This window comes from Pseudomonas fluorescens (assembly GCF_902497995.1).
GTDB lineage: Bacteria > Pseudomonadota > Gammaproteobacteria > Pseudomonadales > Pseudomonadaceae > Aquipseudomonas > Aquipseudomonas fluorescens_BK.
Genome location: NZ_CABVII010000006.1, coordinates 115343 through 171467 on the forward strand (window position 1 = coordinate 115343; position 56125 = coordinate 171467).

At 59.7% G+C, this 56125-nt stretch carries 51 protein-coding genes (1 of these 51 only partly in view); 21 read left to right on the forward strand and 30 right to left on the reverse strand.

Going from position 1 to position 56125, the window contains the following annotated elements; genetic code table 11:
- The 3 genes in view from F8N80_RS09200 to F8N80_RS09210 are tightly spaced (at most 17 nt apart) and all read right to left on the reverse strand, a layout consistent with a single transcriptional unit that may run on beyond the window.
- Positions 1 to 84: the beginning of a GNAT family N-acetyltransferase gene (locus F8N80_RS09200; RefSeq protein ID WP_150745106.1), read on the reverse strand. 588 nt of this gene lie to the left of the window's left edge; only the first 84 of its 672 coding nucleotides appear in the window; its start codon is at positions 82 to 84; its stop codon lies beyond the left edge, outside the window.
- Positions 85 to 101: 17 nt separating this feature from the next.
- Positions 102 to 548 carry a GNAT family N-acetyltransferase gene (locus F8N80_RS09205; RefSeq protein WP_150745107.1) on the reverse strand — a complete coding sequence of 149 codons (447 nt, stop codon included), beginning with the start codon at positions 546 to 548 and terminating at the stop codon, positions 102 to 104.
- Positions 549 to 557: 9 nt separating this feature from the next.
- The gene (locus tag F8N80_RS09210; protein WP_150745108.1) at positions 558 to 1181 is read right to left on the reverse strand and encodes an FMN-binding negative transcriptional regulator; all 624 of its coding nucleotides are present in this window, start codon (positions 1179 to 1181) and stop codon (positions 558 to 560) included.
- 90 nt (positions 1182 to 1271) lie between these two features.
- Here F8N80_RS09210 and pdxR point away from each other — a divergent pair, with 90 nt between their 5' ends.
- Complete coding sequence (pdxR, locus tag F8N80_RS09215; RefSeq protein ID WP_150783735.1) at positions 1272 to 2822, forward strand: MocR-like pyridoxine biosynthesis transcription factor PdxR; 1551 nt, start codon at positions 1272 to 1274, stop codon at positions 2820 to 2822.
- Positions 2823 to 2849: 27 nt separating this feature from the next.
- Here pdxR and F8N80_RS09220 read toward each other — a convergent pair whose 3' ends face one another.
- From F8N80_RS09220 to aspA, 6 genes are all read right to left on the reverse strand, one after another.
- Positions 2850 to 7388: a dermonecrotic toxin domain-containing protein gene (locus F8N80_RS09220; protein WP_150783736.1), complete on the reverse strand. Its 4539-nt coding sequence runs from the start codon at positions 7386 to 7388 to the stop codon at positions 2850 to 2852.
- Positions 7389 to 7664: 276 nt separating this feature from the next.
- On the reverse strand, positions 7665 to 8780 hold the full coding sequence (locus F8N80_RS09225; RefSeq protein ID WP_150745111.1) for a polyamine ABC transporter substrate-binding protein: 1116 nt from the start codon (positions 8778 to 8780) through the stop codon (positions 7665 to 7667).
- 12 nt (positions 8781 to 8792) lie between these two features.
- Positions 8793 to 9824: a histone deacetylase family protein gene (locus F8N80_RS09230; RefSeq protein WP_150745112.1), complete on the reverse strand. Its 1032-nt coding sequence runs from the start codon at positions 9822 to 9824 to the stop codon at positions 8793 to 8795.
- Positions 9825 to 10095: 271 nt separating this feature from the next.
- The gene (locus tag F8N80_RS09240; RefSeq protein WP_150783737.1) at positions 10096 to 11094 is read right to left on the reverse strand and encodes an AraC family transcriptional regulator; all 999 of its coding nucleotides are present in this window, start codon (positions 11092 to 11094) and stop codon (positions 10096 to 10098) included.
- A 191-nt stretch (positions 11095 to 11285) separates the two neighbouring features.
- Entirely contained in the window at positions 11286 to 12290 is a 1005-nt protein-coding gene (locus tag F8N80_RS09245; RefSeq protein ID WP_150783738.1) for an asparaginase, read from the reverse strand.
- A gap of 358 nt (positions 12291 to 12648) precedes the next feature.
- Positions 12649 to 14073, reverse strand: a complete 1425-nt coding sequence (gene aspA, locus F8N80_RS09250) for an aspartate ammonia-lyase (RefSeq protein WP_128874529.1) — start codon at positions 14071 to 14073, stop codon at positions 12649 to 12651.
- Between the two features lie 180 nt (positions 14074 to 14253).
- Here aspA and F8N80_RS09255 point away from each other — a divergent pair, with 180 nt between their 5' ends.
- Complete coding sequence (locus F8N80_RS09255; protein ID WP_150745116.1) at positions 14254 to 15165, forward strand: LysR substrate-binding domain-containing protein; 912 nt, start codon at positions 14254 to 14256, stop codon at positions 15163 to 15165.
- Positions 15166 to 15202: 37 nt separating this feature from the next.
- On the opposite strand, the gene F8N80_RS09260 is transcribed toward F8N80_RS09255, so the two are convergent.
- Complete coding sequence (locus F8N80_RS09260; RefSeq protein WP_150745117.1) at positions 15203 to 15793, reverse strand: reprolysin-like metallopeptidase; 591 nt, start codon at positions 15791 to 15793, stop codon at positions 15203 to 15205.
- Positions 15794 to 16193: 400 nt separating this feature from the next.
- On the opposite strand from F8N80_RS09260, the gene purE reads away from it, so the two are divergent.
- The 4 genes from purE (at position 16194) to F8N80_RS09280 (ending at position 18797) form a co-directional block, all read left to right on the forward strand.
- Positions 16194 to 16685, forward strand: coding sequence for a 5-(carboxyamino)imidazole ribonucleotide mutase (gene purE, locus F8N80_RS09265; RefSeq protein ID WP_008150032.1), 492 nt, complete (start codon positions 16194 to 16196; stop codon positions 16683 to 16685).
- A gap of 11 nt (positions 16686 to 16696) precedes the next feature.
- Positions 16697 to 17779, forward strand: coding sequence for a 5-(carboxyamino)imidazole ribonucleotide synthase (locus tag F8N80_RS09270; RefSeq protein ID WP_150745118.1), 1083 nt, complete (start codon positions 16697 to 16699; stop codon positions 17777 to 17779).
- 147 nt (positions 17780 to 17926) lie between these two features.
- Positions 17927 to 18172 (forward strand): GlsB/YeaQ/YmgE family stress response membrane protein, encoded by a 246-nt coding sequence (locus tag F8N80_RS09275; RefSeq protein ID WP_150745119.1) that lies wholly within the window; start codon positions 17927 to 17929, stop codon positions 18170 to 18172.
- Positions 18173 to 18260: 88 nt separating this feature from the next.
- Positions 18261 to 18797 carry a DUF3299 domain-containing protein gene (locus F8N80_RS09280; RefSeq protein WP_150745120.1) on the forward strand — a complete coding sequence of 179 codons (537 nt, stop codon included), beginning with the start codon at positions 18261 to 18263 and terminating at the stop codon, positions 18795 to 18797.
- Between the two features lie 133 nt (positions 18798 to 18930).
- Here the strand turns inward: F8N80_RS09280 and F8N80_RS09285 are convergent, their stop codons facing one another.
- Complete coding sequence (locus F8N80_RS09285) at positions 18931 to 19830, reverse strand: D-hexose-6-phosphate mutarotase (RefSeq protein WP_150745121.1); 900 nt, start codon at positions 19828 to 19830, stop codon at positions 18931 to 18933.
- 87 nt (positions 19831 to 19917) lie between these two features.
- Complete coding sequence (locus F8N80_RS09290) at positions 19918 to 20322, reverse strand: acyl-CoA thioesterase (protein ID WP_007896491.1); 405 nt, start codon at positions 20320 to 20322, stop codon at positions 19918 to 19920.
- A gap of 365 nt (positions 20323 to 20687) precedes the next feature.
- Between F8N80_RS09290 and F8N80_RS09295 the strand changes: the two genes are divergently transcribed.
- The 7 genes from F8N80_RS09295 (at position 20688) to F8N80_RS09330 (ending at position 30496) form a co-directional block, all read left to right on the forward strand.
- Positions 20688 to 21986 (forward strand): MFS transporter, encoded by a 1299-nt coding sequence (locus tag F8N80_RS09295; RefSeq protein ID WP_150745122.1) that lies wholly within the window; start codon positions 20688 to 20690, stop codon positions 21984 to 21986.
- Between the two features lie 264 nt (positions 21987 to 22250).
- Complete coding sequence (locus F8N80_RS09305; protein WP_150745124.1) at positions 22251 to 23249, forward strand: phosphate ABC transporter substrate-binding protein PstS; 999 nt, start codon at positions 22251 to 22253, stop codon at positions 23247 to 23249.
- A 222-nt stretch (positions 23250 to 23471) separates the two neighbouring features.
- Positions 23472 to 25754, forward strand: coding sequence for an ABC transporter permease subunit (locus tag F8N80_RS09310; protein WP_150783739.1), 2283 nt, complete (start codon positions 23472 to 23474; stop codon positions 25752 to 25754).
- 69 nt (positions 25755 to 25823) lie between these two features.
- Complete coding sequence (gene pstA / locus F8N80_RS09315; RefSeq protein WP_191632895.1) at positions 25824 to 27440, forward strand: phosphate ABC transporter permease PstA; 1617 nt, start codon at positions 25824 to 25826, stop codon at positions 27438 to 27440.
- A 160-nt stretch (positions 27441 to 27600) separates the two neighbouring features.
- Positions 27601 to 28434 carry a phosphate ABC transporter ATP-binding protein PstB gene (gene pstB / locus F8N80_RS09320; RefSeq protein ID WP_150745127.1) on the forward strand — a complete coding sequence of 278 codons (834 nt, stop codon included), beginning with the start codon at positions 27601 to 27603 and terminating at the stop codon, positions 28432 to 28434.
- Between the two features lie 128 nt (positions 28435 to 28562).
- Positions 28563 to 29324, forward strand: coding sequence for a phosphate signaling complex protein PhoU (gene phoU, locus F8N80_RS09325; RefSeq protein WP_008150055.1), 762 nt, complete (start codon positions 28563 to 28565; stop codon positions 29322 to 29324).
- A gap of 275 nt (positions 29325 to 29599) precedes the next feature.
- Positions 29600 to 30496, forward strand: a complete 897-nt coding sequence (locus F8N80_RS09330; protein ID WP_150783740.1) for a peptidoglycan DD-metalloendopeptidase family protein — start codon at positions 29600 to 29602, stop codon at positions 30494 to 30496.
- A gap of 134 nt (positions 30497 to 30630) precedes the next feature.
- Here the strand turns inward: F8N80_RS09330 and F8N80_RS09335 are convergent, their stop codons facing one another.
- The 3 genes from F8N80_RS09335 to phoB all read right to left on the reverse strand — a co-directional run bounded on the left by F8N80_RS09335 (position 30631) and on the right by phoB (position 34152).
- A complete protein-coding gene (locus F8N80_RS09335) occupies positions 30631 to 31971 on the reverse strand; it encodes a hemolysin family protein (RefSeq protein ID WP_150745129.1) in 1341 nt (446 codons plus the stop codon).
- A 123-nt stretch (positions 31972 to 32094) separates the two neighbouring features.
- The gene (phoR, locus tag F8N80_RS09340) at positions 32095 to 33381 is read right to left on the reverse strand and encodes a phosphate regulon sensor histidine kinase PhoR (RefSeq protein WP_263596955.1); all 1287 of its coding nucleotides are present in this window, start codon (positions 33379 to 33381) and stop codon (positions 32095 to 32097) included.
- A gap of 81 nt (positions 33382 to 33462) precedes the next feature.
- On the reverse strand, positions 33463 to 34152 hold the full coding sequence (gene phoB / locus F8N80_RS09345; RefSeq protein WP_064680460.1) for a phosphate regulon transcriptional regulator PhoB: 690 nt from the start codon (positions 34150 to 34152) through the stop codon (positions 33463 to 33465).
- Positions 34153 to 34304: 152 nt separating this feature from the next.
- Between phoB and F8N80_RS09350 the strand changes: the two genes are divergently transcribed.
- Positions 34305 to 34697 carry a COG4315 family predicted lipoprotein gene (locus F8N80_RS09350; protein WP_150745131.1) on the forward strand — a complete coding sequence of 131 codons (393 nt, stop codon included), beginning with the start codon at positions 34305 to 34307 and terminating at the stop codon, positions 34695 to 34697.
- Positions 34698 to 34887: 190 nt separating this feature from the next.
- Here the strand turns inward: F8N80_RS09350 and ubiA are convergent, their stop codons facing one another.
- Both ubiA and F8N80_RS09360 read right to left on the reverse strand, forming a co-directional pair.
- On the reverse strand, positions 34888 to 35778 hold the full coding sequence (gene ubiA, locus F8N80_RS09355) for a 4-hydroxybenzoate octaprenyltransferase (protein WP_150783742.1): 891 nt from the start codon (positions 35776 to 35778) through the stop codon (positions 34888 to 34890).
- The gene (locus F8N80_RS09360) at positions 35778 to 36341 is read right to left on the reverse strand and encodes a chorismate--pyruvate lyase family protein (RefSeq protein ID WP_150783743.1); all 564 of its coding nucleotides are present in this window, start codon (positions 36339 to 36341) and stop codon (positions 35778 to 35780) included. The genes ubiA and F8N80_RS09360 overlap by 1 nt, the downstream gene beginning before the upstream one ends.
- A gap of 198 nt (positions 36342 to 36539) precedes the next feature.
- Between F8N80_RS09360 and F8N80_RS09365 the strand changes: the two genes are divergently transcribed.
- From F8N80_RS09365 to F8N80_RS09375, 3 genes are all read left to right on the forward strand, one after another.
- Positions 36540 to 36707, forward strand: coding sequence for a rubredoxin (locus F8N80_RS09365; RefSeq protein ID WP_007954349.1), 168 nt, complete (start codon positions 36540 to 36542; stop codon positions 36705 to 36707).
- 19 nt (positions 36708 to 36726) lie between these two features.
- Positions 36727 to 37875, forward strand: a complete 1149-nt coding sequence (locus F8N80_RS09370) for an NAD(P)/FAD-dependent oxidoreductase (protein WP_150745134.1) — start codon at positions 36727 to 36729, stop codon at positions 37873 to 37875.
- A gap of 192 nt (positions 37876 to 38067) precedes the next feature.
- Complete coding sequence (locus tag F8N80_RS09375) at positions 38068 to 38343, forward strand: HU family DNA-binding protein (RefSeq protein WP_150745135.1); 276 nt, start codon at positions 38068 to 38070, stop codon at positions 38341 to 38343.
- 528 nt (positions 38344 to 38871) lie between these two features.
- Here F8N80_RS09375 and F8N80_RS09385 read toward each other — a convergent pair.
- Positions 38872 to 39222: a DUF6124 family protein gene (locus tag F8N80_RS09385; RefSeq protein ID WP_412071175.1), complete on the reverse strand. Its 351-nt coding sequence runs from the start codon at positions 39220 to 39222 to the stop codon at positions 38872 to 38874.
- 311 nt (positions 39223 to 39533) lie between these two features.
- On the opposite strand from F8N80_RS09385, the gene F8N80_RS09390 reads away from it, so the two are divergent.
- A complete protein-coding gene (locus F8N80_RS09390) occupies positions 39534 to 39929 on the forward strand; it encodes a helicase (protein ID WP_150745137.1) in 396 nt (131 codons plus the stop codon).
- Positions 39930 to 40063: 134 nt separating this feature from the next.
- Here the strand turns inward: F8N80_RS09390 and F8N80_RS09395 are convergent, their stop codons facing one another.
- From F8N80_RS09395 to exbB, 6 genes are all read right to left on the reverse strand, one after another.
- Positions 40064 to 41464 (reverse strand): aminoacyl-tRNA deacylase and HDOD domain-containing protein, encoded by a 1401-nt coding sequence (locus F8N80_RS09395; protein WP_150745138.1) that lies wholly within the window; start codon positions 41462 to 41464, stop codon positions 40064 to 40066.
- Between the two features lie 78 nt (positions 41465 to 41542).
- A complete protein-coding gene (gene recG, locus F8N80_RS09400) occupies positions 41543 to 43618 on the reverse strand; it encodes an ATP-dependent DNA helicase RecG (RefSeq protein WP_150783744.1) in 2076 nt (691 codons plus the stop codon).
- A gap of 9 nt (positions 43619 to 43627) precedes the next feature.
- Complete coding sequence (locus tag F8N80_RS09405) at positions 43628 to 44557, reverse strand: hydrogen peroxide-inducible genes activator (RefSeq protein ID WP_150783745.1); 930 nt, start codon at positions 44555 to 44557, stop codon at positions 43628 to 43630.
- A gap of 276 nt (positions 44558 to 44833) precedes the next feature.
- On the reverse strand, positions 44834 to 45583 hold the full coding sequence (locus tag F8N80_RS09415; RefSeq protein WP_150745141.1) for an energy transducer TonB family protein: 750 nt from the start codon (positions 45581 to 45583) through the stop codon (positions 44834 to 44836).
- Positions 45580 to 46008: a TonB system transport protein ExbD gene (gene exbD, locus F8N80_RS09420; RefSeq protein WP_150745142.1), complete on the reverse strand. Its 429-nt coding sequence runs from the start codon at positions 46006 to 46008 to the stop codon at positions 45580 to 45582. The genes F8N80_RS09415 and exbD overlap by 4 nt, the downstream gene beginning before the upstream one ends.
- A gap of 6 nt (positions 46009 to 46014) precedes the next feature.
- Positions 46015 to 46989, reverse strand: a complete 975-nt coding sequence (gene exbB, locus F8N80_RS09425) for a tonB-system energizer ExbB (RefSeq protein ID WP_150745143.1) — start codon at positions 46987 to 46989, stop codon at positions 46015 to 46017.
- Between the two features lie 189 nt (positions 46990 to 47178).
- Here exbB and F8N80_RS09430 point away from each other — a divergent pair, with 189 nt between their 5' ends.
- Entirely contained in the window at positions 47179 to 48036 is an 858-nt protein-coding gene (locus F8N80_RS09430; protein WP_150783746.1) for an SDR family oxidoreductase, read from the forward strand.
- 139 nt (positions 48037 to 48175) lie between these two features.
- Here the strand turns inward: F8N80_RS09430 and F8N80_RS09435 are convergent, their stop codons facing one another.
- The 6 genes from F8N80_RS09435 to F8N80_RS09460 all read right to left on the reverse strand — a co-directional run bounded on the left by F8N80_RS09435 (position 48176) and on the right by F8N80_RS09460 (position 53495).
- Positions 48176 to 48916: a hypothetical protein gene (locus F8N80_RS09435; RefSeq protein WP_150783747.1), complete on the reverse strand. Its 741-nt coding sequence runs from the start codon at positions 48914 to 48916 to the stop codon at positions 48176 to 48178.
- Between the two features lie 73 nt (positions 48917 to 48989).
- On the reverse strand, positions 48990 to 49370 hold the full coding sequence (locus tag F8N80_RS09440; protein WP_003229509.1) for a RidA family protein: 381 nt from the start codon (positions 49368 to 49370) through the stop codon (positions 48990 to 48992).
- A 37-nt stretch (positions 49371 to 49407) separates the two neighbouring features.
- On the reverse strand, positions 49408 to 51513 hold the full coding sequence (gene spoT, locus F8N80_RS09445) for a bifunctional GTP diphosphokinase/guanosine-3',5'-bis pyrophosphate 3'-pyrophosphohydrolase (protein ID WP_150745146.1): 2106 nt from the start codon (positions 51511 to 51513) through the stop codon (positions 49408 to 49410).
- A 56-nt stretch (positions 51514 to 51569) separates the two neighbouring features.
- On the reverse strand, positions 51570 to 51833 hold the full coding sequence (gene rpoZ, locus F8N80_RS09450; RefSeq protein ID WP_007894670.1) for a DNA-directed RNA polymerase subunit omega: 264 nt from the start codon (positions 51831 to 51833) through the stop codon (positions 51570 to 51572).
- A gap of 165 nt (positions 51834 to 51998) precedes the next feature.
- Positions 51999 to 52619, reverse strand: coding sequence for a guanylate kinase (gene gmk / locus F8N80_RS09455; protein ID WP_150745147.1), 621 nt, complete (start codon positions 52617 to 52619; stop codon positions 51999 to 52001).
- Between the two features lie 12 nt (positions 52620 to 52631).
- Positions 52632 to 53495 (reverse strand): YicC/YloC family endoribonuclease, encoded by an 864-nt coding sequence (locus tag F8N80_RS09460; protein ID WP_150783748.1) that lies wholly within the window; start codon positions 53493 to 53495, stop codon positions 52632 to 52634.
- A 267-nt stretch (positions 53496 to 53762) separates the two neighbouring features.
- Between F8N80_RS09460 and rph the strand changes: the two genes are divergently transcribed.
- Together rph and gltS are read left to right on the forward strand one after the other, a co-directional pair.
- The gene (gene rph / locus F8N80_RS09465) at positions 53763 to 54485 is read left to right on the forward strand and encodes a ribonuclease PH (protein ID WP_046045041.1); all 723 of its coding nucleotides are present in this window, start codon (positions 53763 to 53765) and stop codon (positions 54483 to 54485) included.
- A gap of 430 nt (positions 54486 to 54915) precedes the next feature.
- Positions 54916 to 56124 (forward strand): sodium/glutamate symporter, encoded by a 1209-nt coding sequence (gene gltS, locus F8N80_RS09470; protein WP_150783749.1) that lies wholly within the window; start codon positions 54916 to 54918, stop codon positions 56122 to 56124.
- Position 56125 lies beyond the last annotated feature (1 nt).

Here is a 56125-nt window from a genome sequence, read left to right on the forward strand (position 1 = left end):
TTTTTCCAGGCGGATAAAGCGCCCTTCGATCGTTTGAACCGAGGGTGCCGGGACGCCTTTCCAGTCCGCGAGTGAAGTCGACATGTTGTTCTCCTTGAACCTTAAATGGCTTTGCGAAACTGGATGAAACCGGGGCGTTCGGCGACGCGCTCATAAAGCTGGATCGCTGTGGCGTTGGTTTCGTGGGTCAGCCAGTGGACCTTGCAGCAACCGTCTTCCTTGGCTGTGGCGTACACGTATTCGATCAGCTGCCGACCGACGCCGGTGCCTCGGGTTTCGGGCGTCACCAACAAGTCTTGCAGGTAGCACGAGTTTTCGATGCTCCAGTTCGATCGATGGTAGATGAAATGCACCATGCCCACCGCTTTGCCATCGACCCAGCCCAGTGCAGCGTGGGTCGGTTCGCTCGGGTCGAGCAGGCGCTGCCAGGTGCTTTGGGTAACGGCGTCGGGCAGTTCGGTGTTGTAGAAGCGCAGGTAGGCTTGCCACAGCGGCAACCACGCGGCGTGATCGTCAGCGGTAACCTGGCTAATCTCGATCTGACTCATGTTCATTCCTTAACGCATCAAGTGGGCGAGGGCCTGGTCGTGCACATCGGGGCTGGCAGCGAGGCCCTCGCGCACGCCGGCGACGTCTGCGGTGCTGCGGTTCTGGCTGAGCTTGCGCTTGCCTTGCAGACGCTGGATCGGCAAGGCAAAACCGACGATGGCCTTGAGCATCCCGTCAATGTAATCCGCGGGCGCATCCGCGACCTTCCACGGATTGTTGCGACTTGCTTCATGACGATCCGTCAGAGCGCTGACCAGATTGCGCAGGCGATCGGCCTCGGTGAACACTTCGGCCGTGCCGTAAGCGTGCACGGCGACGTAGTTCCAGGTCGGCACGACTTTGCCGTGCTCGGCTTTGCCCGGATAGAAATCCGGGCTGACGTAAGCATCGGCACCGGCAAAAACCACCAAAGCTTCAGCGCCGTTCTGCAACGCTTTCCATTGCGGATTGGCCCGGGCGAAGTGGCCGTAGAGAGTGCCGTTCGGACCTTGATCGGGGCTGAACAGCAGTGGCAGATGACTGGCTTGCAGACCTTGGTCGCCGTGGGTAACCAATACGGCAAGACGGGTGCCGAGTATCTGCTGGTGCAGGTCTTGCAAATCGTCGATGGCAAAGCTGCTTGGCGTGTACATGGAGATTTTCCTTGGCGAATGGCTTCATCCTAGGCAGGCTATTGGTCTGTTGTAAGAGCCATTAACGACAAATTTCATAGGTCCATTACTATGACCAGCGAACCCCTGTCCTTGTCGTTCAACCCTGCAGGTGTCGAACTCGATCGCCGTCAGGGCTTGAGTCGCCAGTTGTATCAGGCGCTACGGGTACGAGTGCTCGACGGCAGGCTGGCCAGTGGCACGCGATTGCCGGCCAGTCGTGACCTGGCGGCGGCGTTGGCGATATCCCGCAACAGCGTGGTCCGGGCCTATGATCAACTCTACGCCGAGGGCTTTATCGAAGGGCGTGTTGGCGACGGCACTTATGTTGCACAACTGCCTCAGGCAATGCTGGCGACGAAAAAACTATCCACAAAAGTATCCACAGGGTTGTCAACAGGGTTGCCCACAGCCTTATCCACAAATTGCCTGGATTTACCTGTGGTTTTATCCAGCAAAGTTATCCACAGCGGCGCCTTGGCGAGGGTAGAAAGGAATCATTTGCCCACGCCGCCGAGTGGTCCTCCCCGGGCTTTTCGGGTTGGCGTTCCGGCCTTCGATCTGTTTCCATTTGAGGTATGGGCCAAGCTGAATGCGGCTTTCTGGCGTAAACCGGATTTGCAGCAACTCTGTTATGGCGATCCTGCAGGCGATGCGCGCTTACGCGGCCTGATTGCCGCGTACCTGCGCAGTTCGCGGGGCATGCAATGCACGGCTGAGCAAATAGTGATCACCAGTGGCGCACAGCAGGGGATCAGCCTTTGTGCACAGCTGCTGGTAGAGCCGGGCGACGGGGTCGCAATCGAGAATCCGGGGTATCGGGCGGCGGGCCATGCGTTCGCAGTGGCCGGTGCGCGATTGCATGGGATAGCGGTAGATAGTGAGGGTATCGATTGCACCGAACTGGCGGGACTCGGTGATTGTCGTCTGGCTTATGTCACGCCGTCGCATCAGTACCCGACCGGGGTGGTCATGGGCCTGGCACGTCGCCTGGAACTGCTGGTCTGGGCTGAACGCACCCAAGGCTGGATTGTCGAGGACGACTACGATGGCGAATACCGCTACAGCGGCGCGCCATTGGCACCCTTGGCTGCACTCGATCGGCAGGGGCGGGTGCTGTACGTCGGGACTTTTGGCAAAGTCGCCTTCCCGGCATTGCGCCTGGGTTATCTGGTGTTGCCGCCAGCATTGGTGGACGTGTTCTCCCAGCGGCGTGCGGTGGATGTACGGCATTCCGAGGTAAGCACTCAGGCGGTGATGGCCGAGTTCATGGCCGCCGGGCATTTCCAGCGACACATTCGGCGTATGCGGCGTGCTGCGCTGAGCCGACGTAACACATTGCTGTCCGGCTGGCCCCAGGGTATCCCTGGTATCGGTAGCCTGCCGAGTGTCGCGGCAGGGCTGCACTTGACGGTTGCGGTCGCGTCTGCGGCCCGCGAGCAGGCGCTGATCGAAAAAGCCGCCAGCGTCGATGTCGAGATCAATGCGCTGAGCAGCTACTGGTTACCGGACTCGCAACAACCGGAGGACCAGCGCGCGGGACTGGTCCTGGGTTTTGCGGCGGTGCCCGAAGTTTCCATCATCGAAGCACTCCGGCGTTTGGACAAAATCTGGCGCACATGAGTCTTGCACCACCGGCAGGGTTGCACGTCAGTTTTCGACTTCAGGCTCCAGGTCAAAAAACAGTTTTCGTAACGCCGGGTCATCGATCTTGCGTAAGACCCCATCAATGGGCTCGACTGTGGCGAATGTTTTTTGTTGCTCCTCGGTAAGCGTTTTCAAGTAGGTTTCCGAGATCTTCAGGTGCGCGGCAGTGGGATATTCTCGAGGGCTTTTCAGGCTTGGGTAGTGGAAATGGGCGACCCAGAGTTCCCGAGCATTATTGGTCCTGTCGAGAATCCGGTACTCCTGAAAATAATCGCCCTGCTGCTTGGTCTGGATTCGGCCTTTGTCCCGACGCAATTCGATCTGAGCATTCTCATGCATCCATCTGAATATGGACTGAGTGGGCTTCCTCAATTTGTAGAGGCTGGCGCGAATGCTTTTGCCGGTTTCGCGCATCGTCACCGCTGCCGCACGCAACTGCGGAACTAAACTGCGCACCGGAAATTGCTTCGTACGGGCCAAAATCTGCTCAACGCTGGTAGCGCTATGATCCAGTTTGTTTGCTTGTAAATCGAATATGTCCTGCATTTCAGCAGGGATACGCGAAGGTCGATTGGCGTCTTTCTTCGTGCGCTCGATAAAGCTGTTTGCGTTCTCGGCCAGGTCAAAACCGTTGCTGATGATTTCGCTATCAACCAGCGTCGAGGGTGGCCTCTGAGTATTTTCCAAAGTAAGCAAGCCAAGAGACTCGTCTATAGTCGGCGGTGCTTCACTGCTGGTCGGTTGCCGCGGCCGGGTCTTTCTCACCTTACCCGTGGGGCGTGGCACTGTCGGCTTCGATGGCCCGGCAGACTCTCTCGGGTTCAAGGATTTCTCTTGCTCCACCAGTGATAGGCGCAGGACTTGGGCGTTTGTTGCAAATCCGCCAATGAGGCCACGTAGATGGTCAAGTCGCGCCTGTTTGAAATGACCGGGATAGGTTTCTGGCAGTTCCAGAAGTCGCTGATCGATATCGGCAAAGGTTTCGATTATCTGACTCAGCTCTTCGATCTGCTGTTTCGGGCTGGTATCGTCTGGTGTTTTTTTCAGCAGCTGTGCAATCCGGTGAGCGGCGTTGGCCCCCCTGACGATCAGTTTGCCGACGTCACCGCGAGCCTGCGGCATCGTCACGCTGGCCTGTTCCTCCATGCACAGTTCCTGAGCGATGCCGATTTCATTGGCCTTGATTTCCCATTCGGTAAATGAAGGCGTCATTTTGCGCATGACCTGTGCTTGTTCAAGGCCTGGCCTTCCGAGCGCTTGCATTGACTCGAGCGCAGTGCGTGAGAGCACAAGTTTTTCGACCATTGCCTGGCTCAGATCTGTTGCTAGTTGCACGTGCCTGACGTGGGTTTCCTTCGACGTTTCCTCTATCGCGGTTTCAGATCGCAAGACACTGCTCAGCTTGGCATATTCACTTTTTTTTATGACGAACCAGAACGAAAGATGTTTCTGCAACTCGGTATGCATTCGTAGTGCGTCATGGATGTAACTCGGACCGCCGCCCAACGTATGCCATTCCTTCAGCTGCTCAAGGGCTTGTCGGTAGGCTCCGATCATCACCTCCAGTTTTTCCACGTAAATGGCTGACAATCGGTCATGGTCACCGCCCGTGGCAGCAAACATTTGCGCCTGAGCCTGGATCACATCGTTTTTTTTCTGCTCTTCGCCCCCTTCCGCATCCCCTTCCATGACCTTCTTGCGTTGAAACAGATCCAATTCTTTTTTCAGTTCATTTTTGCGAAGTTCATTCGCCGCTTTCAGGGCTTTAAGACGATTTTTTGGTCCGCCGCCCCTCAGGCGCAATCGCAGGTCAAGCACCCATCGGCCGTCACGATCATTGGTCAGCAACGGGCCATATTTTTCAGGGTCATCGGGATAAGCGATCTGCACCTGGCCATCCTCGGTGACTCCGACGTTGAACCAGCGCGTACCGACATTGGCGTACGTCTTGTGATCAAAATGATATAGATGAGGTGGCTTCTCGTTGGTGTGGCTGACCGCCTTGTTGTTCAAGTCTGGCGCCGTGACTTTGAGGGCGTCCAGGTAGGCGCCGAGTGCCGAGGGCGTGCGCCGGGGAACTGACCCGGCGGTCTCTACCAAAGAATCATGAGCCGATGGCAGTTCTCCGAGCAAGGGGATGGTGTCCAGCGTGATAGCGGTGGTCACGGGTGATGGAGCGGCGCTCTTTTCCAATGGTTCGCGAGTGATGCGGGGCTTGCTGGACAGCGCTTTACGCCGCATCACCGCGTGATGACTGAGCAGAATGCCCAGGGATAACAGGATGTCTGCCTCGGATCTCCACTGGTTAAAGCTGTCGCCTTTTTCATGGGCATCGAGGGCTTGTTGAATTTGCTCGATAACCTGCCAGGCCCAGACCGCGGTGCCGACGGCGCCACTGAGGAAGTTGGTCGCGACACCGAACAACGCCCGGCCGCTGTCTTTGAGCAGTGTCCAGCGCCGTTCGGCATTCGATTGCGACTGGCGGTCCGCGAGGGTGACCAGCGCCTGCGCATTATTTCTGAACAGCGCAGTGTGGGTGTCCCCAGTGATTTCCCGGGTTTCCAATACCACCCGCCCGAACTGCTCTGCCCTGAGGAAAGGGTTTACCAGCTGTTCAGCCGCTAACCATGGAGACGGCAAGCCCACCGGAAAAACGTACTGGGAATATTCAAAGCTCAGTGTTTTGGTCGCAAGCCAGGCGAGTATCGATTCGCGCAATTCTCCGGGCTGGTGCAAGGCATAGAGCAGATTCTGCCGCGAGGGAAACTGCATCAACGGCACATCCTGCATCGGCCGATAAAGCAGACAGGCCCCCTTGGTGTCGTCTCGAGGGCTGATAATGAACATGTTGGTCACGGTGTCGCTGGCGCTGATCAAACGATGTTGCGGCTTCAGCGTCAGGGGGTAGATAGCGATGGGGTTAACAGGGCCAGGGGCAGAATTCATCCATTTGCAAATGTACTGATAGCCTTGCTCGGTAACCCCCGACTCTTGTTTGATTTTCTCTTCCAGTGCCTTGAGCGGTAACAACCAGCGTAGTTGATCACGATAGAAATGGGCCTGACGTTGGGATGTGACCGGGTCATCGATCAGCGTTTTCTTGATCAGTGCCGGGTAGGCACGGCCGACGTCCACGTTGGCCGCGATGCGGGTGAGGAGTTGCGGCGTCAGCCAGTCAGGAACCTGCGCACCATTTTTGAATGATAGTGTCGCCCTATACGGCGCGTCGTTCTCCAGCGCGAACTCGGCCAAGGTTTCAGTGTGTTGATCGAGAGGGTTGGGCAGGGTGAAATTATCGACGGTAAAGCTGTTGGTCACCTTGATTTGCAAGGCGTCCCACGGCAGTTGCGCGGCAGCCACTGCACTTTTATCGGCGATGATCGCGTCCCGCATCGATTGGTGAGCAAATTGACTGATGGAAGGTATCTCGGATCTGGCGACCCTGTACTTGGCTTTGCGATACAGTTTCCCCAGGGCGGTGATGTAACGACGGTAATCATCCATGTCGTTGGCGGGTGCATTGCGCAGCCAGTCAGGGATTGCCGCGTCCAGTTGTTTGACACGTGATTGATCGAGGGTATCCAGCCCCTTTCCGGGCTCCGGTACTTCGGTGTAGGCCTCGGCATTTCCGAGTTGATCAATGCTGTCTAGTTGCGATGACACCAAAGCCCAGGCCATATGATCGAAAACGTTGCCATCGGGCTCGAATAATCGCCATTCCAGTGCGCCCCCTGTCGGCAGCCCGTCGAGCCGCCCAGGCAGGGTGCTTGCGAGCTTCTCCAGGGAATCGAACGACTCGTAGCCACACTCGATCGTGTACATGACGATGAGCTGGCGCTGGCGGTAAGTTGCCTTGATCACCAGTGCTCCGCCGACCAGAAGATGCCTGGGTATTTCATTCTCGACGACGTCGATATCGATCAGGCACGCCTGAATGGTTGAAAAATCGGTATTCGTGTTTTTCCGCGAAACTCTGTCCGGTTCGGCGAAGACTTCCCGGGCCATGGCGCACTCGTCTGCATTCCAGCCCTTCACTTGTTTGACATTGAGCGCTTTTCGCAGCGAGTCGGAAAGTTTTTGCCAACGTGGAAGTTCATGCACTGTTTGATTCCAGAAACTCAGCTGGCGGTCCTGGAATTCCATGAACAACAAGGCGATCGCTTCATTGAGCGTCAGGGCGACTTCCTCGATGCTGACCGCGAGTTGGACCGGGTCGTCGGCCTGCGGCTCAAGCGTCAGGAAGTGTTCCCCTTCGATATAGTCCGCAGTCGTTCCGCAGAGCCCGTGACGAACCAGCGCATGAGTCAGCGATTCGTAACTGATCGGCCCGCTCTCGACTTCATCGCCGATCACTTGCCATTGCGGGCTGCCGACGACTGCTTTGTCAGGGTCGATGTCCAGGTCGGTGAATTGTTCTTTCAGCATTTGGCGCAGCAACTGCGAGGCGACCTCATGCAGTGTAGGACCGTGGCTGGTTTGGTTGACCAGGTCGCTTTTTTCCACCAGAGGTTCGGTTTTGCCGCTGTCGATAGTGTCTGTCATGGTTGTTTCCTTCAATGCAGGGATCAGGACGAATGCGTCAATCCTGGCGATGGCATCGAAGGTAGTGGACTGCGTTTAACGGGGTGTGGTAACTAATTATCGCAGGTAAAAAAATGGCTGAAGTGCGAGATTTCGGCTGGATTTAATGTAAGTTTGGTTGAAGGGTTACCTTATCAAGGAATAACTGAAGCCAGTTTCAAGGTCGGCAACTTGCAACGGTTGTCCTGACTTGAAACACAAACCTCCTGCCAGCAACAGCAGGAGGTTTCCAAGGCTTTATGTCCCTGATTTGATCTTGGTCCAGGCCCGGGTCCGCGCACGTTCGGCATCGCGGGGCAGCGGTTGCAGGGTATAGAGCGTGCCCATCGCCGTTTCGGTCGGATACAGGTTCGGATTGTTGCGGATCGCCGGGTCGACCATTTCCGTGGCGTCCTTGTTCGGGTTCGGATAGCCGACGAAATCGCTGACCGGCGCGATCACTTGGGGTTGCAGCAAATAGTTGATGAAGGTGTAGGCGTCTTGCGGGTTCTTCGCGCCGTTGGGGATGGCAAGCATGTCGAACCAGATCGGTGCGCCTTCTTTCGGCAGGCGCATATCGACGATCACGCCATTCTTGGCTTCCTTGGCGCGGTTGGCGGCCTGGGAGAAACTGCCGGAGTAACCGACCGCGACGCAGATGTCGCCGTTGGCGATGTCGGCCATGTATTTGGATGAGTGAAAGTAAGTGACGTACGGGCGGATCTTCATCAGCAAGGCTTCAGCCTTCGCGTAGTCCGCCGGCTTCTTGCTATTGGGGTCCAGGCCAAGGTGTTGCAGGGCCAGCGGCAGGATCTCCGACGGCGAGTCGAGCAGGGCGACCCCGCACTGCTTGAGTTTGCTGATGTTCTCTTCCTTGAAGATCAGGTCCCAGCTGTCCACCGGGGCGTTGTCGCCCAGGGCAGCCTTGACCTTGTCCGGGTTGAAGCCGATCAGGATGGTGCCGTACATGTACGGCACGGCGTATTTATTGCCGGGGTCGTTGGTTTCGATCAGCTTCATCAGTTTGGGATCGAGGTGGTTCCAGTTCGGCAGCTTGCTGCGGTCCAGTGGCTGGAACACGCCGGCTTCGATCTGTTTGGCGAGGAACACGTTGGATGGCACCACCACGTCGTAGCCGGAGTTGCCGGTCAGCAGCTTGGCTTCCAATGCTTCGTTGGTGTCGAAGATGTCGTAGACCAGCTTGGTCTGGGCGTTCTGGGCCTTGAAATCTTCCAGCGCCTTGGGCGTGATGTAGTCGAACCAGTTGTAGACGCGCAACGTTCGCTCTTGCGCGTGAACGGCGCCACTGAGCACTGTGGCGCACAGCACTGTGGGGAAGAGCGCGGGTGCAATAAAGCGCTTGAGCCTGTTCATTGTTCTAATTCCTCATTGAGCGCTTTCAAAACCTTCGAGAACGTTCACGGCATTGATGCCGATTTCTTCGACCGCGTAACCGCCTTCCATCACGAACAGCGTCGATTTACCCAGTTTGGCGATGCGCTCACCCATGGCCAGATAGTCCGGGCTGTCGAGCTTGAACTGGGAAATAGGATCGTCCTTGAACGTGTCAACGCCCAGGGATACAACGACGATGTCGGCACCATATTTTTCGATCTCTTTGCAGGCCTGTTCCAGCGCGGCGCTCCAGCTGTCCCAATCGCTGCCCGCCGGCAAAGGGTAGTTGAAGTTGAAGCCCTCGCCCGCGCCTTCGCCCAGCTCGTCTTCATAACCGAGGAAGAAGGGAAACTCGGCTTCCGGGTGGCCGTGGATCGATGTGAACAGCACGTCGCTGCGTTCGTAGAAAATCGATTGAGTGCCATTGCCGTGGTGGTAGTCGACGTCGAGGATCGCGACTTTTTTGTGACCCTGATCGAGGAACGCTTGAGCGGCGATGGCGGCGTTGTTGAGGTAGCAATAACCGCCCATCAAATCGCTGGCCGCGTGATGTCCCGGTGGCCGGCAGAGGGCAAATGCGCTACGGGCGCCGTGCTGGATTTCTGCCTGTGCGGTCAACGCGACTTGCGCAGCGCTATACGCCGCTTGCCAAGTGCCGGCAGTGATCGGAGCGCCGGCATCGAAGCTGTAGTAACCGAGCTGGCCGTGCAGGCTGGCGGGCATGATCGGGCGCAGAGTGCGCGCCGGCCAGGTGTACGGCAGCAGATCGCCGTCGGTATTGAACTCGGTCCAGCGCGCCCACGCACCTTTGAAGAAGTCCAGGTATTCGCGACTGTGGATGCGCGCGATCGGGTCGAGGCCGAAATCCTTCGGCGCTTCCACGGAACCGAGGTTCTGGTTTTGCACGCGTTGCAGCACATGGTCTGCACGGGAAGGCATCTCGAAGCAGGGCTTGAGCTGCCCGTCTATCAATTCACAACGGCCATGGTGCAGGTGGTGATCGTCCGAGTAGATCGTCAGCATTTCTTGTTCTCCGCAGGCTGATTTGGTTGAACACAGTCTTGCGGCGGACGCCAGTTCAGAGAACGTCAGGAAAGGCCAAAAGGGGATCGATATGGCCAAAATAGTTGACCGAAATTCGCCCCTTATAATTGGCATAGGAATGCCACCGTGAGGCTTGGAATGCCGACCCTGTGGGAGCGGGCTTGCCCGCGATGGACTCAAGAGCGCCGCGTTTAATCAGTAAACACGCGTTATCGTTTGCGATCATCGCGAGCAAGCTCGCTCCCACAAGTTATCGATGTGGCCTGAACTGGCTCGGCGCCACGCCGCTCCAGCGCACAAACGCATGACGGAAGCTCGCGGTCTCGCTGAAGCCCAGCGCCTCGGCAATCTGATAGATCGGCATCTGGTCTTCACAGAGCATGAGTTTGGCCTGTTCGAAGCGCAATTCGTCGAGCAATTCCTGATAGCTGCAGCCAAGATCCTTCAGATGCCGACGCAACGTGCGCGCCGAACAATTCATCTGCTCGGCCAGCCCCTCCAGCCCCGGCGCCGCATTCAGTTGCGCACGAAGTAACTGCCGAATCCGTCCCAGCCAGGCCTGACGGCCGGTGAACTCGATGTTCTGTTTGCGGCAGCGTTCGGCCATGGCCTGATGAGTGATGACATCGGCAAGCGGCAGGGGCTGGTCGAGCCAGCGTTTGTCGAAAGCGAAGGCATTGTCCCGGGCCTCGAAGTGCAGCGGACAGTTGAAGTGTTCGGCGTAGGTGGCTTCATAGTCGGGCGCGGCATGTTCGAAGCGGGCAGCCAGCAATGGCAGCGGATGGCCGAGCAGGTCGTCGCAGATGATTTTCAACGACACCAGGCAGAACTCGGCGTTGAATACGGCCAGCGCCGGATTCTCGCGGTAGTCGGCGGCCACGAACCAGATACGCTCGCCGTCGCCCACAAGGCTCAGCTCGAAAAGTGTTCCCAATAGCGCCGGATAACGCATCGCCAGACTTAATGCGTCACCGAAGGTGGCACTGGTGAGCAGGGCATAGCCGAGCATGCCGTAGGAGGAAACGTGCATCCGCCGGCCCAGTTCCAGGCCGATATCACGCTTGAGCGCGACGGCGTTGGCGCAGACCTGCATCTCCTGGTTGGTTGTGATGCGCGTGTCTGCCCGGTTCAGATCCGCCGCGCTGATGCCGCTTCCCGCGAGCAGTGTTTCGCTGGACAGGCCTTCGGCCTTAAAGGCGTTGAGCACCAGGGAGACAGCGTTGAGGGTGGTGAGGTGGGAGTGAAGCATGGCGGCTTCCAGCCTTGGGAGGGCTGGAACGCAGCAATTTGTATGCCCAATGACGAACAACTGTAGGAGCTGGCTTGTCGGATCGCTGCACCGCAGCGATGGTCGTCAACGATAACGCTGTGAACCTGACACTCCGCGGCGTTCTCAGGTTTTTCGCGAGCAAGCTCGCTCCTACAGGGTTTTGTGGTGGGTCAGGACAGTTCGCCGCAGAGGTCGAGTTCGACCAGGCGCCGTACTTCAGCGGTGTCGAGTCCGGCACCCAGCAATCCGTGCAATTTGCCGAACGCGGCTTCACGGGTCATGCCGCCGCCCGAAAGCACACCGGCGCCACGCAAGCGGCTACCCGCCTCGTAAACGTCCAGCTCAACGCCACCTTCATGGCACTGCGTAACTGCAACCACCACCACACTGTTGTCTTGTGCTCGCAAAAGGGCGGCGAGAAACTCCGGATTGTCGCTCGGCCCCGTGCCGCTGCCGTAACACTCCAGCACCAGGCCTTGAATGCCGCTGTTCAGCACGCCATCCAGTTGCTCGGCACCGATACCGGGAACCAACGGCAGCACGCCGACTTTTGCCAGTTGCCTGTTCTGACGGTAATTCAGTTCCGTTGGCAGCGAAGTGACCTTCACACCGCCACCCTGACGCTCAAGTCGCTTGAAGGGATGACGCCCGAAACTGCGAACCTTCGCGCAACGGGTCGGGTCCAGTAGTTCGCCGTGAAAGTACAGATGAACACCCGGTGCCAAACCGTGGCCCAAAGCAATCAGTGCCCCGCTGAGGTTTTCCCAGGCATCGCTGTCGGTCACACCGGCTGGCAGCATCGAGCCGGTGAACACTACGCGGGCATGCAGCCCGAGCAACTGAAAACTCATGGCCGCAGCGCTGTAAGCCAAAGTGTCGGTGCCATGCAGGATCAGCACGCTGTCGCAGCCTTGTACATCAACCGCGTCGACCACCGCTTCACGCAGTTGCTGCCAGTACGCCGGGCTCATGTTGGCGCTGTCGATCAGCGGTGACATCTCGCGAAAGCGCCATTGCGGCACCACCAGCTCAGGCTGGCTGGCCAGGTACTCGCGCATCCGCGCTTCGAAACCGGATGCCGGGGCCAGGCCGTGGGCACTGGCTTGCATACCAATGGTGCCGCCGGTGTAAAGCACCATGACGTGCTGGGCTGCGGGATAAGTCGAGGAATTCATGAGGGTTCTCCGAGAGCGATGACAGCATACGGTCGAGCATGACGCTGACTGCACGGAGTGTCACGTTGGGCGTGGGCGGTTTTTTACCATGCGAAATCCGAACTCGTTGTCGGAGGTGACCTTGAGGGCCTCTTCGCTGGCAAGCCAGCGCCTACAAAGGTGGGGTGGCGCAAGATTTTTGACGGTCCAGCCAACCATAGGAGCTGGCTTGCCAGCGAAGACGCCAGCAAAAGCACCGCAAAATTCGCGTAAAAAAAAAGGGCCTGGGGAATAAATCCCCAAGCCCTCAAAAGGTGAGAGGTGTCTAGTCCCTCGACCTGGTGAGCGTGGCCCCTGATTAAAGGAGCCGGGCGTTTGGTCAGGCCTTCAGAGGCACCAGACGCGGAGCAATCATGTTTTCCGGACGCAGGATGTCGGCGAGCATTTCGTCGTCGAGCAAGCCTTCTTCGCGCACCAGTTCCAGCACGCCGCGGCCGCTTTCGAGGGCGATACGGGCGATGCGGGTGGCGTTTTCATAGCCGATGTACGGGTTCAGCGCGGTGACCAGGCCGATCGAGTGCTCGACCAGTTCGCGGCAGCGCTCTTCGTTGGCGGTGATGCCGACGATGCAGTGCTCGCGCAGCATGTCCATGGCGCGTTGCAGCAGGCGGATCGAGTCGAAGATCTTGAAGGCGATCAGCGGCTCCATCACGTTCAGTTGCAGCTGGCCGCCTTCGGCCGCGATGGTCAGGGCCAGGTCGTTGCCGATGATCTGGAACGCCACCTGGTTGACGGCTTCCGGGATAACCGGGTTGACCTTGCCTGGCATGATCGAGCTGCCTGGCTGACGCGCCGGCAGGTTGATCTCATTGATGCCGGTGCGTGGGCCGCTGGACAGCAGGCGCAGGTCGTTGCAGATCTTCGACAGCTTGACCGCGGTGCGCTTGAGCATGCCGGAGAACAGCACGAAGGCGCCCATGTCGGAGGTGGCTTCGATCAGGTCGGCGGCCGGAACCAGCGGTTGACCGCTGATCAGCGCCAGACGCTGAACGGCCAGGTGCTGGTAACGCGGGTCGGCGTTGATGCCGGTACCGATCGCCGTGCCGCCCAGGTTCACTTCGGTCAGCAGTTCAGGTGCCAGTGTTTTCAGGCGTGCCAGGTCTTCGCCCAATGTGGTGGCGAAGGCACGGAATTCTTGACCCAGGGTCATCGGCACGGCGTCTTGCAGCTGGGTGCGGCCCATCTTCAATACGTGGCTGAATTCCTGACCCTTGGCGGCGAACGCCTGGATCAGGCTGTCGAGGCTGGCCAGCAGCGCGTCGTGACCCAGCAGCAGACCCAGGCGGATCGCGGTCGGGTAGGCGTCGTTGGTCGACTGCGCCATGTTCACGTCGTTGTTCGGGTGCAGGTACTGGTATTCGCCCTTCTGGTGACCCATGGCCTCCAGCGCGATGTTGGCGATGACTTCGTTGGCATTCATGTTGGTCGAAGTGCCAGCGCCGCCTTGAATCATGTCCACCACGAACTCTTCGTGGAAGTCGCCGCGGATCAAACGGGCACAGGCTTCGCTGATGGCGGCGTGCTTGGCTTCGCTCAGATGACCCAGCTCGCGGTTGGCGTCAGCGGCAGCCTGTTTGACCATTGCCAGGCCGACAACCAGCTTCGGGTAATGCGAAATCGGAACGCCGGAGAGACGGAAGTTATTCACCGCTCGCAGGGTCTGGATGCCGTAATACGCTTGAGCAGGTACTTCGAGTACGCCAAGCAGGTCTTTTTCGGTGCGGAAAGATGCAGCGGAGGACATGATAGAAATCATCTCGATAAGGACCCGGTCTGTGCCGGAACACTGCAAATGCTAGGCTTGTGAACAATTTTGGGCCAATGCTGTTAAACACTGGCCTATGCATATTCGGCATAATGCCGGTGTGACGCCGCGTGTGCGGCGAGCGTGTGACCTATTTTGGTGCGTGTCCGGGAGGATGTGATGAATCTGGAAAGTAAATGGCTCGAGGACTTCAGTGCCTTGGCCGCCACCCGCAGCTTCTCCCAGGCAGCCGAACGCCGCTTCGTGACCCAGCCGGCCTTCAGTCGGCGAATTCGCAGCCTTGAAGCCGCGTTGGGACTGACGTTGGTCAACCGCTCGCGCACGCCGGTCGAGCTGACGGCGGCGGGGCAATTATTTCTGGTGACCGCGCGGACCGTGGTCGAACAGCTCGGCGAAGTGCTGCGCCATCTCCATCACCTGGAAGGCGGGCAGGGCGAGGTAATGCAGGTTGCTGCCGCTCACTCGTTGGCGCTGGGATTTTTCCCGCGGTGGATTGCGCAGCTGCGCAACGAGGGCTTGAACATTGCCACGCGGCTGGTGGCGACCAACGTGGGTGACGCGGTGCACGCCCTGCGTGAAGGAGGATGTGACCTGATGTTGGCGTTCTATGACCCGGACGCTGCAATGCAGATGGATCCGGAAATTTTCCCGTCGCTGCATCTGGGTAATACCGAAATGTTGCCGGTTTGCGCGGCCGATGCCGAGGGTAAACCGCTGTTTGATCTGGAAGGCGAGGGCAGTGTGCCGCTGCTCGCCTACAGCGCCGGTGCATTTCTGGGGCGTTCGGTGAACTTGCTGCTGCGTCAGCGCGCGCTGCGCTTTACCACCATCTACGAGACCGCCATGGCCGATAGCCTGAAAAGCATGGCGCTGGAGGGGCTGGGCATCGCCTGGGTGCCGCAGCTCAGCGTGCGCGCCGAACTGGCGCGCGGTGAGCTGGTGGTCTGCGGCGGCCCGCAATGGCATGTGCCGCTGGAGATTCGCCTGTATCGCTGCGCGCTGGTGCGCAAGGCGAATGTGCGGTTGTTGTGGCGCAAACTGGAGGGCGGGGCGGCGAGTCCGGCTTCGTGAGGCTGTTTTCGGTTAATTTCGCAAAGCAGCCCTGAACTTATGGAAACTGTTTGAGATAGTCGCGAATGTGTTGCCTGTTCTTGTCGCTGAAGCGGTAAACGTTTCCACGCGCATGAGAAAGCTCATCCGCGAGCATGATTGTGTCGCGCCACCAGCCGTCATAGATCACTTCACCGTCTTCGTGGGTCGCTCCAAGCATGTGACCTATTTCATGTGCCGGGGCGCGATAAGAGCTGATCGACGCAATTGCGCAATGGCCTTTTATTAAGGCTATGCCGCCTAACCCGCCGAGAAGTCCGCCTAACTTTTCATTGATGTTGTCTCGGGTCAGCAAGAGAATTTTGGTGAGTTTCGCTTCATCACGATCCCTGGATAAAATACCCGAATACCAGTCGTGGAGCAGGTCCCTCCAACCGACCAGCGCGGCGGAGCCATCCTCGTTCTTGTAGTTGTAGCCTGCCAGTTTCGGCGCTTCATCCTGGCGGTACATTAAAATCTTGACTTCACGCTCCGAAATGAATTCGAGTTCGGTTTTCAACCAGGCAAAATAATCGGTATATAACTTGTCTTTTTGATAGTCCTGAAGATCACTGTGAATAATGACCGGTAGGGTGATATGTTTTTTCATGTGTGTTGAACTCCCTGTTCAATTAAAATTCCCTGTCGCTTAAAAGTTAAATGTTGTTCAGGCTCTTTGCCAGTTAGAAGTTGTTTTAAGTATTTTCGAAAGGGAAGAGAGCGGGATTAATGGTTATGAAAATAGCGAAATTTACCAAACTAAGAAATCCAACTCTTCCCGGCATATCGGCATGCCAAATGGCTGACTTTATAGTCAGGAAATGTGTGTTTTCCGACCGCATGACAGATGGTCACACCGGGGGCTGTTTATCTGCCTCATTGCGGTATACTGCGCGGCCTTCGGCCGGTTCGCCCGGCCCTAATTCGTACACTCAAGCCACGCCGGATCTCCCGCGTGGCTTGTTGTTTTTTGACGCGCCTGCGGGCGCCCAGAGAGAAGAGGCACGACGATGAGCGCACTGGTTGGCGTGATCATGGGCTCCAAGTCCGATTGGTCCACCCTTAGCCACACCGCCGATATGCTGGAAAAGCTCGGCATTCCCTACGAGGTGAAAGTGGTCTCTGCCCACCGCACCCCGGACCTGCTGTTCCAGTACGCCGAAGAGGCCGAGGCGCGGGGCATCGAGGTGATTATCGCCGGTGCCGGTGGCGCGGCCCACTTGCCAGGCATGTGTGCGGCCAAGACCCACCTGCCGGTGCTGGGCGTGCCGGTGCAGTCGTCGATGCTGTCGGGCGTCGACTCGCTGCTGTCTATCGTGCAGATGCCAGCGGGCATTCCGGTCGCGACCCTGGCCATCGGCAAGGCCGGCGCGATCAACGCTGCCCTGCTCTCGGCGAGCATCCTGGGCGCCAAGCACCCGCAGTTCCACGCGGTGCTGAAAAAATTCCGCGCTGAGCAGACAGACAGCGTCCTGGAAAATCCAGACCCACGCATCGCCTGAGGTTGTTGACGATGAAGATCGGTGTAATCGGTGGCGGCCAGTTGGGTCGCATGTTGGCGCTGGCGGGCACTCCGCTGGGCATGAACTTCGCTTTCCTGGACCCGGCGCCGGATGCTTGCGCAGCCGCGTTGGGCGAACACCTGCGGGCCGATTACGGCGATCAGGATCACCTGCGTCAGCTGGCCGATGAAGTCGATCTGGTGACCTTCGAATTTGAAAGCGTCCCGGCCGAAACCGTGGCGTTCCTGTCGCAATTCGTCCCGGTCTACCCGAGCGCCGAAGCCCTGCGCATCGCGCGTGATCGCTGGTTCGAGAAGAGCATGTTCAAGGACCTGGGGATTCCAACCCCGGCGTTCGCCGATATTCAGTCGCAAGCCGACCTGGACGCTGCGGTAGCTGCCATCGGTCTGCCGGCCGTGCTGAAAACCCGCACCCTGGGTTACGACGGCAAGGGCCAGAAAGTCTTGCGCAAACCTGAAGATGTGGTCGGCACTTTCGCGGAACTGGGCAGTGTGTCCTGCCTGCTGGAAGGCTTCGTGCCGTTCACCGGTGAAGTCTCGCTGATCGCCGTGCGTGCTCGCGATGGCGAAACCCGGTTCTACCCGCTGGTGCACAACACCCACGACAGCGGGATTCTCAAGCTGTCCGTGGCCAGCACCAATCACCCGTTGCAAGCCCTGGCTGAAGACTACTCCAGCCGAGTGCTCAAGCAGCTGAATTACGTCGGCGTGATGGCGTTCGAGTTCTTTGAAGTCGACGGTGGCCTGAAGGCCAACGAAATCGCCCCGCGCGTACATAACTCCGGGCATTGGACCACCGAAGGCGCCGAGTGCAGCCAGTTCGAAAACCACCTGCGGGCCGTTGCCGGCCTGCCGCTGGGTTCGACGGCCAAGGTCGGCGAGAGCGCGATGCTCAACTTCATTGGCAAAGTGCCGGATATCGAGAAAGTCCTGGCCATCGCCGATTGCCATCTGCATCACTATGGCAAGGCGTTCAAGGTCGGTCGCAAGGTCGGTCACGCCAACCTGCGTTGCGCGGACCGCGAGACCCTGGCTGCGCAGATCCTCAAGGTCGAAGCGCTCATCGCCGAATAGTTTCATGTGGCACCGGCGGAACCATCCAGGGGCCGCCGCTCTCTCATGGCAGGATGCCAAAGTCTGACTAGGCTTTCGCTAGGTGTCCTGTCTCACCAATACTGTTGGTGAGACAGGACACAGTCAATCCAATCAGAGGGAAATGCCATGGGAATTATCGGAACCATCTTTATCGGCTTGATTGTCGGCCTGCTGGCGCGGTTCCTGAAACCGGGCGATGACAGCATGGGTTGGATCATGACCATCTTGCTCGGTGTCGGCGGTTCGCTGGCGGCCACTTATGGCGGCCAGGCCCTGGGCTTCTACCAGGCCGGCGAAGGCGCAGGCTTCCTTGGTGCGCTGGTGGGTGCCGTGATATTGCTGGTGATCTACGGCATGATCAAAAAGAACTGATTGAAGCGACAAAGCCCTCTCTGCCAAACGCGCGGGGAGGGCTAGAATGCTCGGCGTTGCACCGTCCACTCCTTTGCCGAGCACCTCCATGCGCCGTCTTTTGCTGACTTTCCTGTTATTGGGTACGGGCCTTGCCCATGCAGGCGAACTGCCTGAAACCGACTGGCTCGACCTGATGCCCAAGTCGGACCAGAAAGCCCTCGAGGCCATGCCCGATATCGACCACGACTCCCCCGAAGCCAATGGCACCTTCACCGAAAAGGGGGGCATGAAGCAGAGCAAAGGCTTGCCGGCGGTGATGTACTCGACCAACACCGTACCCGCGATGAACGACAAGAACATCCGCCTCGGCGGTTATCCGGTGCCGCTGGAGTCCGACGCCAAGGGTCACAGCACGCTGTTCTTCCTGGTGCCGTATCCGGGCGCCTGCATCCACGTGCCGCCACCGCCGCCTAACCAGTTGGTGCTGGTGCGTTATCCGAAAGGCCTGAAGCTGGATGATATCTACACGCCGCTGTGGGTGACGGGCACGCTGAAGGTCGAGAAGGTCAGCAATGACCTGGCTGACGCGGCGTATGCGCTGGATGCGGCGAAGGTGCGGGTGGTGCAGGAATCAGATTTGTAATAGCGCCAGTCAGGTTGCCACAAATCAAATGTGGGAGCGGGCTTGCTCGCGAAGAGGGCGAGTCAGTCGACATCAACGTTGCCTGACACACCGCTTTCGCGAGCAAGCCCGCTCCCACATTGGTTTTACGGTGCTAAAGGGTTTTGCTGCAGATGCTCACGCCAAGGGTATGGCTTGCGCCTGGCATCAACGTCACCACATCATCCATCACATTCGCCGTTTCAATGCACAGCATGCGCTGCCAGCCATCGTCGGCCATGTCGCTGAACGCTGCGGCGCGATCGATCCACGGGTTCCAGATCACCGCCGAACGCGAACCGCTGCTGGTCAGCTCGATGCGTCGTTCCCAGGCCGGATCGACAATGCTCAGCTTCGCCGGAGTATTCAGGTAGATGCGATCGGTCTCGCCAGCAAAATGCAAATCACCGGTCTGACTCAAGGTTTTCCAGTCGTCCAGCGTCTCGATGTAACTCAAGCCATCCAACCCTTCGACATGCACGTTGCGTACATCGCTGACCGCGAAATAGCTGTGCAACGCCTGGCTGATGGTGACTTTGCCGAAGCCCTGGTTATGGCTGGTCAAGCTGATGTGCAGCTGCTCATCCAGACGAATGCTCAGCTTCAAATCCACCTGATGCGGCCAGCCTGGAAAACCGCCTTCGGGGCAGGGCAGGAGAAATTCCACGTTCAGGCTTTCGCCTTCAGCTTCGATGCCCCCCAGTTCCCAGTCCATTGCCCGGACCAGCCCATGGGCGGTCGGCGGTTCGCTACTGAAGCGCATCGCCTGGACGCTCTGCGGGTTGCGCGAAAAATTACCGAACCACGGCCAGCACACCGGCACGCCCGCGCGGATGCTTTTGCCGGTCTTGAACACGGCCTCGTCGTTGAGCCAGATCAGCGGCGGCTCGCCGGCCAATTGGTAACTGAGGATGTGCCCCCCTTGCTGGGCCACCAGCAATTCGGCTTGCCCGTGGCGGATGCGCCAGCAGTTCAGTTCATCCAGTTTCACGGCTTCAACGTTGGGCGTTGTCATGGAACGGCTCTCGATCAGGAACAATGACTGCTATGGAGCGCAAAACGGTCGCCGCGTTTAACGGTTCCTGTTTTACGAACTCCTTGTTTAACGAGCTCTGGGCGGAACCGAGCGGGTGCGGCCGCTGCCATCGATGGCGACGAACACGAATACCGCTTCAGTCACTTTACGCCATTCGCTGGACAACGGATCGTCGCTCCAGACCTCGACCATCATCTGGATCGAGCTGCGGCCGATTTCCAGCGCCTGGGTATAGAAGGAGAGCTGAGCGCCCACCGCGACCGGCACCAGAAACGCCATGCGGTCGATCGCAACGGTCGCCACGCGCCCACCCGCGACCTTGCTGGCCATGGCAGTACCCGCCAAATCCATCTGCGCCACCAGCCAGCCGCCGAAAATATCGCCAAAGCCGTTGGTTTCGCGGGGGAGTGCGGTGATTTGCAGGGCAAGGTCGCCTTGCGGGATTGGATCTTCTTGTTCGAGCTCTATCATGCCGGGGGTGCCTCTGACCCGTAACTCTCATTGGTACTTCAAGGTGAATAGCCGTCTCAAGGAAAAACGATTCAGCCCCGAACATACTACGTTCGTCACGTTTTTCGTAAGGCGCCTAAAGGGAAACTCTGCGAAATCGCCTATGAACCCCGGCAGGCGTTTTCGCACAGCAACCCTTGCAAGCTGTCGCAAGATTGCGAGTATATCGGTCGGTAGACTCCGAGACGACCGTCTGGTTCTCATTTTGCCCGTCAAATACCCACATCTATGTGCTTTTTCGAACAATTTGCTATCGTGCCGGACCTGCACAAGCCTCCGCCAGCGTTGTTGGGGTTGCAGATCCGACTATAAGAGAAGCCCTTGCCATGACCACAGCGCCTTCGAACATCGCGCAGCCCACACCCTCCGCACGTCCGTTGACCCGCAGCGATTACAAGACATTATCGCTGTCTGCCTTGGGCGGCGCGCTGGAATTCTACGACTTCATCATCTTCGTGTTCTTCGCCACGGTGGTGGGCAAGCTGTTTTTCCCGGCCGACATGCCGGAATGGCTGCGCCTGATGCAGACGTTCGGCATTTTTGCCGCCGGTTACCTGGCGCGGCCGCTGGGCGGCATCGTCATGGCGCACTTCGGTGACCTGCTGGGTCGCAAGAAGATGTTCACACTGAGCATTTTCATGATGGCGGTACCGACCCTGATCATGGGTTTGCTGCCGACTTATGCGCAGATCGGCATGTGGGCGCCGATCCTGTTGCTGCTGATGCGGGTGATTCAGGGCGCGGCCATTGGCGGTGAAGTGCCGGGCGCCTGGGTATTCGTTTCCGAACACGTTCCCCAACGGCACATCGGTTACGCTTGCGGCACGCTGACCAGCGGTCTCACGGCGGGTATTCTGCTGGGCTCGTTGGTCGCCACGGCGATCAACAGCCTCTATACCCCGGTGGAAGTCGCGGATTATGCCTGGCGGATTCCGTTCCTGCTGGGCGGTGTGTTTGGCCTGTTCTCGGTTTATCTGCGCCGCTGGCTGCACGAGACTCCAGTGTTCGCCGAGCTGCAGCTGCGCAAGGCGCTGGCTGAAGAAGTGCCGTTGCGCGCGGTGTTGCGTGACCATCGCGGGGCGATCCTGATTTCCATGCTGCTGACCTGGCTGTTGTCCGCCGCGATCGTAGTGCTGATCCTGATGACGCCGACCGTTCTGCAGACCGTCTACCACTTCTCGCCGACCACGGCGCTGCAGGCCAATAGCCTGGCGATCGTGTTTCTGAGCTGCGGCTGCATCATTGCCGGCGCACTGTCGGATCGGTTCGGCGCAGGCCGGGTCTTCGTGTTCGGCTGTACGGCGCTATTGCTCAGCTCCTGGACCTTCTACCACAACCTGGCCGCGCATCCCGACTGGCTGTTCCCGCTGTACTCCCTGACCGGCCTGCTGGTCGGCACCATCGGCGCCGTACCCTACGTGATGGTCAAGGCCTTCCCGCCCGTGGTGCGTTTCAGTGGCCTGTCGTTTTCCTACAACGTCGCCTACGCCATCTTTGGCGGCCTGACGCCGATGATCGTCAGCCTGCTGCTCAAGGAAAGCCCGATGGGGCCGGCGTATTACGTGGCGGTGCTGTGCGGTGTGGGGATTGTGGTGGGCGGGTATCTCTGGAAAAAAGGCCGCTAAGCCGGCCCTTTGTATCGGCAGCGCTGACGCCTTCGCGAGCAAGCCCGCTCCCACATTTGACCGAGTTCTCTCAGAGGGATGCGGTCAAGTGTGGGAGCGGGCTTGCTCGCGAAGGCGTTCCGACGAAAAACGATAACGCGGTATCCCTTCAAAAAAGCCGAATGCTGGCCTTTCATCCAATTGTCATATTTCAGCCATAGAGTGTTCACACGGCCTGCTGATACTTGGCCCCGACTTAACACACCTATCTGCTAGGAGTAAGGCATGAAACTGAAGCGTTTGATGGCGGCAATGACTTTTGTCGCTGCTGGCGTTGCGACTGCCAACGCGGTTGCCGCTGTTGACCCTGCGATCCCGAGCTACACCAAGACCACTGGTGTGTCGGGCAACCTGTCCAGCGTCGGCTCCGATACCCTGGCCAACCTCATGACCCTGTGGGCTGAGAACTACAAAAAAGAATACCCGAACGTCAACATCCAGATTCAGGCTGCCGGTTCGTCTACCGCGCCACCTGCGCTGACTGAAGGCACCGCTAACCTGGGCCCGATGAGCCGCAAGATGAAGGACAACGAGCTGCAAGCCTTCGAAACCAAATACGGCTACAAGCCAACTGCGATTCCGGTTGCCGTGGACGCCTTGGCGGTGTTCGTGCACAAGGACAACCCGATCCAGCACATGACCATCGAGCAGGTCGACGCGATTTTCTCTTCGACACGTCTGTGCGGCGCTAAAGCCGACGTGAAAACCTGGGGCGACCTGGGTGTGACGGGCGACCTCGCCAATAAGCCGGTTCAACTGTTCGGTCGTAACTCGGTATCGGGCACGTACGGCTACTTCAAGGAAGAAGCCCTGTGCAAAGGCGACTTCAAGCCAAACGTTAACGAACAGCCTGGCTCGGCTTCGGTTGTGCAGTCGATCAGTTCTTCGCTGAACGGTGTCGGCTACTCGGGCATCGGCTACAAGACCGCCAGCGTGAAGACAGTGGCCCTGGCCAAGAAAGGCAGCACAGAGTTCATTGAAGACACTGAAGAAAACGCCCTGAACGGCAAGTATCCGCTGTCGCGCTTCCTCTACGTCTACGTCAACAAAGCGCCGAACAAGCCTCTGGCCCCGCTGGAAGCCGAGTTCGTGAAGCTGATTCTGTCCAAACAGGGTCAGGAAGTCGTGGTGAAAGACGGCTACATCCCGCTGCCAGCCAAGGTTGCTGCAAAAGCACTGGCTGACCTGGGTCTGCAGGAAGGTAGCAGCGTCGTAAAGAAGTAACACCTTGAGCCCGGGTTGATCCCGGGCTCCAGTGTGGGAGCGGGCTTGCTCGCGAAAGCGGTGGATCAACAACAGAGATGTTGAATGTGAAAACCTTTTCGCGAGCAAGCCCGCTCCCACACCCCCCAAATTTTCTATCCGCTGCCAGTTTCCACAGGCGGCGGATTTGTTGCGTCACTGCATTGTCATCTTTCTGTCATACAGGATCGCTAGGGTGTGCGAATGAATGATCTGGCCAATTCCCCCATGACTACAAATCCCCCCAAGCGAATTGACTTCAATACGCCTGAGTTGCAACGCAAGCGCCGTATTCGTGCGCTCAAAGATCGCCTGACCCGCTGGTACGTCCTTGTTGGCGGTCTCGCCGTCCTGGGCGCGATCACACTGATTTTCTTCTTCCTCGGCTATGTCGTCATGCCCCTGTTCCAGGGCGCCGACCTGACCGCCAAGGACGCCATCACCCCTGCCTGGATGCAAGACGCTGGCAAGCCATTGATGATCTCCCTGGAAGAACAGAACCAGGTCGCCTTGCGGGTTTCCGACAAGGGTCAGGCACTGTTCTTCGACATCGACAGTGGCGCCGAACTCAAGCGCGTCGATCTGCCGGTCCCGGCCGGTAGCCAAGTGACGAGTATCGGTGAAGACCAGCCCGGTCATCCGCTGGTCGCCGTGGGTTTTTCCAACGGCCAGGCCTTGGTGTTCCGTCACACCTATAAAGTCAGCTACCCGGACGGCAAGAAGACCCTCTCGCCTGCCATCGAGTACCCATATGGCGAAGCTCCGATTACGTTGAACGAGGCGGGCGGTGCGCTGGAGCACGTCAGCCTCAACGCCAGCGATACGACCCTGATCCTGGTCGGTTCCACCGGTTCGCATCTCAATGTCTTGTCGCTGACCAGCGAAGAAAACATGATGACCGGCGAGATCACCAGCGAGCAGAAGCGCATCGATCTGCCGCAGATGACTGAACCTGTGAAGAACATCTTCGTCGATCCGCGTCAGCAGTGGCTGTATGTGATTAACGGTCGGGCGCAAGCCGATGTGTTCAGCCTGCGCGACAAGAGCCTCAACGGTCGCTACAAGTTGCTCGAAAACGGCGAGGCCGAGATTACTGCCAGCACCCAGTTGGTGGGCGGTATCTCGCTGATCCTCGGCGACTCCAAAGGCGGTCTTGCCCAATGGTTCATGGCTCGCGACCCGGATGGCGAACTGCGTCTGAAGCAGATCCGCAGTTTCCAGATGGGCACCACGCCGATCGTTGAAATCACCGCCGAAGAACGTCGCAAAGGCTTCATCGCCCTCGACGCCTCCGGCAAGCTCGGCGTGTTCCACAGCACCGCCCACCGCACCTTGCTGGTGGACCAGGTGGTCGAAGGCCAAGGTATCTTCGGTCTGTCGCCACGGGCCAACCGCGTGATCGTGGAAGCCGGCGGCAAGATTCAACCGCTGCTGCTCGACAATCCGCACCCGGAAGTTTCCTGGAGCGCGCTGTGGAGCAAAGTCTGGTACGAGAACTACGACGAGCCGAAATACGTCTGGCAATCGACCGCGGCGAACACCGATTTCGAACCCAAGCTGAGCTTGTCGCCGCTGACCTTCGGCACCCTGAAAGCTGCGTTCTACGCCATGCTGCTGGCCGCGCCACTGGCCGTTGCCGCGGCGATCTACACCGCGTACTTCATGGCCCCGGGCATGCGCCGCAAGGTCAAGCCGGTGATCGAGCTGATGGAAGCGATGCCGACGGTGATCCTCGGTTTCTTCGCCGGTCTGTTCCTCGCACCGTATGTGGAAGGGCATTTGCCGGGGATTTTCAGCCTGCTGCTGTTGATGCCGGTCGGCATCCTGGTCGCCGGTTTCACCTTCAGTCGCCTGCCTGAATCGCTGCGCCTGCGGGTGCCGGACGGTTGGGAAAGCGCGATTCTGATTCCGGTGATCCTGTTCGTGGGCTGGCTGTCGCTGTACATGAGCCCGTACATGGAAGCCTGGTTCTTCGGCGGCGACATGCGCATGTGGATCTCCCACGACCTGGGCATCACCTACGACCAGCGCAACGCACTGGTGGTGGGCCTGGCCATGGGCTTCGCGGTGATCCCGAACATTTACTCCATCGCCGAAGACGCCGTGTTCAGTGTGCCGCGCGGCCTGACCCTGGGTTCCCTGGCCCTCGGTGCCACGCCGTGGCAGACCATGACGCGCGTGGTGATCCTCACCGCCAGCCCGGGCATCTTCTCGGCGCTGATGATCGGCATGGGCCGTGCGGTCGGTGAAACCATGATCGTGCTGATGGCTACGGGTAACACCCCGGTCATGGAAATGAACCTGTTCGAAGGCCTGCGCACCCTGGCCGCCAACGTCGCGGTGGAAATGCCGGAGTCGGAAGTCGGCGGCAGCCACTACCGCGTGCTGTTCCTCTCGGCGCTGGTGCTGCTGCTGTTCACCTTCGTCATGAACACCCTCGCGGAGCTGATTCGTCAGCGTCTGCGCAAGAAATACTCGTCGCTTTAAGAAAGGTAGAAGTCTGTGAAACAGAACTCCCTGAATGGATGGTTCAAGAGCGGCGCCCCTGGCGTCTGGATGAGCGGTGGCGCGGTGTCCATCGCGGTCATCATGACCATTGGCCTGCTCGCGGTGATTGCCGTGCGCGGTCTGGGTCACTTCTGGCCGGCGGACCTGATCCACGCCAGCTACGACGTACCGGGCCAGGCCAATCACCTGGTCATCGGCGAAGTGGTACAGAAAGAAGAAGTGCCGCGCGAGCGCTTGAAAAGTGCCGGCCTGCCGGTGCCCGATCAAGGCCCGGAGTTCATGACCCGGGAGCTGATCAAGGTCGGCAACCGTGACCTGAATGGCAGCGACTTCACCTGGATCGTCGGCGAATGGTTGACGAACCAGAAGACGCCGCCGGAGCTGATGGCAATCGAGCGTCGCGAGTGGGGCAACTTCTACGGCTACCTGGTCAACGTCAAGCAGGACGGCAAGGTCATCGCCGAAGGCGAAGCCGCGTGGCCTGAGTTGCAGACCCGTGTCGCTCGCGTCAACCAGCTCGCGGCACAACTCAAGACCCTGGAGAAGTCCGATATCGGCGCGATCAACGCCGGCCTCGAACGTATCCGCCTGCACAGTCGCAAACTGGAACTGGCCGGCCAGCTCGACGCCACCGCACAAGCGGACATGGAGTCCGAGCGCGCCGAGCTGAACGCGCGTTATCAGGACATCGAAGCGCGTCTTGCCGACCTGCACGCCCAGTTCAACCGCGACAGCCTGACGGCTCGCGATGCCAACGGCAAAGAGCTCGAAATCGGCATCGGCAAAGTGGTGCGCGCCTATCAACCGAATGCCATGGGTACCTTCACCAAGATCGGCTTCTATTTCAGCAAGGTCTGGGAATTCCTCAGCGACGACCCGCGTGAAGCGAACACCGAAGGCGGGATCTTCCCGGCGATTTTCGGCACTGTGATGATGACCCTGATCATGGCGATGATCGTGACGCCGTTTGGCGTACTGGCGGCGGTTTACTTGCGTGAATATGCCAAGCAGAACGCCTTGACCCGGATTATCCGCATCGCGGTGAACAACCTGGCGGGTGTTCCGGCCATCGTTTACGGCGTGTTCGGTCTGGGCTTCTTCGTCTATGTGCTGGGCGGCTCGGTCGACCGGTTGTTCTTCCCTGAAGCATTGCCGGCGCCGACCTTCGGTACGCCGGGTCTGCTCTGGGCGTCCCTGACCCTGGCGCTGCTGGCGGTGCCCGTGGTGATCGTGGCCACCGAAGAAGGCCTGGCGCGGATTCCCCGCACCGTGCGTGAAGGCTCGTTGGCCCTGGGCGCGACCAAGGCTGAAACCTTGTGGAAGATCGTGCTGCCGATGGCCAGCCCGGCGATGATGACCGGGATGATCCTCGCCGTGGCGCGCGCCGCCGGTGAAGTGGCGCCGTTGATGCTGGTGGGCGTGGTGAAACTGGCACCGTCGCTGCCGCTGGACGGCAACTACCCGTACTTGCACCTTGACCAGAAGATCATGCACCTGGGCTTCCATATTTATGACGTCGGCTTCCAGAGCCCGAACGTCGAAGCCGCACGGCCGCTGGTATACGCCACGGCGCTGCTGCTGGTGCTGGTGATCGCGACATTGAACCTGTCGGCCGTCTACATCCGTAACCACCTGCGCGAGAAATACAAAGCGCTGGATAGCTGATCACCGCCGCTCCCTGTAGGAGCCAGGCTTGCCGGCGAAGGCGATTTCATGGACGTCTTCGCCGGCAAGCCTGGCTCCACAGGGGCGGCGATACCGCAGGCCCATTTTTTGTGAGGCCTGCGGCCAACCGAACCGAATTTGTCAGCACAGGGAGCCTCCCATGCAGCACGAAGCACATACCCACGGCATCAACATGTCTGCCCTGGGCCGCGACAAGCAGAGCCTGAACCTCGAGCAGGAAACCGTAGCCATCGAAGTGCCGGGCCTGAGCCTGTTCTACGGCGATAAACAAGCTTTGTACGACGTCAGCATGAACATTCCGAAACAGCGCGTGACCGCCTTCATCGGCCCGTCCGGCTGCGGCAAATCCACGCTGCTGCGCACCTTCAACCGCATGAACGACCTGGTCGACGGCTGCCGCGTCGAAGGCGCCATCAACCTGTACGGCAACAACATCTACCGTAAAGGCGAAGACGTGGCCGAGTTGCGTCGTCGCGTCGGCATGGTGTTCCAGAAGCCGAACCCGTTCCCGAAGACCATCTACGAAAACGTGGTGTACGGCCTGCGCATCCAGGGCATCAACAAGAAGCGCATTCTTGACGAAGCCGTCGAGTGGGCGTTGAAAGGCGCGGCGTTGTGGGACGAAGTCAAAGACCGCCTGCACGAATCGGCACTGGGCCTGTCCGGTGGTCAGCAGCAACGTCTGGTGATCGCGCGCACCATCGCCGTGGAGCCGGAAGTGCTGCTGCTCGACGAACCGTGCTCGGCACTCGACCCGATATCCACGTTGAAAGTCGAAGAGCTGATCTACGAACTGAAATCGAAGTTCACCATTGTCATCGTGACCCACAACATGCAACAGGCCGCGCGGGTTTCCGACTACACGGCGTTCATGTACATGGGCAAACTGGTGGAATTCGGCGACACCGACACGCTGTTCACCAATCCGGCGAAGAAGCAGACCGAAGACTACATTACCGGTCGATATGGCTAGTTGAGGCAGCTATAAGCAGCAAGCTTCAAGCGGCAAGTCAGAAGCTATGCGGTTTCGAGTTCACCACAACACAGCTTGCAGCTTGTAGCTTGCAGCTCTTGGTTAAACGCTTTTGCGGAGCGAACACAATGATTTCTAAGGAAGGCCTCACACACCACATCTCTGCGCAGTTCAACGCCGAGCTCGAGGAAGTGCGCAGCCACCTCCTGGCCATGGGCGGGCTGGTGGAAAAGCAGGTCAATGACGCGGTCACCGCGCTGATCGAGGCCGACTCCGGTCTGGCCCAGCAAGTTCGCGAGATCGACGACCAGATCAACCAGATGGAACGCAACATCGACGAAGAGTGCCTGCGCATTCTGGCCCGTCGTCAGCCGGCGGCGTCGGATTTGCGCCTGATCATCAGCATCTCCAAGTCGGTGATCGACCTCGAACGCATCGGTGACGAAGCGACCAAGATCGCCCGTCGCGCCATTCAATTGTGTGAAGAGGGCGAAGCGCCGCGCGGTTACGTCGAGGTGCGCCACATCGGCGACCAGGTGCGCAACATGGTTCGCGACGCACTGGACGCCTTTGCCCGTTTCGACGCCGACCTGGCGTTGTCGGTGGCGCAGTACGACAAGATCATCGACCGCGAATACAAGACCGCCCTGCGTGAACTGGCCACCTACATGATGGAAGACCCGCGCTCTATCTCGCGGGTCTTGAGCATTATCTGGGTGCTGCGCTCGCTGGAGCGGATCGGCGACCACGCGCGCAACATCTCGGAGCTGGTGATTTACCTGGTGCGCGGCACGGACGTGCGTCACCTGGGCCTCAAGCGCATGAAAGAAGAAGTTGAAGGTACCAGTGGCGAAACCGCTAATGTTCCGGGCAAAGCTGACGATAAGTAAGATGACCCGAGAAAAGCGCCCGGCCCTTTGGCCGGGCGTTTTTGTTTGCGGTTTACCTATTTGAAAGCCGCGCCCCACGAACGAAAAGTCCCGGCGTGACTGAAATGCGCTCCCTGTAGGAGCGAGGCTTGTCGGATCGCCGCACCGCAGCGAAGGGGCCCTCAAATTCACCGCACATCTGTGCAACACCCCCATTTTGAAACATCTGCCCACTGCCGGGGTCCATTGCAACTGCTAGGCTCATCCCCCAGTTCTTACTCGACAGATTCTTGCCCATGCTCGCGCGCCTGCTGTTTTGCTGTGGTCTTTTCCTGGCCTCCACCTCGGCTGTGGCCATGACGATCTACAAGTCCAAAGACGCCAATGGCGTGGTCTCCTACAGCGACCGCCCCACGAAGGGCGCCCAGGTGTTCGTTTTTCGTGATCGCATGGTCGAGCACCTCGAGCGTCAGGTGTACCTCGATATCAAGAAGCAGAAGGGCATGGACAGCGTTTACGTGCGCAATGACCTGTATGCCCCGGTCGAAATCGAATTGAGTTTCGCCGGGTTGAACAACGTCAGCGGCGCACCGAGCCGGCCGATCCGACGGGTGATGCCGGCGCGCAGCAACATTCGTCTGGCGCTGCTCACGGCCACCCGGGCGGGAAAGCCTCTCGTGTATGCCCCAAGGTTCCAGTATTCCCTGGGCGACCCCTCGGGAGCCGCCATGGCCTATCGTTATCCGTTGCCCTGGCGTGGCGGGCCGTTTCGCTTGAGTCAGGGGGCCAATGGTCAATACAGTCACTTCGGTGCCAAGAGCCGTTACGCCATGGACATCGCCATGCCTGAAGGCACGCCGATCATTGCGGCCCGGGGCGGGGTGGTGGTGAAAACCGAGAACAGGCAGACCGGGCGCGGCACCGATCCATCGGGCAACTTCGTGCGGGTGCTGCACGATGACGGGACCATGGGCGTGTACCTGCACCTCAAGCAAGGATCGGTGAGCGTTCGCGAGGGGCAACGCGTCGGGGTGGGGAGCGCGTTGGCGCTATCGGGCAATACCGGCAACAGCAGCGGGCCGCATTTGCATTTTGTGGTGCAACGCAATACCGGGATGGGGCTGGTGTCGATTCCGTACCAGTTCAATCAGCCGGTGGGGGCGTTGCCCAACTTTGCGTTGGGCAAGCAGTGAGGTGTTGCCTGTTCTGACGCCTTCGCGGGCAAGCCTCGCTCCTACAGGGTTTTGTATCATTCATGATGATCACCTAAAACCTGTAGGAGCGAGGCTTGCCCGCGAATGGCGCGACGCGGATCCGGATCAGCGTATCAATCCAGCATCAACACCTTGGCCAACACAATCTTCGGCCCTTTCATCTTCTTGATGATGATCCGCAAACCTTCGACTTCCAGCACTTCTTCCTCTTCCGGTACCCGTTTCAGGGTTTCGTAGACCAACCCGGCAAGGGTTTCAGCTTCGATGTGGTCCAGGTCAATGCCCAGCAGGCGCTCGACCTTGAACAGCGGCGTATCGCCCCGCACCAGCAGCTTGCCCGGCTGGTACGCGAGGATCCCGCGTTCCGCCTTGCGATGTTCGTCCTGAATATCGCCCACCAGCACTTCCAGCACGTCTTCCATGGTCAGGTAGCCGATGATGTTGCCATCCGCTTCTTCGACCACGGCGAAGTGCGAGCCCCCCTTGCGGAACTGCTCCAGCAACTGCGACAACGGCATGTGGCGCGACACGCGCTCCAGTGGCCGAGTGAGTTCGGCGAGGTTGAACGATTCGGGAATGTGGTCCAGGGCCGCCAGTTCCAGCAGCAGATCCTTGATGTGCAGCAGGCCGACGAACTCCTGGCGCTCGCTGTCGTACACCGGATAACGGCTGAACTTGTGGCGACGGAACATCGCCAGGATTTCCTTGAGCGGTGCGTTGAACTCCAGTGTCACCAGGTCTTCCCGGGAGTTGGCCCAGTCGACCACTTCCAGCTCGCCCATTTCCACCGCCGACGCCAAGACGCGCATACCTTGGTCGCTCGGGTCCTGGCCACGGCTGGAGTGCAGGATCAGCTTGAGTTCTTCTCGGCTGTAATGGTGCTCATGATGCGGGCCGGGCTCACCCTGGCCGGCGATCCGCAGGATCGTGTTGGCGCTGGCGTTGAGCAGGTAAATCGCCGGGTACATGGACCAGTAGAACAGGTACAGCGGCACCGCGGTCCACAGCGACAGCAGCTCGGGTTTACGGATAGCCCAGGATTTCGGAGCCAGTTCGCCGACCACGATGTGCAGGTACGAAATGATAAAGAACGCCGTGAAGAACGATACGCCCTTGACCACTTCGGCGGACTCTACGCCCACGGCGCCCAGTACCGGCTCGAGAATGTGTGCGAACGCGGGTTCACCGACCCAGCCAAGGCCCAGGGAGGCGAGGGTGATACCCAGCTGGCAAGCCGAGAGGTAGGCATCGAGCTGACTGTGTACGGTGCGCAGAATGTGTCCGCGCCAGCCGTTCTTTTCAGCGATGGCCTCGACCCGGGTCGAGCGCAATTTGACCATGGCGAATTCCGCCGCAACGAAAAAGCCGTTGAGCAAAACCAGGATCAGAGCAAAAAGAATCATGCCGAAATCGGCGAAGAGTGTCGCGAGGGTCAAGCCAGGGGAAGGGTCCATGATGGAGTTTTGCGGGTTCCGTGTATTCGAAAAGGGGATGGATGCGGTGCCTGAAGGGCAGGCACAAGTCAGCCAATGTAGCGGCTGACCGGATGATTGACTAGTGGCGCGTGCTGGCCGGTATCAGTCGGCGGCGCTGATGCCCCGGGATTTGCTGACCTGGGCTGGCGCAAAATGGCAGGTAAAGGTGCTGCCATGGCCCGGCACACTGCTGATTTCCATCCGCGCACGGTGGCGCAGCAGCACGTGTTTGACGATTGCCAGGCCGAGCCCGGTGCCGCCAGTGTTGGAGTTGCGGCTGGAATCGACGCGGTAGAAACGTTCGGTCAGGCGTGGCAGGTGCTTGCTGTCGATGCCGATCCCGGAATCCTGCACGCTCAGGTGTGCGCCTTGCTCATCGCCCCACCAGCGAATGCGGATATTGCCTTCGGCCGGGGTGTATTTCACCGCGTTGAACACCAGATTGGAAAACGCGCTGCGCAATTCGGCTTCGCTGCCCTTGAGCAGAATGGTCGGGTCGGCTTCCAGTGTAATCCCTTGGTTTTTCTGGCCCGACAGCTGTTGAGCATCACTCTTGATCGATTGCAGCAAACCGTCGATGACCACCGGCTGGTTATCCGACGGGTAATCGGTGGCTTCCAGTTTGGCCAGCAGCAGCAAGTCGTTGAGCAAGGTCTGCATGCGCCCGCCTTGCTGCTGCATTTGCTGCAAGGCGCGGGACCAGCGCGGGTTCACTTCCTCGACATTGTCGAGCAGGGTTTCCAGGTAACCGCAGATCACCGTCAGCGGCGTGCGCAGCTCGTGGGAGACGTTGGCGATGAAGTCTTTGCGCATCTGCTCCAACTGATGGATGCGTGTTACATCACGCACCAGCATCAGGTGTTCATTGTTGCCGTAGCGGGTGATGTACAACTGAATGCGCAGGCGATCATTGATCGGCGACGGGATTTCCAATGGCTCGGCGTAGCTGTCCTGCTCGAAGTATTCCTTGAAGCGCGGATGGCGCACCAGGTTGGTCACCGGCTGGCCGCTGTCCTGGGGCGTCTTGAGACCGAGCAGGGTTTCGGCGGCGCGGTTCCACCATTCGAGGTTGCCGTCGCTGTCGAGCATGATCACCGCGTCTTTCAATGCCGCGGTGGACTCCTGGACCCGATCGATCACCGCTTGCAGGCGCCCGCGAACCCGTTGGTCGCGGCGTTGCAGGTGGTAGATGCTGTCGAACACTTCACCCCACAGGCCATAGCCGTCGGGCGGTGCTTCGTCGGGTTTGTGCAGGCGCAGCCATTCGTGCAAGCGAAGCAGCTGCTTGAGGGTCCAGGCCAGGTACAGGCCCAGGCCCGCGGCGAGGCTCCAGCCGTAGTAGCCGGATATCAGGCCGATCACCAGGCAGGCGGTGACCAGCAGCAGCATGTGGCGGATAAGGGTGCCATGCCAGTTTTGGTTCACTTGAAGCACGTCCTTGTCAGCTTGTGAGGCGGGAAAAGTCCAGGATCAGGCTTTGGTAGAAAACCGGTAGCCGGTGCCGCGCACGGTTTGTACCAGGTTTTCATAGGCATCACCGAGGGCTTTGCGCAGGCGGCGGATATGCACGTCGACGGTGCGCTCTTCGACATAGACGTTGCCGCCCCAGACCTGGTCCAGCAACTGACCACGGGTGTAGGCGCGTTCCTGGTGAGTCATGAAAAACTGCAGCAGGCGGTATTCGGTCGGGCCCATCTCGGCGGGTTTGCCGTCGATGGTCACGCGGTGGCTGATCGGGTCCAGCAGCAGGCCGCCGATTTCGATCGGCCCTTCACCGTCGGTAGGTCCGGCACGGCGCAGCACGGCCTTGAGGCGCGCCACCAGCTCGCGTGGAGAAAAGGGTTTGGTGATGTAGTCGTCGGCGCCGACTTCCAGGCCCTGGATCTTGTTGTCCTCTTCGCCCTTGGCGGTGAGCATGATGATCGGGATGTCCCCGGTCAGCTCATCGCGCTTGAGGCGTCGGGCCAGCTCGATACCGGACGTGCCCGGCAGCATCCAGTCCAGCAGAATCAGATCCGGCTTGCGGTCGACGATGATGGCATGGGCCTGCTGCGAGTTCTCCGCCTCCATGCAGTCGTAGCCGGCCATTTCCAACGCAACGGCGATCATTTCGCGAATGGGTGCTTCGTCGTCGACGATCAGAATGCTCCTGCCAACCATGCGTTAATCCTCTTGTCATTTAACTGTCTTGCGCCGCATTAGATAACGGAATTATTGCAGTCGTGTGACAGTATTTTAGTCGCCCGGCGATTGTCATGATCCTGAACTAAGCTCTAAGTCCGAATCCTGACAACCACAAGAGGAAGGTTTTCATGAAACAATACCCGCATTCCTTCAAAGCCCTGCTGTTGGCCGCTGCCCTGGCGTTGCCGACAATGGCCTGGGCTGCCGAGCCGGTCATGATGAAGGACGGTGTGATGGCCGACCATAAGGGCATGACCCTGTACACGTTCGACAAGGACACTGGCGGCAAGTCGGTGTGCACCGGTCAGTGCGCGGAAAACTGGCCGCCGTTCAAGGCGCAAGCGGGTGCCAAGGCCGAAGGTAAATGGACGATCGTCAAGCGTGACGATGGCACGATGCAATGGGCCTATGACGGCAAGCCGTTGTACTATTTCATGAAAGATAAAAAGCCAGGAGACAAGGAAGGCGACAAGATGAAAGACGTCTGGCACGTCATCACCAATACCGGCCCGAAGATGTAAGTCCCCTGTAGGAGCAAGCTTGCTCGTCAGTTAATACGCGGAACCTGTGGGAGCGGGCTTGCTCGCGAAGACGGCGGCTCAGTCAAAATTGATGTCGCCTGACACACCGCTTTCGCGAGCAAGCCCGCTCCCACATGAATGGCGCTTAACTGACTGGCATTAAGGTTTGCCTGCGAAAACGTCAACCGCCTTAACGCAACCCATAATCCAAAACAATCCCCACAAAAATCGCCAACCCCGCCCAGTGGTTGTGCAAAAACGCCCTGAAGCAACGCATCCGGTCCTTGCCGCGGGTGTACCAGAACTCCCACGCAAAACAGCCCGCCGCCGCCAACAATCCCAGGTGGAACCAGCCGCCCAGCTCGAATTGCGAACCGGCCAGCAGCAGGCAACCCAGCGCCAATCCTTGCAGGGTCAGGATAATGACCCGGTCCGCCTCGCCGAACAGAATCGCCGTGGATTTCACCCCGATCTTCAAATCGTCATCGCGATCGGTCATGGCGTAATAAGTGTCGTAGCCCACGGTCCACAGCAGGTTGGCGATCCACAGCAACCACGCCGCGGCAGGCAGTTCCCCGGTTTCGGCGGTGAACGCCATTGGCATCCCCCAGGAGAACGCCGCACCCAGCACTACCTGCGGGTAATAGGTATAGCGCTTCATGAACGGATAACTGAACGCCAGCGCCAAGCCGCCAAACGAGAGCCAGACCGTGGCCGCGTTGGTGCAGAGCACCAGCAGGAAGCTCACGCTCATCAGCAGTGCGAAGAACACCAGGGCTTCCCTGGAGCTGATCTTGCCGCTCACCAACGGTCGCTGTTCGGTGCGTTTCACATGGCCGTCGACTTTACGGTCCGCCCAGTCATTGATCACGCACCCACCGGCCCGAGTCAGCACCACGCCGAGGACAAAAATCACGATGTTGGCCAGCGAGGGCGAACCCTTGCCGGCAATCCACAGCGCCCACAACGTCGGCCACAGCAGCAGATAGATGCCGATCGGCTTGTCCATGCGCGTCAGCTGAATGAAGTCCCAGGCCCGAGGGTTCACGCGATTCAGGGACTTGAGCAGGCTCTGGTACATCAGCAATTCTCCGGATGGGCGCGTGTGGCGCGCCACAAGGTCGGCAGGAAGATTTCGGCCACCAGCACGCTCAGGGCCCCGCGGTCGAAGCGCGAACGGCGGCCCCACAACCCAGGCGCTCGGGAGTCGGCCGGCAGCCACTCCTGAGGATAGTGGCAAACCTCGATGGCCCGGCGCTGGAACGCATGATCGCAAAACAGCAATTCACCCAGGGAACGGCTGCCCAATTCGTCCATATGCAAACCGTCGCCCTGCAACGCACTACGCGACGCCACACTGCGGGCAAATACCCAGGCTTCGCCATGCCCGCGCAGGTACACCTCGCGCACCCAACCTTCGCTGCCTTCGGCCAGGTCCAGCGCGGCACATTCGTCGGCGCGCAGTGGCTGCCAGCCTTCGAACAGCGGCGTGACACTGAAAGCGTCATTCGACAAGCGGGTCAGCCGCCGGGTGAGCGAACCTTCATCGAACAGCCAGTCAAGGGTGGACGTGTCCGGGAGTGGCGTCAGTTGGCTGTGGGAGAGCCAGCGAGGCGTCGCGCAGGGGGATTTTGAGTGTTGCACAGTGAGTCATTATTGGCAGCAAATGAGGCGGCGAGCTTACCATGTCGGTTGGCGATTTTGATTGATCCGCCCCTCGTTGCGCCGACAGGCTTGCATCTGCCGGGCCCGATCAGTACAAAACGCCCCTGAGCCGGACGGCAGCGCTCCCACCATCGACCGTTCGTGCCGGCTAAAGCCTGAATGTGAGGATGTACCTGAATGAAAAAGTGGCAATGTGTGGTCTGCGGCCTGATTTATAACGAGGCCGACGGCTGGCCGGATGACGGGATTGCGCCGGGCACCCTGTGGCAGGATGTGCCGGAAGACTGGCTGTGCCCGGATTGCGGCGTGGGCAAGATGGATTTCGAAATGATCGAAATCAATTAAGACATCAGAGGAGTAAGGAATGAACGCACCTGTCGTGATCGTAGGCACCGGGCTGGCTGGCTACAACCTGGCCCGGGAGTTTCGCAAACTCGATGGCGAAACCCCGCTGCTGCTGATTACCGCCGATGACGGACGCTCCTACTCCAAGCCGATGCTCTCCACCGGCTTCGGCAAGAACAAGGACGCCGACGGCCTGAGCATGGCCGAGCCGGGCACCATGGCCGAACAGTTGAAGGCCGAGGTGCGTACCCATACCCGTATCAGCGGCATCGACCCGGGCCACAAGCGCCTGTGGATCGGCGAAGAGTCCGTGATCTACCGCGACCTGGTGCTGGCCTGGGGTGCAGAAACCGTACGCGTGCCCATCGAAGGTGATGCGGCTGATTGCGTGTTCCCGATCAACGACCTGGAAGATTACGCGCGCTTTCGTGCGGCAGCGGCCGGCAAGCGTCGGGTGTTGTTGCTCGGCGCCGGCCTGATCGGCTGTGAATTCGCCAATGACCTGAGCCTTGGCGGTTATGAGGTGCAACTGGTTGCGCCGTGCGAGCAGGTGATGCCCACCCTGCTGCACCCGGCAGCCGCCGCGGCGGTCCAGGCCGGGCTGGAAAGCCTCGGTGCACGCTTTCACCTCGGGCCGGTGCTCAACCGCCTGCAGCGAGTCGCTGACGGGCTCGAAGCGCATCTGTCCGATGGCCAGGTCATTCCTTGCGATGTGGTGGTGTCGGCCATCGGCCTGCGCCCGCGCATCGATCTGGCCGCCGCTGCCGGCGTGCAGGTCAATCGCGGCGTGGTGGTCGACCGTCACCTGCAAACCTCCCACGCCAATATCTACGCGCTGGGCGATTGCGCCGAGGTCGATGGGCTGAATCTTCTGTACGTCATGCCCCTGATGAGCTGTGCGAGAGCGCTGGCGCAAACCCTCGCCGGAAAATTCACCGCCGTGAGCTACGGGCCGATGCCGATCACCGTGAAAACCCCGGTCTGCCCCTTGGTGGTATCGCCGCCGCCACGGGGTACGGAAGGCGTCTGGACGGTCGAAGGGCAGGGCGCGGACATCAAGGTTTTATGCCGCGATGCCAATGGAAAGCTGCTGGGTTATGCCCTGACAGGCGCGGCAGTAATGGAAAAACTCGCACTGAACAAAGTGCTCCCACCACTGCTGGCGTAAATACCGGTCGTTCTGTCGGAATCACCCCGCTTTTGCCCCTACAAAGGTTGCGCCGAGACTGGCGCGGCCCTGCCGTGCGTGCCATCCTCAATCCCGTCTGCCGCAGAGTAGAGCATCTGCGGCGCCTTGGGCGCTGTTCCAACGAGAACGGCACGGACATAACAACAAAAAACCGTCAAAGGGGCTTCACTAATGCGTAAACCAGAACTCGCCGCCGCAATCGCGGAAAAAGCAGACCTCACCAAAGAGCAGGCCAATCGCGTCCTCAACGCCGTTCTCGAAGAAATCACCGCCGCTCTGCACCGCAAGGACAGCGTCACGCTGGTGGGCTTCGGGACCTTCCTGCAACGCCATCGCGGTGCACGCACGGGCAAGAACCCGCAAACCGGTGAGCCAGTGAAAATCAAGGCCAGTAATACCGTTGCGTTCAAGCCGGGCAAATTTTTGAAAGATAGTGTTAATCCGTAATCCGTACCGACTTCCCGCTTAGCGGGAGAGCGGGAGAGCGGGAGATAAGATGGGCACGCCAACGAGGTTGGGTGCCCATTTTTAATGCGGCACGGCGCTGGTCTTTGTAGGAGCTGGCAAGCCAGCTCCTACAGTGTTTTGTGTTGGACACAATATTTGTGCACGGCAGCGATTCCTGTGGGAGCGAGCCTGCTCGCGAAGGCGGACTGGTATTTGGCATCGATGTCGACTGACATGCCGCCTTCGCTGGCAAGCCAGCTCTTATAGAACAAAATTTATCTCATTGATTTTTAAGATAAATTATTTGCCGATTTATCGGCATGTTCTCTGCGCGAAAGCGCAGCCTCTTCGCAGGCTGGGCGGCCTCCTACAGTGTTTTGTATTGGACACAATATTTGTGCACGGCAGCGATTCCTGTGGGAGCGGGCTTGCTCGCGAAGGCGGACTGGCATCCGGCATTGATGTCGGCTGACACGGCCTCTTCGCGGGCAAGCCTCGCTCCTACAAGTGGATATCCCTGATATCTCTTTACGTCTTGATCGGAGGCGCCGCCGGATTCGGCGAGGCGATGTGATCCAGCGCTCGTTCCACCAGTAGATACACGCCGTCGGCCATTCTGCTGATTGCCAGGGCTACAGAGCGGCTTCGGCCTTCTACGTCGTCGGCCAGGTCTGCGGCGATGGCGCTGATGGACAGCAGGTCTTCCGAAGCGTTTGCGAGAAGGGCTTCGGTATGGATGCCGGGGGAGACGGTGAAGAGTTGGCCGTTTCGGGTTTTGGGTCTGGATGGATTGAATTTGTCAGGAAGGGAGCCTGGATTTTTCATAGTGATGAACCTCATGGATGAACAAGTGTTCTCCCGATTTACGGACTTGCACATCCGTGTTACCGAATTTTCGGTGACGGCCAGAGGTTAGTGGCGAAAGGCGAGGCGCGGATAGTTCATGGAGGGCACCGCGTATTGCAGGAAATTTCCGATAAGGTTGAGGGGATCAAGATCAAAAGATCGCTGCCTGCGGCATCTCCTACAGAGAGGTCGATTCGTCGCTGCTTCGGTGCGTTTCGTCAATGACTTGGTAGTCATCTGCGTCAAAAAATAGTGCATCTTCTTCTATCGCAAACGATGGTGGCGTTCTGACTTGAAGTCGCTACACTGCGCCGGCCGTTCATTTTTTTCTTGAGGCTGTGCGCATGAAATTTCGTTTTCTTCTGTGGATGCTGGGTCTGTTGATGGGCAAGGCCAGTCGCACCAATCCTGCGTTCCAGCAGCAGTTGGGTGACAAGGATCTGGTGTTCCAGCTACAGACCCTGGATGGGAAAGTGGCGCGGCATTTCCGGGTGAAGGATCAGCGCATTACCAGCAAGTCTGGCGTGTGTGCCGAGCCGGCGTTTGCGATTGCCTTTGAAGACGCCGCATACGGCTTTGCCACGATGCAGGCGAAGAACAAGCAGTTGGCGTTCATGACGGGGATTCAGGACAAGTCGATTCAGATCAAGGGCAATCCGGCGCTGGTGATCTGGTTTCAGGGGTTGACCAAGTATTTGAAGCCGCGCAAGGCGAAGGCCAAAGCCAAGGTCAAGGTCTGAGGTAGTCAGTCAGACCGGGTTGGATTCATCGCGGGCAAGCCACGCTCCCACCGGATCGTGTCGTTCAACCCATTTGGAACGACGCAAATCCTGTGGGAGCAGGCTTGGTCCGGGCGGCGATCCGACGATGCTTTTCAGGGCTGGCTGAATTTCGAGGCCAATTCGCGCAGCAGCACCTCAGCTTCCAGCACTTTACTGACAACGTCGTTGGCTTTGTCGCGACTCACGCCCAGGCGCTCCAGCAGGGCGTCGGGGATATCTTCGACCGGGCCGGACCCCACGCCGCGGCTGCGTAGCAGACGTACTGCCAGACAAACCAGGTTCGGATATTCGGCGTTGGCGCCGTCGTAGCTCGGGTCATGCTGGAAGCGCAGGGCGGTGCCCAGTTCATCGGGCATGTCCCAGTAGCGCATCAGCCACGCTCCGATCTGTTCGCGGCTGATGCCCAGCAGGTGTTGCTCCACAAAACTGTGGGACAGGTGCGGATTGACCTCCAGGTGGCGGCAGATCAGCGAGAAGTGCGGCGGGAACACGTGGGCCAGCAGCAGGTAGCCGAAGTTGTGCAGCAGGCCGGCGAGGTAGGTCAGGCCGGCTTCCGGGCGCTGGGCGCGGGGCATGGCGCGGGTCAGGCCTTCGATGACGGCGGCGGTGTAGATCGACTGCTGCCAGTACGGCGTGGTCTGTTGTGGGTAATCCTTGGGCAGGCTCAGGGTTTTGCCCAGGGCCAGGCCCAGCGCCAGGTTGATCACCAGGTCGAAACCCAGCACCCGGACGATGGCGTCTTCCACTGAGCGAATCTTGCCCGGCGAGGCGTAGTACGCTGACGCCGCCCAGCTGACGACTTGCGCGGCCAGGGCCGGGTCGGTTTCGACGACGCCGGTGATGTCGTCAATGGTGGCGTTGGGGTCGACCCGCAACTTGATAATTTTCTGCGCGGTCGCGGCCAGGGGCGGAATTTCGATGGTCTCTTCCAGGCGTTGCTGGATGCGCCGCGCAGTGAACGCCTGGACGGCCAGGGTGATTTCCTGGCGGTCATCGTCGGGCCGATCGAGGTTCGGGAGGATGCTGGTCAGGGTTGCGCCGAAATGAGCGGCGCTGGCTTTGGTCAGCAGGATCTTGAAGTCTTCGCGGGTAACCTCCAGCAATACGCCCGGCTCCCCCGAGTCGATCAACAGCTTCGGCTCGCGCAGCAAGCTTTCTTCGTACAGGCACGGCGAACGGGTCAGCGCCGGCAGGCCAGGCAGCAGGCTCAGGTTGTGTTTGCCGAGCATTTTTACCAGACGTACCGTGGACACGGCGGTCATCCGGCGACCTGTAAGTTCGGCGAGACGGTTGAGGTCCAGCAATTGGCTTTGAGGGAACAGCACCATGAGCATGCCGACCGCATCGTCGACCAGAACCGCCTGAAGTTTGCGTGCGGGATTCAGGCCGTGGTGGTCGAAGACTTCATCAAAGGCAATGCCCAGGTTGCCCAGCAGCAGCCGAATTGCAGACGAAGTATGCGGGGTTTCGGGGGCAAGGGCAGCGTCAGTCATGGCGTGGATCCGTTCTCGAACAGTTGCAAAAGTATAACCATCATGTTTAACACGGCGGTCCGGAAACTGCGACGCTGCTCACACTTGGCCGTATTGCTGACCGTGACGCAGCCAGCGGTCGAGCAGCGGGCTGACGTGATCGGGCCAGCGCTCCAGCAACGCCTGCGCAGCGTCGCGCACGGCGGGCAACAGGTCGGCGTCGCGCATCAGGTCGGCGACCTTGAACTGCAGCAGGCCGGTCTGGCGCGTGCCGAGCATTTCGCCGGGGCCGCGCAGTTCGAGGTCTTTTTCGGCGATGACAAACCCGTCATTGGTTTCGCGCATGATGCCCAGGCGCTGACGACCGATCTGTGACAGCGGTGGATGGTAGAGCAATACGCAATGGCTGGCGGCACTGCCCCGACCGACGCGCCCGCGCAACTGGTGCAGCTGCGCGAGGCCGAGGCGTTCGGGGTTTTCGATGATCATCAGGCTGGCGTTGGGCACGTCGACGCCGACTTCAATCACCGTGGTGGCGACCAGCAGTTGCAAGTTTGCGGCCTTGAACTCGGCCATCACGGCGGCTTTCTCGGCGGGCTTCATGCGGCCGTGGATCAGCCCGACCTTCAACTCGCCAAGGGCGGCGGTGAGGTCTTCATAAGTGGTTTCGGCGGCTTGGCAAGTCAGCTCTTCCGACTCTTCGATCAGCGTGCACACCCAATAGGCCTGCCGCCCCTCGGCACAAGCGCCGCGCACGCGTTCGATGACTTCGACCCGCCGGGTGTCGGTGACCAGCACCGTGTTCACCGGAGTGCGACCGGGCGGCAGTTCGTCGAGGATCGAGGTGTCGAGGTCGGCGTAGGCGCTCATGGCCAGGGTTCGTGGAATCGGGGTGGCGGTCATGATCAACTGATGCGGACACATCCGCCCGCCGACGCCTTTCTGCCGCAACGCCAGGCGCTGTTGCACGCCGAAGCGGTGCTGTTCGTCGATGATCGCCAGCGCGAGGTTCTTGAACTGCACTTCCTCCTGGAACAGCGCGTGGGTGCCGACCACCATCGGTATGCCACTGGCGATCTGTTCCAGCGCGGCCACGCGGTTCTTGCCCTTGAGTTTGCCCGCCAGCCACGCGACTTCGATGCCCAGCGGTTCGAGCCAGCGCTTGAAGGTGATGAAGTGCTGCTCGGCGAGGATTTCGGTGGGCGCCATCAACGCGACTTGATAACCGGCCTCCAGCGCCTGTAAAGCGGCGAGGGCGGCGACCACGGTTTTGCCCGCGCCGACGTCGCCCTGAATCAGCCGCAGCATCGGTTCGTGCTGACTGAGGTCGTAGGCGATTTCATTGCCGACCCGTTGTTGGGCACCGGTCGGGGTGAAGCCAAGGTTGGCCAGGTATTTGGCCGGCAGTTTCGTCGCTTTGGGCATCGCCGGCGCACGCAAGGCGCGCATGCTCTCGCGCAGGCGCTGCTGGGACAGTTGGTGGGTCAACAGTTCTTCGAAGGCCAGACGGTGCTGCGCCCAATGATGACCGAGGGCGAGTTCGTCGACATCGGCATCGGCCGGCGGGTGATGCAGGTAGCGGATCGCATCGGCCAGCGGCGCCAATTGATAGTCCCGCGCCAGTTCGGTCGGCAGCCAGTCGGGCAGGCTGGTGGGGCCGAGCATCGTCAGGGTCTGCATGCACAGCTGGCGCAGACGTTGCTGCGTCAGGCCTTCGGTGAGCGGGTAGACCGGGGTCAGGGTTTCATCCACTGGCGGCGGCTCGTCGCCGGTGATGGCGCGGTATTCCGGGTGATAAATCTCCAGCCCCGACGCCCCGGGCCGTGGTTCGCCGTAGCAGCGAATGCGTGTGCCGCGCTTCAGGCCTTCTTTCTGGGCGTTGCTGAAATGGTAGAAGCGCAGGCTAAGGCTGCCGGTACCATCCTGCAAACGCACCACCAGACTGCGGCGTCGGCCCATGACCACGTCCGCGCCGCTGACGGTACCTTCGATCACCGCGTCTTGCCCGGGCCGCAAATGGCCGATCGGAACCACGCGGGTGCGGTCCTGATAACGCAGCGGCAGGTGAAACAGCACGTCCTGGAGATTCTCCAGGCCGACCTTGGCCAACTTCTCGGCCATGGCTTCGCCGACACCCTTGAGTGCCGTCACCGATACTTGTGACAACTCGGTCATCGCTGCGGCTTAACCGGCAACCACCGGCGCTGGCGGCTTGGCCACCGAGCACAGGCGAATGGAGTCAGCGAGGATCTCGATGGCTTTGGGTCGCGGGAAGCTCGCGCGCCAGGCGATGGCCACGGTACGGAATGGCACCGGGGGCGACAATGGGCGCACTTCGATCACGCCGGGGGCGTAGTGATGGCTGTCCACCGCCGAGAGCGGCAGGATCGAGATGCCCAGGCCGGAAGCGACCATGTGGCGGATGGTTTCCAGCGAGCTGGATTCCACCGTGGTGTGCTTGGCGCCGTCGTTGCCTTTGGCCAGGGTCGGGCAGGCTTCCAGCACCTGGTCGCGGAAGCAGTGGCCTTCGCCGAGCAGCAGCAGGCTCTTGTCGTTGAGCAGGGCGGCGTCGATCGATTCCTTTTGCGTCCACGGGTGCTGGGCCGGCATCAGGACATAGAACGGCTCGTCGTAGAGCTGCAAGGTCAGTACGTCGGCTTCGTTGAACGGCAGGGCGATGATGATCGCGTCGAGCTCGCCGTTGCGCAGTTTGTCGCGCAACACGTGGGTGAAGTTTTCTTCGATGTACAACGGCATCTGCGGGGCGACCCGGTGCAGTTGCGGAATCAGGTGCGGAAACAAGTACGGGCCGACGGTATAGATGGCGCCGACTTTCAGCGGCGCGGTCAGCTGGTTCTTGCCGGCCTGGGCCAGTTCGCGAATGCCTTGGGCCTGCTCCAGGACTTTCTGCGCCTGGGCCACGATGCCTTCGCCGACCGGGGTCAGGCGTACGGCGCTCTTGCTGCGCTCGAAAATCAGCACACCGAGTTCATCCTCGAGCTTTTTCACGCCCACCGACAGCGTCGGCTGGCTGACATGGCAGCGCTCGGCCGCGTGGCCGAAGTGCTGCTCTTGGGCGAGGGTAACGATGTAGCGTAATTCTGTCAGGGTCATAGCAAGCGTCCATGAAGTTGCGGGCCAAGCATACCGGCTGCAATCGATAGACGCACGTTATCAGACTGAGTGTGTTGCGTGACACTGGGCAATGCGGGTTTGCCGCTGGCGGATATGCAAAAAGACACCTTTCGGTGCCTTGTCACAGATATATCTGTCGCCGATGATCCCTGTGGGAGCGGGCTTGCTCGCGAAGGGGCCATAACATTCAACATCGTTGTTGACTGTCATACCGCTTTCGCGAGCAAGCCCGCTCCCACAGTGGTTCAGCGGTGTTTAGCGTCGGCGTTTTTCCAGCGAGTAAACAAAAGGTGCAACGATTTCGATGGAGCCGTTGTTCAGCATGTCGGCCGGTGGCTTGGGCAGCGGCTGGGCGCGTTTGATCATTTCCAGGGTGGCCCGGTCCAGATCGGCGTTGCCGGAGCGGCTCACCAATTCGTACGACAGCACGTTACCTTCGGCATCCACGACAAAACGTAGGCGGTTCAAGCCTTCCTTGTTCCGCGCCTGAGCACTGGCCGGGTACTTTTTGTACTTGGCCAAATGAGCGAGCAGGGTGCCTTGCCAGCTGGCCTTGGCCGCTTGTTGCGCCGCCGAGGGTCCCGGAGCCGGTTGTGCGGATTTCTCCGTCGGTGCCTGGGTCGGTTGCGCGTCGCTCGGTTTTTCCTCGGACGGTTTTTCCTTCGGCGGCTCCGGTTTCTTCTCCACTGGCTTGGGCGGTTGAGGCTTGGGCTTGGGTTTGACCGGCTTCGGCACGGCAATCTCGGCCTTCGGCGCTTCAGCCAGTTTCGGGATCGGCAGTTCTTCCACCGGGGCCGGTGGCTGTGGCGGCGTTATCACCTTGGGCGGTGCCGGCGGTGGCGGGGCCGGAACCGGCGCCAGCTCGACCATCATCGCCTGCGGCGGCAGCTCGATCGGTGGGCGGGACGTCCAGTTCAGTGCCAGCGCAATGGCCAGCGCATGGACGCCCAGCACCACGGCCAGGCTCCCGCTGTAACGCGTCAGCTTATGGCGCGTCGTGATCATTTCTTGGCTGCCGTCTCGAGTCCGACCAGGCCGACCTTCAGGTAGCCAGCGGAGCGCAGGTTGTCCATCACGCTCATCAGGTCGCCGTAGTCCACGCCTTTATCGGCCTGGAAGAAGATCGTCGTGTCTTTCTTGCCCTTTGTCCTGGCGTCCAGCGTGGCGCCGAGCGCTTCGGCTTTCACTTCTTCTTCGCCGAGGAACAGACGTTGGTCAGCTTTCACGCTGAGGAATACCGGTTTTTCTGGCCGCGGCGCCGGTTTGGCGGTGGACGCGGGCAGGTCGACCTTGATGTCCACGGTGGCCAGCGGAGCGGCCACCATGAAGATGATCAACAGCACCAGCATCACGTCGATGAACGGCGTGACGTTGATTTCGTGGTTCTCGGCCAGATCGTCGTCTGCGCCTTCTTTCAAATGCAGGCCCATGGCCGATTACCCCACTTTCACCATGTGCGGTTGCGAGCTGCGCTCATGCTGGCGGTCGAGGTCGCGGCTGACCAGCAGCAGGACTTCTGCCGACGCGTCCGACACCTGCGCCTTGTAACCGGCAATGGAGCGGGCGAACACGTTGTAGATCACCACCGCCGGAATTGCGGCCACCAGCCCCAGAGCAGTCGCCAGCAGCGCTTCGGCAATGCCGGGCGCCACGACCGCAAGGTTGGTGGTCTGGGTTTTGGCGATGCCGATGAAGCTGTTCATGATGCCCCATACGGTACCGAACAGGCCGACGAACGGCGCGGTGGAACCGATGGTGGCGAGCACGCCGGTGCCGCTACTCATGTTGCGACCGCAGGCGGCAACCAGGCGCTCGAGGCGGAAGGCGACGCGTTCCTTGATGCCTTCTTTCTCGCGGCTGTTGGTCGACAGGCGCATCTCTTCCAGCGCATCGTGGACCAGCAGGTTGGCGAGGGTGCCAGTCTTGGTGGCGGTCGAGCTGGCTTCTTTAAGGGTGGTGGCTTTTTTCAGATGGACGATCTCATTGCGCAGACGACGCTTGGCGCCCATCAGCTCAAAGCCCTTGGCGATCCAGATGGTCCAGGTGATGATCGAAGCGATGGCCAGGCCGATCATCACGATTTTCACGATGATGTCGGCGTTCTGGTACATGCCCCATGGCGACAGGTCGTGGGCCATGCCGAGGGTGTTGTCGGCTTCGAGGACTTCAGGAGCGTCTTCGGCGGTGGTGTCTACAGCCTGGGCCGGGTCAGTCGCGGCGGGCGTGACGGCAGGTGCGGCAGCTGGAGTTTGATCGGCGGGGGCTGCAGCCGTTGTGGCCGGGGTGGCTGGCGCTTGTGCATCAGCGAACGCGGCAGTCGGTGCCAGCATCAGGCTGAGCAGCAGGGCGGCCACTGCGCTCCAGGCGCGCGGTCGTTTGGTTGGCGAAGCGGGGAATTGATTGCGTGTCATGCTGGCCGGACCTGAGAAAAGAAAAACGGTAGATGCTCTTCCAGGCCTCGAAGGCCGAGAACAAAAGTGGCGGGCATTATTGCAAGTAATTCTTGTTAACAGAAGTAATAGAGTATCTTTTTTTCCTGCATTACTAGCCGCTCGTCCATTGCCGGCGCTAGTCTGTGGCTTTGCGATAGGAGTTTTTTGATGTCCGCGCCTTCTGTTTTGATCGCCGGCTGCGGTGATGTCGGCAGTCGTCTGGCCAGGCAATTGCTGGCCGAACGATGGCAGGTTTATGGTCTGCGCCGCAGTGTTTCGCGGCTGCCGGCCGGGGTCATCGGTGTCGCCGGTGACTTGTTCCGCGAGCAGTGCCCGACTGACTGGCCGAGCGGGCCGCTGGATTATCTGGTGTACAGCGCTGCCGCGACCGAGCACGACGAGGCGGGCTACCGGGCTGCCTATGTCGAGGGTTTGCAGCACGTGCTGGGCTGGTTGAAGCAGCATGGCCAGCAGCCCAAGCGGGTGCTGTTCGTGTCCAGCAGCAGTGTTTACGGTCAGCAGGCGGGGGAGTGGGTTGATGAAACTTCGCCGACCATTGCTGCAGGCTACTCAGGTCGTTTGATGCTGGAAGCAGAGCGAGTGGCGCTCCAGAGCGGTATCCCCGCCAGCATCGTGCGCTTGACCGGCATCTATGGTCCGGGCCGTGAGTGGCTGCTGACCCAGGTTCGTCGGGGGTATCGCGTGGCAATCGATCCGCCGTTGTACGGCAACCGGATTCACGTTGATGACGCGGCAGGGCTGTTGGCGTTTCTGCTGGAGGCGGATCGACGCGGCGTGGCGCTGGATGACGTTTATATCGGCGTGGACGATGCGCCTGCACCACTGGCGCAAGTGGTGGACTGGCTGCGCGAATACCTGGGCGTCACCGAATGGGCTGAGGATGCGAGTGTGCGGCGCACTGGCAGCAAGCAGTGCAGTAATGCCCGGGTGAAGGCGTTGGGCTGGAAGCCTGCGTATCCGAGCTATCGCGAAGGTTATGCCGCGATTCTCGAAGGCCGCTGCTGACTCAGTCACCACAAACCAAAATGTGGGAGCGGGCTTGCTCGCGAAAGCGGTGAAATAGTCAACGATGATGTTGAATGTTATGGCCCCTTCGCGAGCAAGCCCGCTCCCACATTAGTTTTTCGGTGTTCTTAAGACCGGGTTACTGTTTTTCGAGCAACCACTTGCGCTCACCTGGCGTGAACTGCGGCATTTCGTCCGCCTGCGCCGTGTTCACAGCCTGGAGAATTTCCAGTTCCTTGCCCTTGCGCGCAAAGATCCAGGTATTGCCCTGGCCATTGAGTTGCAGCCACATGTTGTCGTTGCCGCCGCTCATCGAAGCGCAATCACCGGCCAGGCACAGCGCATAGCGATCCGCCCCCGGCAAACCGGCAACCTGGCCGTCGGCCTGGAATTGCACAGTGTTGCCTGCGCCGGGCCCATTGATGACTTTCCAGCTGCCACCCATATAGGAGGAATACAGCGCGCGCTCGAAACTGGCGCCAAGCGGTGCGCCGTCCGGCACCTGAACCTGTGCGCGGTCGAAGACCTGTTCCGGCTCATTCTCACTGGCGGCCTGACTCAGTTGCTTGCCATCACGCTTGAGCTCACTACCGGCGCTGCCATAAAAATCGATTTTCCAGGCGCCAGACTCTTCGCCCAGCAGCTTGCCGTCGACGTTTTCAAAACCGTTGGTGTAGCGGGCCTGACTGGCCTTGGTGTTGACGTCCCACTCCAGGTTCGGGCCATAGGCCTGAAGCGCTTCACGCAGGGGGCCGCCTCTGGATGCAGCATCGATCGCCACCTGGTTGATCCAGGTGCCGCTGATGTCACGGTCGGCAGGGTTGCTGGCACATCCGCCCATGAACAGGGCGAGCAGCGAGAGAGCAAGCGCTTGGCGCATGGTGGAATCCTTTCAGAACGCTTTCTTTTACAGCATCGGCGGCGCAGCCTGTGGAGGGCTGCGCCATATGCATTTACTCGATGACCAGGATGGCATCCATTTCAACCTGCGAACCCTTCGGCAGGGCGGCGACGCCGATGGCGGCGCGGGCAGGGTAAGGCTGGTCAAAGTACTTGCCCATGATCTCGTTGACCTTGGCGAAGTGGCTCAGGTCGGTGAGGAAGATGTTCAGTTTGACGATGTCCTTGAACGAACCGCCGGCGGCTTCGGCCACGGCCTTGAGGTTCTCGAACACCTGGACGGTCTGGGCTTCGAAGCCTTCGACCAGTTCCATGGTTTTTGGGTCCAGAGGAATTTGACCCGACATGTAAACGGTGTTGCCAGCCTTGATCGCCTGGGAGTAAGTACCGATGGCGGCCGGGGCCTTGTCGCTGGTGATAACAGTCTTGGTCATGAATGACTCCTTGTAATGGCTGGGCTATGTGGGCGAGCTATGCACGCATGCGGGTGATGCGAATCACCCCGATCAGTGCGCGCAGTTTCTTGATCACGCGGGCCAGGTGCACGCGGTCGTGCACGCTGACCACCAGCTGGACCACGCTGATGCGACCATCGCGTTCGTCCATGCTGATTTTTTCGATATTGCCGTCGGCTGCATTGACGCTGCTGGCCAGCAAGGCGATCAAGCCGCGCTGGTGTTCCAGCTCGACGCGCAGTTCGACGTTGAATTCGCCGGTGACATCCTTGGCCCACGAGAGCTGGATGCATTTTTCCGGGTTGTGACGGATTTCGCTGATATTGCGGCAGTTGTCCAGGTGCACGACCATGCCTTTGCCCGCCGACAGGTGACCGACAATCGGGTCGCCCGGGATCGGCGTGCAACACTTGGCGTAGCTGAGCACCAGGCCTTCGGTGCCGCGAATCGCCAGTGGACCTTCCGGGCTGGGCAGCTGTTCGCCTTCACCGAGCAGGCGACGGGCGACCACATAGGCCATGCGATTGCCCAGGCCGATGTCTTCGAGCAGGTCTTCGATCAATTCCAGGCGGTACTCGGTGAGCATCGCCTTGACGCGCTCGGCCGGGACTTTGTCCAGGGAGCTGTCGAAACCGTTGAGAACCTTGTTCAGCAGGCGTTCGCCAAGGCTGATGGACTCGGAGCGGCGTTGCAGTTTCAGCGCATGGCGGATGTGGGTCCGCGCCTTGCCGGTCACCACGAAGTTCAGCCATGCCGGATTCGGCCGTGCGCCGGGAGCGCTGACGATCTCGACCGTGGAGCCGCTTTGCAGCGGTTCGGACAGCGGTGCGAGACGACGGTTGATCCGACAGGCAATGCAGCTGTTGCCCACGTCGGTGTGCACCGCGTAAGCGAAATCGACCGCCGTGGAGCCTTTGGGCAGCTCCATGATCCGGCCTTTGGGCGTGAACACGTAGACCTCGTCCGGGAACAGGTCGATCTTCACGCTTTCGATGAATTCCAGCGAGTTGCCGGCCCGTTGCTGCATCTCCAGCACGCCCTTGACCCACTGGCGGGCGCGGGCGTGAGTGCCTTTGGGCTGCTCGTCGCCGCTGGATTTGTATAGCCAGTGGGCGGCGATGCCGTTGTTGGCCATCTCTTCCATTTCACGGGTGCGGATCTGAATTTCGATCGGAACCCCGTGCATGCCGAACAACGTGGTGTGCAGCGACTGGTAGCCGTTGGCCTTGGGGATCGCGATGTAATCCTTGAAGCGCCCTGGCAGTGGCTTATATAAGTTATGCACGGCACCCAGCACGCGGTAGCAGGTATCGACCTTGTCGACGATGATGCGGAACGCGTATACGTCCATGATCTCGTTGAAGGCCCGACGCTTGCCGCGCATTTTCTTGTAGATGCCGTAGAGGTGTTTCTGGCGACCGCTGACCTCACCCTGAATCTCGTCGATGGCCAGGCAGTGGCTCAGCGATTCTTCGATCTTGTTGACGATTTCCTTGCGGTTGCCCCGGGCGCGCTTGACCGCCTGGTAGATCCGCGCGGAACGCATCGGGTGCATGGCCTTGAAGCCAAGGTCTTCAAACTCTATGCGGATGGCGTGCATGCCCAGCCGGTTGGCGATGGGTGCATAGATTTCCAGGGTTTCCTTGGCGATCCGCCGGCGCTTTTCGCCGGACAGCACTTCCAGGGTGCGCATGTTGTGCAGACGGTCGGCCAGCTTGACCAGGATCACGCGAATGTCGCGCGCCATCGCCATGGCCATTTTCTGGAAGTTTTCCGCCTGGGCTTCGGCTTTGGTCTCGAAGTTCATCTGGGTCAGTTTGCTGACGCCGTCGACCAGTTCAGCCACGGTTTCGCCGAACTGCGCTTGCAGCGCTTCCTTGGCAATCCCGGTGTCTTCGATCACGTCATGCAGCATCGCCGCCATCAGGCTCTGATGGTCCATGTGCATGTCGGCAAGAATATTCGCCACCGCAAGAGGATGCGTGACGTACGCCTCACCGCTACGGCGGCGCTGGCCGTCGTGGGCTTGTTCGGCGTAGAAATACGCTCGGCGGACCAGGTTGACCTGGTCCTTGCCGAGGTAGGCCGATAAGCGTTCGGCGAGGGCGTCTATGCTCGGCATGATGAATCCTGCCGTTCGCTGTGACCCCGCGCCGTGCTACGTCGACCAGGCATGGCTTAGACGGCCTCGTTGGACTCGTCCTCGAACGCTGCGAACAGCGGTTCGTCTTCGACGATTTCAGCGTTGGCGATGAACTCGTAGCTCATCAGGCCTTCAGCGATTTCGCGCAAGGCTACAACGGTAGGCTTGTCGTTTTCCCACTGAACCAGTGGCTCTTTGCCGCCGGTGGCCAGTTGACGGGCACGCTTGGTAGACAGCATGACCAGCTCAAAGCGGTTTTCCACGTGGTTCAGGCAATCTTCAACAGTTACGCGGGCCATGGTATTCCTCGGAGCGAATGCAATATGCGCGCTGCCCGGTTGGGCGAGCGGACTCAACAGTTTAAAAAATCACCAGCGATTAGGGAAGCGCTGATTTTTTGAGCAAACTTTCAACGCGCTGCAAGTGCCAATGTAAAGCCCTTGCAACGGTTTTGGGAAGCGCTGTTAACCGAGCAATTCGGCCAAAAGTTTTCCGTTACGCTGCTGTTGACGCTTCTGATGCAGCTGGTTGGCACGGAAAATCGCCTTCAAATCGTCCAGCGCGTGGGCGAAATTGTCGTTGATGATCAGGTAGTCGTAATCCACGTAGTGGCTCATTTCGCTGACGGCTTCGCGCATCCGGCCTTCGATGATCTCGTCGCTGTCCTGGCCGCGATTGGTCAGGCGCTGGTGCAAGGCCTGCAGGGAAGGCGGCAGAATGAAGATCGAACGGGCCTGGGGCATCAACTTGCGCACTTGTTCTGCACCCTGCCAGTCGATTTCCAGAATCAGGTCGTGGCCTTCGTCCAGGGTCTGCTGCAGGTGGCTTTGCGAAGTGCCGTAGAGATTGCCGAACACTTCGGCGCGCTCGAGGAAATCCCCATGTTCGATCATCTTCACGAAGTCGCTGCGTTCGACGAAGTGATAGTTCACGCCGTTCACTTCACCCGGGCGCATGGCGCGGGTGGTGTGGGAGACCGAAACGCGGATCTCCTGATCAGCGTCGGTCAGGGCCTTGACCAGGCTGCTCTTGCCCGCGCCCGAGGGGGCGGAAATGATGTACAGGGTGCCGGTGCTGTGGGTCATGTCGGGTTTGCCTTACTCAATATTCTGCACTTGTTCGCGCATCTGTTCGATCAACACCTTGAGGTTGACCGCCGCCTGGGTGCTGCGCGGGTCGAAGGCTTTGGAGCCCAATGTATTGGCTTCGCGGTTGAGCTCCTGCATCAGGAAGTCCAGGCGCCGACCGGCAGCGCCGCCGGACTTGAGCACCCGGCGAACTTCGATGATGTGAGTGCTCAGGCGATCCAGTTCTTCGGCGACGTCGCTTTTTTGCGCGAGCATGACCATTTCCTGCTCCAGCCGTTGCGGGTCCATCTCGGCCTTCATGTCGGCAAAGCGGTCGAGGACTTTCTGGCGCTGGGTGGCGAGCATTTGCGGGACCCGCTCACGCAGGGTCGCCACGTCTTCTTCGATGGACGTCAGGCGAGCGTCGATCAATCGCGCCAGCTCCGCGCCTTCGCGCTCGCGGCCAGCCTTTAGCTCTTTCAGGCCTTGATTGAACAGTACCAGTGCCTCGGCGTTCAAGGCTTGCGGATCGCTGGCGTCGCCCACCAGTACGCCAGGCCAGGCCAGGACTTCGAGCGGGTTCAGCGCCGCGGGGTTTTTGATGAGGCCGGCGATCGTCTCGGCGGCGGCGACCAATTGCGCGGCGCGCGCCTGGTCTACTTGCAGCGGTTTGCCGGTGTTTTCTTCGGTAAAGCGCAGGGTGCATTCGAGCTTGCCCCGGGACACGCCCTGGCGCAGGGCTTCGCGGACCGCACCTTCGAGGTCACGAAAAGACTCTGGCAGGCGCAAGTGCGGTTCCAGGTAGCGGCTGTTGACCGAGCGCAGTTCCCAGCTCAGGGTGCCCTGGACGCCGGCTTTCTCGACGCGGGCGAAGGCGGTCATGCTGTGCACCATGGAGGTACCTCGCAATGCAGATCGGCCCGGAACTGACGTTCTGGCAATCTGATATCAATGAATTTACGCCGACTGGCAGCAAAGGCGCAGGATTGTAGCGCAGTGGCGTGGATGCGCCCAAACACACGATGTGACAAAGGGCTGCTGGTCGTCGGCAGCGGGCTGTTCAGAGCCATCGCTCGTCAGAGGATTTTTTTAGAAGTGCCCAGTCGTAGCTGGCGGCTCTATAATGCTCCGCAGTTTTCCGTCCCCGTACAGGTATCCCTTATGAAACGTCCAAGTGGTCGCGCTGCCGATCAGCTGCGCTCGATCCGCATTACCCGCAACTACACCAAACACGCCGAGGGATCTGTACTGGTCGAGTTCGGTGATACCAAAGTCATCTGCACGGTCAGCGTCGAGAACGGCGTACCGCGCTTCCTCAAAGGTCAGGGCCAGGGCTGGTTGACCGCCGAGTACGGCATGCTCCCGCGCGCTACCGGCGAGCGTAACCAGCGTGAAGCGAGCCGTGGCAAGCAAGGCGGTCGCACCCTGGAAATCCAGCGTCTGATCGGTCGCTCCCTGCGCGCTTCCCTGGACATGTCCAAGCTGGGCGACGTCACCCTGTACGTCGACTGCGACGTGATCCAGGCGGATGGCGGCACCCGCACCGCGTCCATCACCGGCGCCATGGTTGCACTGGTCGACGCCTTGAAAGTGATCAAGAAGCGCGGCGGCCTGAAAGGTGGCGACCCGCTCAAGCAGATGATCGCTGCCGTTTCGGTCGGCATGTATCAGGGCGAGCCTGTACTCGACCTCGACTACCTGGAAGACTCGGCTGCCGAAACCGACCTGAACGTGGTGATGACCAGCACCGGCGGCTTCATCGAAGTCCAGGGCACTGCCGAAGGCGCGCCGTTCCAGCCTGAAGAGTTGAACGCCATGCTGGAACTGGCGAAGAAAGGCATGAGTGAAATCTTCGAGCTCCAGAAGGCTGCACTGGCCGACTGATCGCCCCCCCCTGTAGGAGCGAGCAGTGCGGCGACCCGACTTGCCCGCGAACGGTGCGCCGCGGTGTGTCATTTGCACCGCGTTATCGTTCTTCGCGGGCAAGTCGGGTCGCCGCACCGCTCGCTCCTACAGGGGGCATTTTCTTTTTCAGTGCGCTGTCTTTTATATCTTCGCTCTATTAGTTGAATTCCTCTTTCTTACACTTTTAGTCACAACTGCACAGTGCCGGCACTACCTATGTGCTTGGCAATGAGACTTGGCGGTTGATAAAGTTGCTTCCACGAAATATTTCAAGAAATATTTCGACATATTCAAACCATTGAAGGTCCTTGAATCTAAAACCAATCAGTGTTGAGACGATCAACCTGTTCAAGAGGCGTGTCCAGGTAAACAGTTCGCCCCTGAATATATATATCCAAGAATAATCCCAATGGTTCAGCTCGATTTTTATGGAACATTAGTCGCCGCCTCCTTAGTACTTCTGCTGGGTCGCGGGCTCGTCATGCGTGTTGGTTTTTTACGCGCCTACAACATCCCCGAGCCGGTTGCCGGCGGCCTGGTGGTTGCCCTGGTTCTTTTGGCCTTACGAAGCTTTGATGTTCAAGTCCGATTTGATACTTCGCTGCAGACGCCCCTGATGTTGGCGTTTTTCGCCACCATTGGCTTGAGTGCAGATTTCGCCAGCCTGAGGAAAGGCGGGCGCGTAGTGGGGGTCTTTGTCCTGGCCGTCACCGGGCTTCTAGTGGTCCAGAATGCGATGGGTATCGGTCTCGCAACGATGTTGGGGCTCGATCCTTTGATGGGCCTGCTGACAGGCTCGGTTACCTTGGCCGGGGGCCACGGTACGGGCGCCGCATGGGGAGCGACGTTCAGCGAGCAGTACGGTCTCGCTTCCGCCTCCGAACTTGCGATGGCCTCTGCGACGTTTGGATTGGTGCTGGGTGGTTTGATTGGTGGACCGGTGGCGCGCCTGCTCATCAAGCGCATACAAGTACCGGGTTGCGTTGAGCAAGAAAAGCCACGGGTGCCAAAGGGCTTTGAACAGCCGAACAAAGAGCGCTCGATCACACCTTTTTCGTTTATTGAGACACTCGCGCTGATTGCTGTCAGCTTACTGGCAGGTTCTCTTCTGAATAAACTGCTCCTCGGAACCGCATTTGAGTTGCCGACCTTCGTTTGCGTCTTGTTCGTGGGTGTGGTTTTACGCAACAGTCTTTCAGCACTTGGCCTTTATCAAGTGTTTGAGCGTGAAGTCTCAGTGCTGGGGAATGTCAGCTTGTCGCTGTTTCTGGCGATCGCTCTGATGTCGCTCAAACTGTGGGATCTGGCTGCACTGGCTTTGCCGATATTCATCATCCTGGCTGCGCAAACGCTGGTCATGGCGCTGTTTGCGATTTTCGTGACCTTTAGAATCATGGGCAGTAACTACGATGCAGCCGTACTGGCGGCCGGTCATTGCGGTTTTGGGTTGGGTGCCACGCCAACGGCCATCGCTAACATGCAAGCGGTGACGCAGCGTTATGGCCCTTCGCAGATAGCGTTTCTGGTGGTGCCCATGGTGGGGGCTTTCTTCATCGACATCATTAATGTCATCGTGATCAAGTTGTACCTTGCGCTGCCGTTTTTTGTCGCGGCGTGAC

Excerpts from the sequence above, each read along its gene's own strand:
- F8N80_RS09290 (WP_007896491.1), bottom strand. The coding sequence starts at position 20,322 with ATGATAGAGCTCGAACAAGAAGATCCAATCCCGCAAGGCGACCTTGCC.
- F8N80_RS09430 (WP_150783746.1), top strand. The coding sequence starts at position 47,179 with ATGTCCGCGCCTTCTGTTTTGATCGCCGGCTGCGGTGATGTCGGCAGT.
- F8N80_RS09220 (WP_150783736.1), bottom strand. The coding sequence starts at position 7,388 with ATGACAGACACTATCGACAGCGGCAAAACCGAACCTCTGGTGGAAAAA.
- F8N80_RS09330 (WP_150783740.1), top strand. The coding sequence starts at position 29,600 with ATGCTCGCGCGCCTGCTGTTTTGCTGTGGTCTTTTCCTGGCCTCCACC.
- exbD (WP_150745142.1), bottom strand. The coding sequence starts at position 46,008 with ATGGGCCTGCATTTGAAAGAAGGCGCAGACGACGATCTGGCCGAGAAC.
- F8N80_RS09405 (WP_150783745.1), bottom strand. The coding sequence starts at position 44,557 with ATGACCCTGACAGAATTACGCTACATCGTTACCCTCGCCCAAGAGCAG.
- gmk (WP_150745147.1), bottom strand. The coding sequence starts at position 52,619 with ATGACCCACAGCACCGGCACCCTGTACATCATTTCCGCCCCCTCGGGC.
- F8N80_RS09440 (WP_003229509.1), bottom strand. The coding sequence starts at position 49,370 with ATGACCAAGACTGTTATCACCAGCGACAAGGCCCCGGCCGCCATCGGT.
- phoR (WP_263596955.1), bottom strand. The coding sequence starts at position 33,381 with ATGCTGCTGCTGGTCACCGCCTGCCTGGTGATCGGCCTGATATCCGGC.
- rph (WP_046045041.1), top strand. The coding sequence starts at position 53,763 with ATGAAACGTCCAAGTGGTCGCGCTGCCGATCAGCTGCGCTCGATCCGC.
- F8N80_RS09225 (WP_150745111.1), bottom strand. The coding sequence starts at position 8,780 with ATGAACAGGCTCAAGCGCTTTATTGCACCCGCGCTCTTCCCCACAGTG.
- F8N80_RS09205 (WP_150745107.1), bottom strand. The coding sequence starts at position 548 with ATGAGTCAGATCGAGATTAGCCAGGTTACCGCTGACGATCACGCCGCG.
- F8N80_RS09270 (WP_150745118.1), top strand. The coding sequence starts at position 16,697 with ATGAAGATCGGTGTAATCGGTGGCGGCCAGTTGGGTCGCATGTTGGCG.
- F8N80_RS09240 (WP_150783737.1), bottom strand. The coding sequence starts at position 11,094 with ATGCTTCACTCCCACCTCACCACCCTCAACGCTGTCTCCCTGGTGCTC.
- pstB (WP_150745127.1), top strand. The coding sequence starts at position 27,601 with ATGCAGCACGAAGCACATACCCACGGCATCAACATGTCTGCCCTGGGC.
- F8N80_RS09230 (WP_150745112.1), bottom strand. The coding sequence starts at position 9,824 with ATGCTGACGATCTACTCGGACGATCACCACCTGCACCATGGCCGTTGT.
- F8N80_RS09365 (WP_007954349.1), top strand. The coding sequence starts at position 36,540 with ATGAAAAAGTGGCAATGTGTGGTCTGCGGCCTGATTTATAACGAGGCC.
- F8N80_RS09385 (WP_412071175.1), bottom strand. The coding sequence starts at position 39,222 with ATGTGCAAGTCCGTAAATCGGGAGAACACTTGTTCATCCATGAGGTTC.
- F8N80_RS09335 (WP_150745129.1), bottom strand. The coding sequence starts at position 31,971 with ATGGACCCTTCCCCTGGCTTGACCCTCGCGACACTCTTCGCCGATTTC.
- phoU (WP_008150055.1), top strand. The coding sequence starts at position 28,563 with ATGATTTCTAAGGAAGGCCTCACACACCACATCTCTGCGCAGTTCAAC.
- F8N80_RS09280 (WP_150745120.1), top strand. The coding sequence starts at position 18,261 with ATGCGCCGTCTTTTGCTGACTTTCCTGTTATTGGGTACGGGCCTTGCC.
- F8N80_RS09390 (WP_150745137.1), top strand. The coding sequence starts at position 39,534 with ATGAAATTTCGTTTTCTTCTGTGGATGCTGGGTCTGTTGATGGGCAAG.
- ubiA (WP_150783742.1), bottom strand. The coding sequence starts at position 35,778 with ATGTACCAGAGCCTGCTCAAGTCCCTGAATCGCGTGAACCCTCGGGCC.
- F8N80_RS09350 (WP_150745131.1), top strand. The coding sequence starts at position 34,305 with ATGAAACAATACCCGCATTCCTTCAAAGCCCTGCTGTTGGCCGCTGCC.
- F8N80_RS09275 (WP_150745119.1), top strand. The coding sequence starts at position 17,927 with ATGGGAATTATCGGAACCATCTTTATCGGCTTGATTGTCGGCCTGCTG.
- pstA (WP_191632895.1), top strand. The coding sequence starts at position 25,824 with ATGAGCGGTGGCGCGGTGTCCATCGCGGTCATCATGACCATTGGCCTG.
- pdxR (WP_150783735.1), top strand. The coding sequence starts at position 1,272 with ATGACCAGCGAACCCCTGTCCTTGTCGTTCAACCCTGCAGGTGTCGAA.
- recG (WP_150783744.1), bottom strand. The coding sequence starts at position 43,618 with ATGACCGAGTTGTCACAAGTATCGGTGACGGCACTCAAGGGTGTCGGC.
- F8N80_RS09305 (WP_150745124.1), top strand. The coding sequence starts at position 22,251 with ATGAAACTGAAGCGTTTGATGGCGGCAATGACTTTTGTCGCTGCTGGC.
- F8N80_RS09210 (WP_150745108.1), bottom strand. The coding sequence starts at position 1,181 with ATGTACACGCCAAGCAGCTTTGCCATCGACGATTTGCAAGACCTGCAC.
- F8N80_RS09285 (WP_150745121.1), bottom strand. The coding sequence starts at position 19,830 with ATGACAACGCCCAACGTTGAAGCCGTGAAACTGGATGAACTGAACTGC.
- F8N80_RS09415 (WP_150745141.1), bottom strand. The coding sequence starts at position 45,583 with ATGATCACGACGCGCCATAAGCTGACGCGTTACAGCGGGAGCCTGGCC.
- rpoZ (WP_007894670.1), bottom strand. The coding sequence starts at position 51,833 with ATGGCCCGCGTAACTGTTGAAGATTGCCTGAACCACGTGGAAAACCGC.
- spoT (WP_150745146.1), bottom strand. The coding sequence starts at position 51,513 with ATGCCGAGCATAGACGCCCTCGCCGAACGCTTATCGGCCTACCTCGGC.
- F8N80_RS09260 (WP_150745117.1), bottom strand. The coding sequence starts at position 15,793 with ATGAAAAAACATATCACCCTACCGGTCATTATTCACAGTGATCTTCAG.
- F8N80_RS09375 (WP_150745135.1), top strand. The coding sequence starts at position 38,068 with ATGCGTAAACCAGAACTCGCCGCCGCAATCGCGGAAAAAGCAGACCTC.
- F8N80_RS09255 (WP_150745116.1), top strand. The coding sequence starts at position 14,254 with ATGAATCTGGAAAGTAAATGGCTCGAGGACTTCAGTGCCTTGGCCGCC.
- aspA (WP_128874529.1), bottom strand. The coding sequence starts at position 14,073 with ATGTCCTCCGCTGCATCTTTCCGCACCGAAAAAGACCTGCTTGGCGTA.
- F8N80_RS09370 (WP_150745134.1), top strand. The coding sequence starts at position 36,727 with ATGAACGCACCTGTCGTGATCGTAGGCACCGGGCTGGCTGGCTACAAC.
- F8N80_RS09245 (WP_150783738.1), bottom strand. The coding sequence starts at position 12,290 with ATGAATTCCTCGACTTATCCCGCAGCCCAGCACGTCATGGTGCTTTAC.
- F8N80_RS09295 (WP_150745122.1), top strand. The coding sequence starts at position 20,688 with ATGACCACAGCGCCTTCGAACATCGCGCAGCCCACACCCTCCGCACGT.
- phoB (WP_064680460.1), bottom strand. The coding sequence starts at position 34,152 with ATGGTTGGCAGGAGCATTCTGATCGTCGACGACGAAGCACCCATTCGC.
- F8N80_RS09310 (WP_150783739.1), top strand. The coding sequence starts at position 23,472 with ATGAATGATCTGGCCAATTCCCCCATGACTACAAATCCCCCCAAGCGA.
- purE (WP_008150032.1), top strand. The coding sequence starts at position 16,194 with ATGAGCGCACTGGTTGGCGTGATCATGGGCTCCAAGTCCGATTGGTCC.
- F8N80_RS09460 (WP_150783748.1), bottom strand. The coding sequence starts at position 53,495 with ATGGTGCACAGCATGACCGCCTTCGCCCGCGTCGAGAAAGCCGGCGTC.
- F8N80_RS09395 (WP_150745138.1), bottom strand. The coding sequence starts at position 41,464 with ATGACTGACGCTGCCCTTGCCCCCGAAACCCCGCATACTTCGTCTGCA.
- F8N80_RS09435 (WP_150783747.1), bottom strand. The coding sequence starts at position 48,916 with ATGCGCCAAGCGCTTGCTCTCTCGCTGCTCGCCCTGTTCATGGGCGGA.
- exbB (WP_150745143.1), bottom strand. The coding sequence starts at position 46,989 with ATGACACGCAATCAATTCCCCGCTTCGCCAACCAAACGACCGCGCGCC.
- gltS (WP_150783749.1), top strand. The coding sequence starts at position 54,916 with ATGGTTCAGCTCGATTTTTATGGAACATTAGTCGCCGCCTCCTTAGTA.